General features: G+C 74.0%; 55 protein-coding genes and 2 pseudogenes (1 of these 57 cut by a window edge). 31 read left to right on the top strand and 26 right to left on the bottom strand.

What is annotated here, in order from left to right; genetic code table 11:
• Positions 1-72 precede the first annotated feature (72 nt).
• From JQN72_RS13045 to map, 3 genes and pseudogenes are all read right to left on the bottom strand, one after another.
• Positions 73-1,542, bottom strand: a complete 1,470-nt coding sequence (locus tag JQN72_RS13045; RefSeq protein WP_204135555.1) for an aldehyde dehydrogenase family protein — start codon at positions 1,540-1,542, stop codon at positions 73-75.
• A gap of 191 nt (positions 1,543-1,733) precedes the next feature.
• Positions 1,734-1,827: pseudogene (locus JQN72_RS19060) on the bottom strand (NAD(+)--rifampin ADP-ribosyltransferase); the annotation flags it as partial.
• A gap of 572 nt (positions 1,828-2,399) precedes the next feature.
• Positions 2,400-3,167, bottom strand: a complete 768-nt coding sequence (gene map / locus JQN72_RS13055; protein ID WP_204135643.1) for a type I methionyl aminopeptidase — start codon at positions 3,165-3,167, stop codon at positions 2,400-2,402.
• Positions 3,168-3,230: 63 nt separating this feature from the next.
• Between map and JQN72_RS13060 the strand changes: the two genes are divergently transcribed.
• The 3 genes and pseudogenes from JQN72_RS13060 (at position 3,231) to JQN72_RS18460 (ending at position 4,120) form a co-directional block, all read left to right on the top strand.
• Complete coding sequence (locus JQN72_RS13060) at positions 3,231-3,521, top strand: helix-turn-helix transcriptional regulator (protein ID WP_204135556.1); 291 nt, start codon at positions 3,231-3,233, stop codon at positions 3,519-3,521.
• Positions 3,522-3,593: 72 nt separating this feature from the next.
• Positions 3,594-3,722: pseudogene (locus tag JQN72_RS19065) on the top strand (TetR family transcriptional regulator); the annotation flags it as partial.
• Positions 3,723-3,871: 149 nt separating this feature from the next.
• Entirely contained in the window at positions 3,872-4,120 is a 249-nt protein-coding gene (locus tag JQN72_RS18460) for a hypothetical protein (protein ID WP_239100602.1), read from the top strand.
• Between the two features lie 21 nt (positions 4,121-4,141).
• On the opposite strand, the gene JQN72_RS13070 is transcribed toward JQN72_RS18460, so the two are convergent.
• Entirely contained in the window at positions 4,142-5,527 is a 1,386-nt protein-coding gene (locus tag JQN72_RS13070) for an L-serine ammonia-lyase (RefSeq protein WP_204135557.1), read from the bottom strand.
• Between the two features lie 83 nt (positions 5,528-5,610).
• On the opposite strand from JQN72_RS13070, the gene JQN72_RS13075 reads away from it, so the two are divergent.
• Complete coding sequence (locus tag JQN72_RS13075) at positions 5,611-6,465, top strand: PD-(D/E)XK nuclease family protein (RefSeq protein ID WP_307812664.1); 855 nt, start codon at positions 5,611-5,613, stop codon at positions 6,463-6,465.
• Positions 6,466-6,476: 11 nt separating this feature from the next.
• On the opposite strand, the gene JQN72_RS13080 is transcribed toward JQN72_RS13075, so the two are convergent.
• The 6 genes from JQN72_RS13080 to JQN72_RS13105 all read right to left on the bottom strand — a co-directional run bounded on the left by JQN72_RS13080 (position 6,477) and on the right by JQN72_RS13105 (position 13,896).
• Positions 6,477-7,433, bottom strand: coding sequence for an electron transfer flavoprotein subunit alpha/FixB family protein (locus tag JQN72_RS13080; RefSeq protein WP_204135558.1), 957 nt, complete (start codon positions 7,431-7,433; stop codon positions 6,477-6,479).
• Positions 7,430-8,203 (bottom strand): electron transfer flavoprotein subunit beta/FixA family protein, encoded by a 774-nt coding sequence (locus JQN72_RS13085; protein WP_204135559.1) that lies wholly within the window; start codon positions 8,201-8,203, stop codon positions 7,430-7,432. Before JQN72_RS13085 ends, JQN72_RS13080 begins: the two co-directional genes overlap by 4 nt.
• Positions 8,200-10,725 carry an FAD-dependent oxidoreductase gene (locus JQN72_RS13090; RefSeq protein WP_204135560.1) on the bottom strand — a complete coding sequence of 842 codons (2,526 nt, stop codon included), beginning with the start codon at positions 10,723-10,725 and terminating at the stop codon, positions 8,200-8,202. Before JQN72_RS13090 ends, JQN72_RS13085 begins: the two co-directional genes overlap by 4 nt.
• A gap of 144 nt (positions 10,726-10,869) precedes the next feature.
• Entirely contained in the window at positions 10,870-11,652 is a 783-nt protein-coding gene (locus tag JQN72_RS13095) for an IclR family transcriptional regulator (protein WP_204135561.1), read from the bottom strand.
• A 155-nt stretch (positions 11,653-11,807) separates the two neighbouring features.
• Complete coding sequence (locus JQN72_RS13100) at positions 11,808-12,356, bottom strand: GNAT family N-acetyltransferase (RefSeq protein ID WP_204135562.1); 549 nt, start codon at positions 12,354-12,356, stop codon at positions 11,808-11,810.
• A gap of 52 nt (positions 12,357-12,408) precedes the next feature.
• Positions 12,409-13,896 (bottom strand): trimethylamine methyltransferase family protein, encoded by a 1,488-nt coding sequence (locus JQN72_RS13105; protein WP_307812666.1) that lies wholly within the window; start codon positions 13,894-13,896, stop codon positions 12,409-12,411.
• Between the two features lie 71 nt (positions 13,897-13,967).
• On the opposite strand from JQN72_RS13105, the gene JQN72_RS13110 reads away from it, so the two are divergent.
• Genes JQN72_RS13110 through JQN72_RS13130 form a run of 5 tightly spaced genes read left to right on the top strand, consistent with a single transcriptional unit; the run spans position 13,968 to position 18,870 of the window.
• Complete coding sequence (locus JQN72_RS13110; RefSeq protein ID WP_204135563.1) at positions 13,968-14,735, top strand: IclR family transcriptional regulator; 768 nt, start codon at positions 13,968-13,970, stop codon at positions 14,733-14,735.
• A complete protein-coding gene (locus tag JQN72_RS13115) occupies positions 14,732-15,397 on the top strand; it encodes a corrinoid protein (RefSeq protein WP_204135564.1) in 666 nt (221 codons plus the stop codon). Before JQN72_RS13110 ends, JQN72_RS13115 begins: the two co-directional genes overlap by 4 nt.
• Positions 15,394-16,284: a dihydropteroate synthase gene (locus tag JQN72_RS13120; protein WP_204135565.1), complete on the top strand. Its 891-nt coding sequence runs from the start codon at positions 15,394-15,396 to the stop codon at positions 16,282-16,284. The genes JQN72_RS13115 and JQN72_RS13120 overlap by 4 nt, the downstream gene beginning before the upstream one ends.
• Complete coding sequence (locus JQN72_RS13125; RefSeq protein WP_204135566.1) at positions 16,281-18,257, top strand: ASKHA domain-containing protein; 1,977 nt, start codon at positions 16,281-16,283, stop codon at positions 18,255-18,257. Before JQN72_RS13120 ends, JQN72_RS13125 begins: the two co-directional genes overlap by 4 nt.
• Entirely contained in the window at positions 18,190-18,870 is a 681-nt protein-coding gene (locus tag JQN72_RS13130) for a DUF1638 domain-containing protein (RefSeq protein WP_204135567.1), read from the top strand. Before JQN72_RS13125 ends, JQN72_RS13130 begins: the two co-directional genes overlap by 68 nt.
• A 7-nt stretch (positions 18,871-18,877) precedes the next feature.
• Here JQN72_RS13130 and JQN72_RS13135 read toward each other — a convergent pair whose 3' ends face one another.
• Positions 18,878-19,762 carry a homocysteine S-methyltransferase family protein gene (locus JQN72_RS13135; RefSeq protein WP_239100604.1) on the bottom strand — a complete coding sequence of 295 codons (885 nt, stop codon included), beginning with the start codon at positions 19,760-19,762 and terminating at the stop codon, positions 18,878-18,880.
• A gap of 5 nt (positions 19,763-19,767) precedes the next feature.
• The gene (locus JQN72_RS13140; protein WP_204135569.1) at positions 19,768-20,634 is read right to left on the bottom strand and encodes a methylenetetrahydrofolate reductase; all 867 of its coding nucleotides are present in this window, start codon (positions 20,632-20,634) and stop codon (positions 19,768-19,770) included.
• Between the two features lie 113 nt (positions 20,635-20,747).
• On the opposite strand from JQN72_RS13140, the gene JQN72_RS13145 reads away from it, so the two are divergent.
• Entirely contained in the window at positions 20,748-21,179 is a 432-nt protein-coding gene (locus tag JQN72_RS13145) for a VOC family protein (RefSeq protein ID WP_204135570.1), read from the top strand.
• Between the two features lie 7 nt (positions 21,180-21,186).
• Here JQN72_RS13145 and JQN72_RS13150 read toward each other — a convergent pair whose 3' ends face one another.
• Entirely contained in the window at positions 21,187-21,453 is a 267-nt protein-coding gene (locus JQN72_RS13150; RefSeq protein WP_204135571.1) for a hypothetical protein, read from the bottom strand.
• 76 nt (positions 21,454-21,529) lie between these two features.
• Here JQN72_RS13150 and JQN72_RS13155 point away from each other — a divergent pair, with 76 nt between their 5' ends.
• On the top strand, positions 21,530-22,435 hold the full coding sequence (locus JQN72_RS13155) for a LysR family transcriptional regulator (RefSeq protein WP_204135572.1): 906 nt from the start codon (positions 21,530-21,532) through the stop codon (positions 22,433-22,435).
• A gap of 43 nt (positions 22,436-22,478) precedes the next feature.
• Positions 22,479-23,252, top strand: coding sequence for a ParA family protein (locus JQN72_RS13160; protein WP_204135573.1), 774 nt, complete (start codon positions 22,479-22,481; stop codon positions 23,250-23,252).
• A gap of 149 nt (positions 23,253-23,401) precedes the next feature.
• Here JQN72_RS13160 and JQN72_RS13165 read toward each other — a convergent pair whose 3' ends face one another.
• Positions 23,402-24,931: a DEAD/DEAH box helicase gene (locus tag JQN72_RS13165; protein WP_204135574.1), complete on the bottom strand. Its 1,530-nt coding sequence runs from the start codon at positions 24,929-24,931 to the stop codon at positions 23,402-23,404.
• Between the two features lie 181 nt (positions 24,932-25,112).
• Here JQN72_RS13165 and JQN72_RS13170 point away from each other — a divergent pair, with 181 nt between their 5' ends.
• A complete protein-coding gene (locus JQN72_RS13170; protein WP_204135575.1) occupies positions 25,113-25,799 on the top strand; it encodes a ferritin-like fold-containing protein in 687 nt (228 codons plus the stop codon).
• A 69-nt stretch (positions 25,800-25,868) separates the two neighbouring features.
• Here the strand turns inward: JQN72_RS13170 and JQN72_RS13175 are convergent, their stop codons facing one another.
• From JQN72_RS13175 to JQN72_RS13185, 3 genes are all read right to left on the bottom strand, one after another.
• Positions 25,869-26,129: a GlsB/YeaQ/YmgE family stress response membrane protein gene (locus tag JQN72_RS13175; protein ID WP_204135576.1), complete on the bottom strand. Its 261-nt coding sequence runs from the start codon at positions 26,127-26,129 to the stop codon at positions 25,869-25,871.
• A gap of 202 nt (positions 26,130-26,331) precedes the next feature.
• A complete protein-coding gene (locus tag JQN72_RS13180) occupies positions 26,332-26,559 on the bottom strand; it encodes a DUF3107 domain-containing protein (RefSeq protein WP_204135577.1) in 228 nt (75 codons plus the stop codon).
• Positions 26,560-26,675: 116 nt separating this feature from the next.
• Positions 26,676-27,296, bottom strand: a complete 621-nt coding sequence (locus JQN72_RS13185; RefSeq protein ID WP_204135578.1) for a TetR/AcrR family transcriptional regulator — start codon at positions 27,294-27,296, stop codon at positions 26,676-26,678.
• A 90-nt stretch (positions 27,297-27,386) separates the two neighbouring features.
• On the opposite strand from JQN72_RS13185, the gene moeB reads away from it, so the two are divergent.
• From moeB to JQN72_RS13205, 4 genes are all read left to right on the top strand, one after another.
• Positions 27,387-28,568, top strand: a complete 1,182-nt coding sequence (gene moeB / locus JQN72_RS13190) for a molybdopterin-synthase adenylyltransferase MoeB (RefSeq protein ID WP_204135579.1) — start codon at positions 27,387-27,389, stop codon at positions 28,566-28,568.
• Between the two features lie 6 nt (positions 28,569-28,574).
• The gene (locus tag JQN72_RS13195) at positions 28,575-29,000 is read left to right on the top strand and encodes a DUF1810 domain-containing protein (protein ID WP_204135580.1); all 426 of its coding nucleotides are present in this window, start codon (positions 28,575-28,577) and stop codon (positions 28,998-29,000) included.
• A 239-nt stretch (positions 29,001-29,239) separates the two neighbouring features.
• Positions 29,240-30,781 carry an HNH endonuclease signature motif containing protein gene (locus tag JQN72_RS13200; protein WP_204135581.1) on the top strand — a complete coding sequence of 514 codons (1,542 nt, stop codon included), beginning with the start codon at positions 29,240-29,242 and terminating at the stop codon, positions 30,779-30,781.
• A gap of 12 nt (positions 30,782-30,793) precedes the next feature.
• A complete protein-coding gene (locus JQN72_RS13205) occupies positions 30,794-31,612 on the top strand; it encodes a TIGR02569 family protein (protein WP_204135582.1) in 819 nt (272 codons plus the stop codon).
• Here the strand turns inward: JQN72_RS13205 and JQN72_RS13210 are convergent.
• Positions 31,602-32,312 (bottom strand): VOC family protein, encoded by a 711-nt coding sequence (locus JQN72_RS13210; RefSeq protein ID WP_204135583.1) that lies wholly within the window; start codon positions 32,310-32,312, stop codon positions 31,602-31,604. The two genes, JQN72_RS13205 and JQN72_RS13210, sit on opposite strands and share 11 nt — an antisense overlap.
• A 99-nt stretch (positions 32,313-32,411) precedes the next feature.
• Between JQN72_RS13210 and JQN72_RS13215 the strand changes: the two genes are divergently transcribed.
• Together JQN72_RS13215 and JQN72_RS13220 are read left to right on the top strand one after the other, a co-directional pair.
• Positions 32,412-35,510, top strand: a complete 3,099-nt coding sequence (locus JQN72_RS13215) for an ATP-dependent DNA helicase (protein WP_307812670.1) — start codon at positions 32,412-32,414, stop codon at positions 35,508-35,510.
• The gene (locus JQN72_RS13220) at positions 35,507-38,815 is read left to right on the top strand and encodes an ATP-dependent DNA helicase (RefSeq protein WP_307812671.1); all 3,309 of its coding nucleotides are present in this window, start codon (positions 35,507-35,509) and stop codon (positions 38,813-38,815) included. Before JQN72_RS13215 ends, JQN72_RS13220 begins: the two co-directional genes overlap by 4 nt.
• Here JQN72_RS13220 and JQN72_RS13225 read toward each other — a convergent pair.
• Positions 38,781-39,932 carry a phosphotransferase gene (locus JQN72_RS13225; protein ID WP_204135585.1) on the bottom strand — a complete coding sequence of 384 codons (1,152 nt, stop codon included), beginning with the start codon at positions 39,930-39,932 and terminating at the stop codon, positions 38,781-38,783. The genes JQN72_RS13220 and JQN72_RS13225 overlap by 35 nt on opposite strands.
• Positions 39,933-39,973: 41 nt before the next feature.
• Here JQN72_RS13225 and nudC point away from each other — a divergent pair, with 41 nt between their 5' ends.
• Positions 39,974-40,900, top strand: coding sequence for an NAD(+) diphosphatase (gene nudC / locus JQN72_RS13230; RefSeq protein ID WP_204135586.1), 927 nt, complete (start codon positions 39,974-39,976; stop codon positions 40,898-40,900).
• A 43-nt stretch (positions 40,901-40,943) separates the two neighbouring features.
• On the opposite strand, the gene JQN72_RS13235 is transcribed toward nudC, so the two are convergent.
• The gene (locus JQN72_RS13235) at positions 40,944-41,204 is read right to left on the bottom strand and encodes a mycoredoxin (protein ID WP_204135587.1); all 261 of its coding nucleotides are present in this window, start codon (positions 41,202-41,204) and stop codon (positions 40,944-40,946) included.
• A 101-nt stretch (positions 41,205-41,305) separates the two neighbouring features.
• On the opposite strand from JQN72_RS13235, the gene JQN72_RS13240 reads away from it, so the two are divergent.
• The 7 genes from JQN72_RS13240 to JQN72_RS13265 all read left to right on the top strand — a co-directional run bounded on the left by JQN72_RS13240 (position 41,306) and on the right by JQN72_RS13265 (position 45,414).
• The gene (locus tag JQN72_RS13240; protein ID WP_239100605.1) at positions 41,306-43,426 is read left to right on the top strand and encodes an ATP-dependent DNA helicase UvrD2; all 2,121 of its coding nucleotides are present in this window, start codon (positions 41,306-41,308) and stop codon (positions 43,424-43,426) included.
• Positions 43,427-43,586: 160 nt separating this feature from the next.
• The gene (locus JQN72_RS13245) at positions 43,587-43,820 is read left to right on the top strand and encodes a hypothetical protein (protein ID WP_204135588.1); all 234 of its coding nucleotides are present in this window, start codon (positions 43,587-43,589) and stop codon (positions 43,818-43,820) included.
• A 242-nt stretch (positions 43,821-44,062) separates the two neighbouring features.
• The gene (locus tag JQN72_RS13250) at positions 44,063-44,347 is read left to right on the top strand and encodes a WhiB family transcriptional regulator (protein ID WP_204135648.1); all 285 of its coding nucleotides are present in this window, start codon (positions 44,063-44,065) and stop codon (positions 44,345-44,347) included.
• Between the two features lie 38 nt (positions 44,348-44,385).
• Positions 44,386-44,517, top strand: coding sequence for a hypothetical protein (locus JQN72_RS18735; RefSeq protein ID WP_255541787.1), 132 nt, complete (start codon positions 44,386-44,388; stop codon positions 44,515-44,517).
• Positions 44,514-44,663, top strand: coding sequence for a hypothetical protein (locus JQN72_RS13255; protein WP_204135589.1), 150 nt, complete (start codon positions 44,514-44,516; stop codon positions 44,661-44,663). The genes JQN72_RS18735 and JQN72_RS13255 overlap by 4 nt, the downstream gene beginning before the upstream one ends.
• A complete protein-coding gene (locus JQN72_RS13260) occupies positions 44,651-45,223 on the top strand; it encodes an HhH-GPD-type base excision DNA repair protein (protein ID WP_204135590.1) in 573 nt (190 codons plus the stop codon). Before JQN72_RS13255 ends, JQN72_RS13260 begins: the two co-directional genes overlap by 13 nt.
• Before the next feature lie 2 nt (positions 45,224-45,225).
• Complete coding sequence (locus tag JQN72_RS13265) at positions 45,226-45,414, top strand: hypothetical protein (RefSeq protein WP_239100606.1); 189 nt, start codon at positions 45,226-45,228, stop codon at positions 45,412-45,414.
• Positions 45,415-45,420: 6 nt separating this feature from the next.
• On the opposite strand, the gene JQN72_RS13270 is transcribed toward JQN72_RS13265, so the two are convergent.
• The 3 genes from JQN72_RS13270 to JQN72_RS13275 all read right to left on the bottom strand — a co-directional run bounded on the left by JQN72_RS13270 (position 45,421) and on the right by JQN72_RS13275 (position 47,619).
• Positions 45,421-46,770: an AarF/ABC1/UbiB kinase family protein gene (locus tag JQN72_RS13270; RefSeq protein WP_307812672.1), complete on the bottom strand. Its 1,350-nt coding sequence runs from the start codon at positions 46,768-46,770 to the stop codon at positions 45,421-45,423.
• Positions 46,767-47,321, bottom strand: a complete 555-nt coding sequence (locus tag JQN72_RS18465; protein ID WP_239100607.1) for a hypothetical protein — start codon at positions 47,319-47,321, stop codon at positions 46,767-46,769. Before JQN72_RS18465 ends, JQN72_RS13270 begins: the two co-directional genes overlap by 4 nt.
• Positions 47,322-47,457: 136 nt before the next feature.
• A complete protein-coding gene (locus JQN72_RS13275) occupies positions 47,458-47,619 on the bottom strand; it encodes a DUF5679 domain-containing protein (RefSeq protein WP_204135592.1) in 162 nt (53 codons plus the stop codon).
• 200 nt (positions 47,620-47,819) lie between these two features.
• Between JQN72_RS13275 and JQN72_RS13280 the strand changes: the two genes are divergently transcribed.
• Positions 47,820-48,368 carry a M48 family metallopeptidase gene (locus JQN72_RS13280; protein ID WP_204135593.1) on the top strand — a complete coding sequence of 183 codons (549 nt, stop codon included), beginning with the start codon at positions 47,820-47,822 and terminating at the stop codon, positions 48,366-48,368.
• Here the strand turns inward: JQN72_RS13280 and JQN72_RS13285 are convergent.
• Positions 48,324-48,914, bottom strand: a complete 591-nt coding sequence (locus JQN72_RS13285) for an NUDIX domain-containing protein (protein WP_204135594.1) — start codon at positions 48,912-48,914, stop codon at positions 48,324-48,326. The two genes, JQN72_RS13280 and JQN72_RS13285, sit on opposite strands and share 45 nt — an antisense overlap.
• Entirely contained in the window at positions 48,911-50,275 is a 1,365-nt protein-coding gene (locus JQN72_RS13290) for a zinc-dependent metalloprotease (RefSeq protein ID WP_307812674.1), read from the bottom strand. The genes JQN72_RS13285 and JQN72_RS13290 overlap by 4 nt, the downstream gene beginning before the upstream one ends.
• A 97-nt stretch (positions 50,276-50,372) precedes the next feature.
• On the opposite strand from JQN72_RS13290, the gene JQN72_RS13295 reads away from it, so the two are divergent.
• Positions 50,373-50,807 (top strand): molybdenum cofactor biosynthesis protein MoaE, encoded by a 435-nt coding sequence (locus tag JQN72_RS13295; RefSeq protein ID WP_204135596.1) that lies wholly within the window; start codon positions 50,373-50,375, stop codon positions 50,805-50,807.
• Positions 50,804-51,913 carry a PDZ domain-containing protein gene (locus JQN72_RS13300; RefSeq protein ID WP_307812676.1) on the top strand — a complete coding sequence of 370 codons (1,110 nt, stop codon included), beginning with the start codon at positions 50,804-50,806 and terminating at the stop codon, positions 51,911-51,913. The genes JQN72_RS13295 and JQN72_RS13300 overlap by 4 nt, the downstream gene beginning before the upstream one ends.
• 59 nt (positions 51,914-51,972) lie before the next feature.
• Here JQN72_RS13300 and JQN72_RS13305 read toward each other — a convergent pair whose 3' ends face one another.
• Entirely contained in the window at positions 51,973-52,506 is a 534-nt protein-coding gene (locus JQN72_RS13305) for a PPA1309 family protein (protein ID WP_204135597.1), read from the bottom strand.
• 122 nt (positions 52,507-52,628) lie between these two features.
• Between JQN72_RS13305 and JQN72_RS13310 the strand changes: the two genes are divergently transcribed.
• On the top strand, positions 52,629-55,376 hold the 5' portion of the coding sequence (locus JQN72_RS13310; RefSeq protein ID WP_204135598.1) for a UPF0182 family protein. 324 nt of this gene lie beyond the right edge of the window; the window shows 2,748 of its 3,072 coding nt (coding positions 1-2,748); its start codon is at positions 52,629-52,631; the stop codon falls past the right edge of the window.

Consider the following 55,376-nt stretch of genomic DNA (forward strand, 5'->3'; position numbering starts at 1 on the left):
GCAGGCGCTCGGCGGTGTCCCGTCCGCGCGTCAGCGCCGTCCGGGCGGTGTCGGTGATGCGGTCGGTCATGCTCATGAGAACCATCCCGTCGGGGCCGGCTCGGTGTTCTCCCACACGTGCTTGGTCTCCTGGTACTCCTCGAGGCCGAGCTCTCCGAGCTCACGGCCGATGCCGGACTGCTTGTGCCCGCCCCACTCCGCGGGGGCGACGTAGGGGTGGTAGTCGTTGACCCAGACCGTCCCGAGCCGCAGGCCGCGAGCGACCCGGGCGGCCTTCTCGGGGTTACCGGTCCACACCGCGCCGGCGAGGCCGTAACGCGTGCCGTTGGCCAGGGCCACGGCCTCCTCCTCGGTGCGGAAGGTCTCGACGGTGAGGACCGGGCCGAAGGACTCCTCCTGGACGACGTGCATGTCGACGCGGCAGTCGTCGAGGACGGTGGGGAGGTAGTAGTGGCCGTCGGCGAGGGCCGGGTCGTCCGGACGGGCCCCGCCGCAACGCAGCGTGGCGCCCTCGGCGATGCCCTCGGCGACGTAGTCCTCGACCTTGGCGAGGTGCTCGGCGCTGGTCAGCGAGCCGGTCTGGGCGTTCTCGTCGAACGGGGTGCCGAGCCGGATGTGCTGTGCCCGCTCGACGATGGTGTCGACGACCTCGTCCTTGACCGACCCCTCGACGAGCAGCCGGGCGCCGGCCGAGCAGACCTGGCCCGAGTGGAGGAAGACGGCCGTCATCGCGTTGTCGACCGCCGCCTTGCGGTCGGCGTCGGCGAAGACGATGTTGGGGTTCTTGCCGCCGAGCTCGAGGGCGACCCGCTTGACGGTGCCCGCGGCCTCGCGCATCAGGTGCTGGCCGACGGCGAGGCTGCCGGTGAACGAGACCATGTCGACGCGCGGGTCGGTGGACAGCGGGCCGGCGCAGCCCGGCCCGGTACCGAGGACGAGGTTGGCAACCCCCGCCGGGACGCCGGCCTCGTCGACCGCGCGGACCATGAGGATCGTCGAGTGCGGGGTGATCTCGCTGGGCTTGAGGACGAACGTGTCGCCGGCGAGCAGCGCGGGCGCGACCTTCCAGCTGGCCTGCAGCAGCGGGTAGTTCCACGGCGTGATGAGCGAGCAGACTCCGATGGGTTCGCGGTGGACGCGGCTGACGACGCCCGGCTGGCCGGGGTCGACCTCGCGGACCCGTTCGACGACGTCGCCCTTTCCGGCGTAGTGCCGGAAGACGCTGACGACGTCGGCGACGTCGATCTTCGCCTCCTCGAACCGCTTGCCGGTGTCGAGCGCCTCGGCGCGGGCGATCTCGTCGGTGTCCCGCTCGAGGGCGTCGGCGATGCGGCCCAGGGCCGCCGCGCGCTCCTGCGGCGGGACGTCGCGCCACCGCCCGTCGTCCGCCGCCCGGCGCGCCGCCTCGATGGCGCGGAACGTGTCGGACTCGTCGGACTCGTCGACCTCGCCGACGTGCGTCCCGTCGGCGGGGCACGTGATGGTGCGGCGGCCACCCGCGGCGGCCGACGTCCACGTGCCGTCGATGAAGAGGTCGGGCATGGGGTCCTTCCCGTCGGGGGTGGTGCGGCGGAGGCGCCCAGCGGGCACCGTCCCAGACTTCCGAGCGGAGGGACCGGCCGTCAAGCCGGGTCCCCGGTCGGGCCCCCGGGCCGGTGTGGCTCAGTCCATGGCCTCGATTCCGAGCCGGGCCGGCTCGCCCGTGTGGTCACGGATCCGCCGGACCGTCTCCGGCGGAGGCGGCTCCCATCCGGTGACCTCCTCGACGACGCGCAGTGGCTCGGTGGTCCGGTAGGACCGGGTCGGGTTCCCGGGGAAGCGCTTGTCGGGTCCCGTGGACGAACGGGCCGGGGTCGTCGACCACCCGCGGAGCCGGCGCCGGGTCCCGGAGCAGGCCGTCGAGGCGAGCGGTGAGGGCCGCGGTGCGGCTGCGTCCCTCGGGTGCCCGGGGGTAGCGGGAGAGCACGTCGCGGACCACGGGCGTCATCCGCGTGGCGGCGGTGGTGAGCACGTACTCGGCGACCACCGGGTCGTCGCCCCGGGCGAGCTCGGCCGCCCGGGCGGCGTGGACCGGCGACCCGAGGATGTGGTGCAGCTGGGTGGCCTTGGCCAGCGGGTGCAGGTAGGCAGCCGCGGCGGCGTGCGCTGCTGCGGTGGCCGCGTGCCGAGCCGCGTCGGTGGTGGCCTCCCGGGCGGCGCGGTGGGCGTCCGTGGCGGCGGTGCGCTGCAGCCGGGACCGCGCCGCGCCCTCGGCGAAGACCCGTGCGGCGCACTCCAGGCAGTACAGCGTCACGGCCCGCAGCTCGTCGGAGGTCAGCTCGAAGTCACCCCGTGGTCAGGTCACGGGGTCCACCCTGGCACCGGGGTGGCTCAGCGACCGCCTGACACCTCGAGAGCGCCTACGCGAGCGTGAGGACCTCGGCGCCGTCGGCGGTAACGGCGACCGTGTGCTCGCTGTGCGCCGTCCGACAACCCGTGGCGCTGCGCAGCGTCCAGCCGTCGGGGTCGGTGACGAGCTCGTCGGTGTCGGCCATGACCCACGGTTCCAGCGCGAGCAGCATCCCTTCGCGAAGCGTGAAGCCCCGGCCGGGACGCCCGTGGTTGGGGACGTGCGGGTCCTGGTGCATCGTCGAGCCCACGCCGTGGCCGCCGAAATCGGTGTTCACGCGGTGGCCGGCGTCGGTGAGGACCGTGCCGATGGCGTGCGAGAGGTCGCCGACGCGCGCGCCGGGCCGTGCCGCGGCGATGCCCGCGGCGAGGGCTTCCTCGGTCGTGCGGATCATCGCCTCGTCCTCCGGCGCCCTGGGGGCGCCGACGACCATGCTGACCGCGGCGTCCGCAACCACGCCACCGAGGGAGACAGCGAGGTCGAGCGAGAGCAGGTCGCCGTCGGCGAGCTCGCGGTCGTGGGGCAGGCCGTGCAGGACGGCGTCGTTGACGGACGTGCAGATGTGGTGGCCGAAGGGGCCGCGCCCGAAGGGCGGTGCGTAGTCGACGTAGCAGGAGGTGGCACCGGCGTCCGCGATCATTTCCCGGGCCCAGCGGTCTATGTCGAGGAGGTTCGTGCCCGCGGTGCCGCGGTCCCGGAGGGTCCGCAGGATCGACCCGACGAGGGCGCCGGTCTCTCGCGCCCTTACCAGCTCGGCCCGGCTGAGGATCTCGATCACGACGTCGACCTTCCCGGGTTGATAACTATCCCGGCCATGGTATCCCGGGACTATCATCGGGTCATGGTCAGGCTGCCCCTCACCCCGGCCGAGGTCGAGCGCGGACAGCGCCTCGGCGCGCTGTTGCGACGAGCGCGTGGCGCGCGGTCGATGCTGCACACCGCGCTCGACGCGGGAGTCTCGCCCGAGACACTCCGCAAGATCGAGTCCGGGAGGGTGGCCACTCCGGCGTTCCCGACGGTCGCAGCCATCGCCGAGGTCCTCGGCCTCTCTCTGGACGAGGTGTGGGCCGAGATCACCGGACCCGACCGTGTTCACGGTGGAGAAGGCGTAGCCGAACGCTCGGCCTCCTAGCGACGGCAGCCGCGGCGCCGTTCGTCTCGGCCGCACCGACGCCCGTGCCACCACGGGAACCTGCGCCAGGCCGTGCTCGAGCGGGCGCGGGTGATGCTGCGCGAACGGGGCGCCGACGGCTTGGCGCTCCGTGAGATCGCAGGTCACATCGGCGTCACACACGCCGCTCCGCGACGCTACTTCCCGGACCGCCAGGCTCTGCTCGACGCGCTCGCCGTCGACGGCTTGGCCCGGCTGGGTGCGCGGCTGCGCACGGCCGCCGACGCGTCATCGGAGCACCATGTCCGGGTCCGCGCGCTCGCCGCGGCCTACATCGACCTCGCCGACACGGACGCGACCTCCTCGCGGTCATGTTCGCGCACCACGACGGGCCCGAGCACGAGGCCGTCGCGGAGAGCGCCGTCCAGGCGTTCACGCCCGTTCTCGAGGTCTTCCGCGGCCAGGACGACGAGGGCGGCGCGCCGGAACGGACAGCGGTGATCTTCCTGGCCACACTGCAGGGCACCGCCGGCCTCGTCGCGTGCGGTGTCATCCCGGTCGCCGAGGTCGGGCCGGTGGTCGACGACGTCGTCGGACGGTTCACGGACACGGCTCGCTGAGACGCCCGTCCGGGCACCGGGTCAGCACTCGATGACGTTGACGGCGAGCCCGCCGCGTGCGGTCTCCTTGTACTTGACCTTCATGTCGCGGCCGGTGTCGCGCATCGTCTTGATGGCCTTGTCGAGCGAGACGACGTTCGAGCCGTCGCCGCGCAGCGCGATGCGGGCCGCGGTGATCGCCTTGACCGAGGCGACGGCGTTGCGCTCGATGCACGGGATCTGGACGAGTCCGCCCACGGGGTCGCAGGTGAGCCCGAGGTTGTGCTCGATGCCGATCTCGGCGGCGTTCTCGACCTGCTTCGGGGTGCCGCCGAGCACCTCGGCGAGCGCGCCGGCGGCCATCGAGCAGGCCGACCCGACCTCGCCCTGGCAGCCGACCTCGGCCCCGGAGATCGACGCGTTCTCCTTGTACAGCGACCCGATCGCCGCGGCGGTGAGCAGGAAGTCGACGACGCCGTCGTCGTCAGCGCCCGGGACGAACCGCGTGTAGTAGTGCAGCACCGCGGGAATGATCCCCGCCGCGCCGTTCGTCGGGGCGGTGACGATGCGTCCGCCGCTGGCGTTCTCCTCGTTGACCGCGAGCGCGTAGAGCGTGACCCAGTCCATCGCGGCGAGCGGGTCGCCGGCGTGCTCGCGCCGCAGCTGGAGCGCCAGTCGCGGGGCACGCCGCTGGACCTTGAGCCCGCCGGGCAGCACACCCTCAGTCCGGCAGCCGTTGTCGACGCACTCCTGCATCACGTGCCAGAGGTGCAGCAGCCCCTCGCGCACCTCCGCCTCCGTACGCCAGGAGAGCTCGTTGGCGAGCATGACGCCGCTGACCGGCAGCCCGGACTCGCGGCACCGCTCGAGCAGCTCGGCGCCGGTCGTGAACGGGTGGCGCACCGGGGTGGAGTCCGGGACGATCGCGCCCTGGCCGATCTCCTCCTCGCCGAGGACGAAGCCGCCGCCGACGGAGTAGAACTCACGGGTGCGCAGCGGCTCCTCGCCCTCGGCCGGCTCGGCCGACGCCCACGCCGTGAAGCGCATCCCGTTGGAGTGGAACGGCAGCCGCTCCTTGCGGTGCAGGACGATGTCGGCGTCCGGGTCGCAGGCGACGTCGCGCTCGGCGCCGAGCCGGAGCCGCCCCGAGGCGCGGACCTCGTCGACCCGCCCCTCGGCGGTGCGTGGGTCGGTGGTCTCGGGTGCCTCACCCGCGAGGCCGAGGAGCACCGCCTTGAGCGACCCGTGCCCGTGACCGGTGGCGCCGAGCGAGCCGAAGAGCTCGCCGCGGACCCGGCCGACCTGCCCGAGCAGGCCGTCGGCGCGCAGCCCGTCGACGAAGAGGTGGGCGGCCCGCATCGGGCCGACCGTGTGGGAGCTCGACGGCCCGATGCCGACGGAGAAGAGGTCGAACGCGGAGATGGCCATGGCGCCCCTCAGTCTGTCACCCGCGACGCGCACCTGTGGAGGGGTGCGTCGCGCCGTCCCGGGCAGGGGCTACCGTCGGTGGCGTGAGGACGACGGGGGAGCGCGACGGGCCGCGGCAGGCGGCCTTCCCCGGAATGCCCGAGCCGCTGTGGGGCGGTAGCCCGAGCAAGCTGCTCGCCTTCCTCGACTGTCCGCGCCGCTACCGGATGCAGTACCTCGACACCCCGCGCCCGCCGGCCCGGCCGCAGCGCGCGCACACCTCGCTCGGCATCGCCGTGCACAACGCACTGCGGGACTGGTGGGACCTGCCCGAGCGCACTCCGGAGGGCGGGGCGCGCCTGGTCGAGAAGGCCTGGATCGACGTCGGCTTCCGGGACGCCGTACAGTCCGGGCGCTGGAGGCAGCGGATGCGGGACGCCGTCGCCGGCTATCTCGAGCGCTCCGGGACGCAGGAGCGGCCGGTCGGCATCGAGCGCACCGTCTCCTTCGTCAGCGACGACCTGCGCGTCCAGGGCCGGGTCGACCGGCTCGACGACCGCGCCGGCGAGCTCGTCGTCGTCGACTACAAGACCTCCCGGCAGGTGCCGACGGATGACGACGCCCGCACGTCGCTGCCGCTCGCGCTCTACGCCGCCGCGGTGTGGAAGATGTTCCGCCGTCCGGTGCACCGGGTCGAGCTGCACCACGTCCCGTCGGGCACCGTCGTCGCCCACGAGCACACGCCCGAGTCGCTCGGCCGGCACGTCGAGCGGGCCCGGTCGATCATGCGCGACGCCCGGAAGGCCGACGCCGACTTCGCACGTCACGGCGTCGGGTCCACGATGTTCCCGCCGGTCACCGGGCCGCTGTGCGGCTGGTGCGACCTGCGCGAGCACTGCCCCGAGGGGCAGGCCGCCGCACCCGAGAAGTCGGACTGGGCCGCACTCGGGGACGACTGACGGCCCGCGGCTCAGCCCAGCTCCTCGAGCACGGCGGGCAGCACCTCGTGCATGTCGCCGATGACGGCGTAGTCGGCCTTGGTCACCATCGGGGCGTCCGGGTCGGTGTTGACGGCGATGATCGTCCGGCTCGACGCACAGCCCGCCCAGTGCTGGATCGACCCGGAGATGCCGCACGCGAGGTAGAGGTCCGGGGCGATCCGGGACCCGGTCTGCCCCACCTGCTCGTGGTGCGGCCGCCAGCCGAGCGAGGTGACGACCCGGGAGACCCCGACGGCGCCGCCCAGCCGCTCCGCCAGCCGGTCGACCGCGGCGAACCCGTCCGGGCCCCCGGCACCCCGTCCGGCGCCGACGACGACCTTGGCGGCGGTGAGCCCGGAGGTGTCACCGCTCTCGCGCTTCTCGACCCGGACGACCTGCGCGCGCAGGTCCTGGGGGTCGATCGTCAGGGCGAGGGGTGCCACCCGGGCCGCACCGGGAGCATCGGCGGCCGACGGCTCGACCGCGTGCCCGGCCATCGTCAGCAGGCGGACCCGGCCGTCGACCGTCGCGCGCTCCAGTGCCGCACCGCCGACGACCTGCCGCTGGACCACGAGTGGTGCGAGCGACTCGACGGCGACGACGTTGGCGGCCATCCGCAGGTTCCGGCGGGCGGCGACGTGGGCGAGCACCTCGTTGCCACGGCCGGTCCCCGGGGCGACGACCAGGTCGGCGCGGGCGGCCCGCCCCGCGGCCTCGACGACTGCGGCCCAGGCAGCGGCGGCGTACCGCTCGAGCGCGGGGTCGCCGGCCTCGTGGACGACGGCGACCCCGGCGTCCCGGCAGTCGGCGACCACGGCCTCGGGGGCGGGCCCGACGACGACCGCGTGCAGGTCGCCCGCCCCGAGGGAACGGGCGAAGGTCAGGGCCTCGCGGGAGACGAGCGAGGCCCGTCCCTCCTCGACCTCGACGAGGACGACGACGCTCATCCGTGCACCACCTTGAGCTCGCGCAGCACGGCGACCAGGCCCGGCGCCGCGGCCGTGCCCTCGCCGATGACGGTGACCTCGTTCGGCGGCGGCTCGGGGACCGTGAGCGCCTCGCGGCCGGCGCCGACCGGAGACCCGGTCCAGCCGAGCGTCTCTACCTCGGCCTTCTTCGCCTTCATCCGCCCCACGACGCTGGGGTACTTCGGGGACACACCGCCCTCGAGGACGGTGGCGACGGCAGGCAGCGCCACCTCGTAGACCTCGGTGCCCTCGGGACCCTCGCCGCGCAGCGTCGCGACGTCGCCGTCGACCTCGAGGGTCTGGACACCGGCGACGACCGGACGTCCGAGGAGGTAGGCGAGCCGCACCCCGACCTGGAAGTCGCCGGTGTCGGCGGCGTCGTTGCCGAGCAGGACGAGGCCGTACGTGCGGCCGGCCTCCTCGCGCACCCGCAGCGCCTCAGCGACCGCCGCCGCGACGTCCGCCGGGCCGAGGAGGTCGGGGTCGGCCTCGACGAGGATGCCGTCGGTCGCACCCACGGCGATCCCCGCACGGATCTGCTCGACGCTCTCGGCGGCCCCCACCGACAGCACGGTGACCGACCCGCCGGTGGACTCGGCCACCTGGACGGCGAGGGCGATCGCGGCCTCCTCGTGGGCGCTTGTCGTGTAGCCGGCGTACCGGCCGTCGACGCGCATGCCGTCCGGGGTCAGGACGACCTCGCCCGTGGGGTCGGGGACCCGCTTGACGCAGACGAGGACGTCGGTCATGCCCGGCCCCGGATGCGGTCGTTGGCCGGGTCGAACAGCGGCGTCGCGTCGACCGCGGCGACGGTCACCGGGTAGAGCTCCTCCATGTACGACACGGCGAGCCCGGTGCCGACGACGGCCTGCTCCGGAGGCAGGAAGGCCATGAGGACGTGCTTGCCGAGGCTCGGCGCGGAGCCCGCGGTCGTCACGTACGGGTGCCGGCCGTGCCCGTCGGTCAGCGTGCCGCCCTCGCGGGTGAGGATCGGCTCGCCACCGAGCATGTAGCGCTTCACCCCGCTCGCCGAGGTGTGGTCGTCGACCGTCATCGAGCACAGGACGGCCTTCGGCGCCTCGCCCGCCTGCTCGACGACGGCGTCCTTGCCGATGAAGTCGGCGTCCTTCCACTTCGCCCGGGACATCCCGGTCTCCATCAGGGTGCGCTCGGTGTCGAGCTCGTAGCCGTAGGCGCGGTAGCCCTTCTCGATGCGTCCGGTCGTGCCGTAGACGCCGATGCCGACCGGCACCATCCCGAGCGGCGTGCCGGCCTCGAGGAGCCGGTCCCACAGGGCCGCGCCCGCCTCCATCGGCAGGTAGAGCTCCCAGCCGTACTCGCCGACGTACGAGATCCGCGAGGCGAGGACGGACAGCGCCCCGACCTCGATCTCGCGGCACGTGCCGAAGGGGAAGCCCTCGTGCGAGACGTCGGCGTCGGTGACGGACGCGAGGATCTCCTTCGCCTTCGGGCCCCACAGGCCGATCGTCGTCCAGCTCGAGGTGAGGTCGACGACGACCGCGCCGCCGTCCTCGGGCATACGGTCCTCGAACCACTTCTTGTCGGCCATCCCGTGGGCGCCACCGGTGACGACCCGGAAGCGGTCGTGGGCCAGGCGCATGACGGTGAGGTCGGAGCGGAACCCTCCGCGTTCGTCGAGCACCGGGGTGTAGACGACCCGCCCGATCCGCACGTCGGCCTGCGCCACGATGATGCGCTGGACGGCCTCGAGCGCCCTCGGCCCGACGACGTCGAAGACCGCGAACGCCGAGAGGTCGACGAGCCCGGCCGTCTCGCGCATCTGGAGGTGCTCGGCGTTGATGACGGGGGACCACCAGCGGGCGTCCCACTCGTGCTCGCGGGGCATCGTCGCCTCGGGCCCGAACTTCTCGACGAGCCCGGCGTTGCTCTCGTACCAGTGCGGGCGCTCCCACCCGGCGGCTTCGTAGAACACCGCGCGCAGGGCCTCCTGGGAGGCGTGCATCGGGGCCAGCCGGACGTTCCGGTTGCTGCCCCACTGCTCGCCGGGGTGGACGATGCCGTACGTCTTGTTGAAGGCCTCCGAGGTGCGCGCCCTGACGTGCGCGCGGGTGCGCTGGAACGGGTAGAACCGGGCGATGTCGCTGTGGCCGAGATCGATCTCGGGGTTGCCGTGGGTCATCCACTCGGCGACGGCGCGGGCGGTGCCCGGGCCCTCCTTGATCCACACGGCGGCGCACGACCAGAGGCCCTTGACCTCGGGGGTCTCGCCGAGGACCGGGTAGCCGTCGGGGGTGAGCGAGAGCAGGCCGTTGATGGCGTAGCGGATCTCGGCCCGCTCGTCGCCGAGGAGCTCGGGCATGAGCTCGAGGGCCTGCTCGAGCTGCGGGTCGAAGTCGTCCTCGGTGAACGGCATCTCGGTGGGGGAGAGCTTCGCCTGCTCGATGGACGGGATGTCTTCCGGGTCCCACAGGATCGGGCGGTGGGCGTAGGAGCCGACCTCCATGTCCGAGCCGTGCTGGCGCTCGTAGCAGAAGGTGTCCATGTCGCGGATGATCGGGAAGGTGATCTCGCCGGGCCGCTCCGCGAGCACCTCGCAGGGCCCGACCGAGATCATCTGGTGCACCGCCGGGGTGAGCGGGATGCGGGCGCCTGCCATCCGGGCCAGCTTGGGGCTCCACACGCCGCAGGCGATGACGACGGTCTCGGCCTCGATCCGGCCCTGGTCGGTCTCGACGGCGCGGATCCGGCCGTCCACGACCTCCATCCCGAGGACCTCGACGTTGGGGACGGTCGTCAGCGCGCCCTTCTCGACGGCGCGCTCGCGCATGATCGTGCCGGCCCGCAGGCTGTCGACGACGCCCACGGTGGGGAACCACGCGGCGCCGACGATGACGTCCTTGTCGAGGAAGGGGACCTTCTCGGCCACCTGCTCGGGGGTGACCATCTCGGCGGGGATTCCCCAGGCCTTGGCGCTGCTCATCCGGCGCCGCAGCTCCTCCATCCGCTCCTCGGTGCGGGCCACCTCGTAGCCGCCGGACTCGGTGAAGACGCCGAGCTCCTTGTACTGGCGCACCGAGTCGAGCGTGATGTCGGCGAACTCGCGCGAGTGGTCCACGGGGAAGATGAAGTTGCTCGCGTGGCCGGTGGAGCCACCCGGGTTGGGCAGGGGACCCTTGTCGATCTGGACGATGTCGGTCCAGCCCCGCTCGGCGAGGTGGTACGCGAGGGAGTTCCCGACGATTCCGGCGCCGATGACGACGCAGCGGGCGGAAGCGGGCAGAGCGGCCATCTGGTGATCCCTTCGGTCGCGTCACTGGTGCGTATCGCGCAACTCGACGCTCATCGTGCAACACGTCTGCCCAGCATGACACGCCCGACCCCCGCTGCCAACCGCTGTCCGCGCGTCGTCTCGGACCGGTCGTGGTGGCCCGCCCTACCGGAGTGCGGGCTGGTGGGCCAGGTGCGCCGAGATCTCCCGCGTGGCCGCGAGCAGGAGCGGGACGATCTCCTCGACCCGCTGCGGGTTGAAGCGGAACGTCGGGCCGGAGACGCTGACGGAGGCCACGACGTCCCCGTGCTCGTCCCGCACCGGAGCGGCGATCGCGGTCAGCCCCACGTCGAGCTCGTCGGTGGCGAGGGCCCACCCTTGCTCGCGCACCCGCGCCAGCTCGGCGTCCAGGCGCGTGCGCTCGGTGATCGTCGCCGGGGTGTACGCGACGAGCTCGCCGAGCGTGCGGCCGAGCTCGGGCTCGACGAGCTCGCTCACGAGGACCTTGCCGTTGCTCGTCGCGTGGATCGGGATGTGCTGTCCGACCCAGTTGTACGTCGAGAGACTCGAGGCGCCGGCCACCTGGTCGACGTAGAGCGCCGCGCCACCGGAGAGCACCGCGAGGTTGACGGTCTCGCCGGTCTCGCCCGCGAGGCGGCGGACGACCGGGCGCGCCTCCTGGGCCAGGTCGAGGCGGGCGTTGGTGGCTCCGGCGAGCTTGAGGATGCCGACGCCGAGCCGGTAGCGGCCGCGCTCCTCGACCTGTTCGACGAGCCGGCGCCGCTCGAGGGCGGAGACGAGGCGGCTGGCGGTCGACTTGTGCACGCCCAGCTCGCGGGCCAGCTGGGTGACCCCGGCCTCACCGTGCAGGGCGAGCAGCTCGAGGATCGTCACCGCCCGGTCGACGGACTGGACGGTGCTGCCGGCTTCACGATCCGTGGTGGGCATGGCGCAACCGTAGCGAATGGCGCAACCTCGGCCGAGCGCCGTGGTCAGGGCAAGAGGAAGCCGATCCGGTCCAGCAGCCAGCGCCAGGCGGTGCGCACGTGTCGCATGGGCCCCATCGTGCCGTACCGAGGGCTGCGCGGGGCGCAGGACGGCGGTCAGCCGCCCCGGCGGTCGCGGCGGAGGAGCCCGTAGACCCAGGAGTCGGAGACCACTCCATCGACGACGCAGTCCTCGCGCAGGGTGCCCTCGCGGACGAAGCCCAGCTTCTCCAGCACCCGGGCCGACGCCGGGTTGCGGGTGTCGACCTCGGTCTGCACCCGGTTGAGGTCGAGGGTGCCGTAGGCCCAGGTCAGCAGCGCGCGCGACGACTCCGTGGCGAACCCCTGCCCCCACACGTCCTCGCGGAGGCAGAACGTGATGCCTGCGCTGCGGAACCCCGGGTCCCAGTCGATGAGGCCGCACCAGCCGACGAACGTCCCGTCGGCCCGGCGCTCGACCGCGAGCCGGGCCCCGCCGCCCTCCTCGGCCAGCTGTCGGCATCCGGCGACGAAGCGGTCGGCGCGCTCTCGCTCGGCCCAGGGTGGGGCGTCCCAGTACCGCAGCACCCGGGCGTCGCTCATCAGCGCGAAGAGCGCGTCGGCGTCACCGTCCTCGACCGGGCGCAGCACCAGTCGGTCGGTGGTCAGGGTCGGCGTCGGGATCATGGCCCGACCCTGCCGAACCGGGGCGAGGGCCGCCAGCGGGTTTCCGGGGTTGTCAGTCTCCGAGCTCGGCGCGGCGGCGGACGACGTACTCCTCGAGCTCGGCGCGCACGGCCTCGTCCAGGGGCGGCTGCTCGTACGCCTCGACGCGCGTCCGCCAGATCTCGGCGGCCCGGGCCGCGGTGTCCTTCGCCCCGTTCCGTACCCACCGCTCGTAGTTCTCCGACGAGCTGAGGAACGGCCGGTAGAAGCACGTGCGGAAGCGCTCCATCGTGTGCATCGAGCCGAGGAAGTGCCCGCCGTGCCCGACCTCCTGGTGGGCGTCGAATGCGAGCGAGCCCTCGTCGATCTCGAGCGGGGTGAACTCGTGCTGGAGCATCTCGACGATCTGGCAGTCGACGACGAACTTCTCGAACCCCGCGACGAGCCCGCCCTCGAGCCAGCCCGCGGAGTGCATGACCCAGTTGGCGCCCGCGAGGAAGGTCGGCATGAGGGTCATCAGCGCCTCGTAGCCCGCCTGGGCATCCGGCACCTGCGAGGACGTGAGCCCGCCGCCGGTACGGAACGGCAGCCCGAAGTGACGGGCGATCTGGCCGGTGCAGAGCAGCCCGATGCCCGACTCGGGGGTCCCGAACATCGGGGAGCCCGACTGCATGTCGATGTTCGACAGGAACGACCCGAAGACCACCGGGCATCCCGGCCGGACGAGCTGGGCCAGCGCGATGCCGGACAGTGCCTCGGCGATCTGCTGGACGAGCGCTGCGGGGATGGTCACCGGGGACATCGCACCCATGAGGATGAACGGGGTCAGCACGACCGGCTGGGCGGCCCCGGCGTACTCGAAGAGCGCGTCGAGCATCCGGTCGTCCCACCGCAGTGGTGAGTTGCAGTTGACGAGGCTGATCGATGCCGGGGTCGCCTCGATGGCCTCCCGGCCGCCGAAGAGGATCTCGGACATCGCGATGACGTCGCGCGCGTTCGTGCCGGAGACGACGTTGCCCATGTACACCTTGTCGGTGAGCGTCATGAGCGCGTACGTCATGTCGAGGTGGCGTGAGTCGAGCGGGGTGTCGTTGGGCTCGCAGACGACACCGCCGGCGGAGTCGAGCACCGCGAAGGACTGAGCGAGCCGGGCGAAGGTGCGGTAGTCCTCCATCGTCCCGTCGCGGCGCGTGTCACCCTCGCGGACGAACGGCGGGCCGTAGACGGCTCCGAACGCCATCGAGTCCCCGCCGAGGTGGATGCTGCGCTCCGGGTTGCGCGCCTGGACGTCGAACTCGCGCGGAGCCTTCGCCACCTGCTCGAGGACGAACTCGGGGTCGAGGAAGACGGTGTTCTCCTCGACCCGCTGGCCGGCGGCCCGGAAGAGCTCGAGGGCCCGGTCGCTCATGAACTCGACGCCGATCTCGGTGACGAGCCGCCGCCAGCCCGCGTCGAGGGCGGCCATGGCGTCGGCCGAGAGGATCTCGTAGCGCGGCATCCGGTTGGTGAACATGCGCGGCCCTCCGGGGGACGAGACGTCGTTGACGGTGAGACGGCGCACATCCTAGCCTCATGATATGGGACGCTGAGTTCCATATCATGAGGCAGCTCGAGACGACTCCGAGGAGCACCGTGGGGACCCCACCTGCCGGGACCGGCACCCAGTCCGTCGACCGCGCGGCCGACCTCGTCCACCGCGTCGTGCGCGCGGACGGGCCGTTGACGTTCGGCGACCTCGCCGAGGCGTCCGGCCTGGCCCGGTCGACGACCTCGCGCCTGCTCGCCGCCCTCGAGCGGGCCGAGCTGCTCGCGCGGGACGAGGAGGGCGGGTGGGTCCCCGGCGGGCTGTTCGACCTCTACGCCACCCGCCGCACCGACGACGAGCTGCTCATCGAGACCTCGGCCGGCACGATGCACGCCCTCAACGAGCTGACCCGCGAGACCGTCAACCTCGGGGTGGCGCGTCGCGGCACCGTCGTCCAGATCCACCAGGTGGAGGCCGTCTTCTACCTCGGGTCGCGGGACTGGGTCGGCACCGACGTCCCCGCCCATTGCTCCGCGCTCGGCAAGGTCCTCTACGCCTTCGACGCCCTGCCGGCCCCCACCGGCCCCCTCGATCAGGTGACCGCGGACTCACCGGCGTCGGGCGAGGAGCTCGAGGCCCAGCTGCGCACCATCCGCGAGGACGGCTTCGCCGTGACCGTCGACGAGCTCGAGCCGGGGCTGACCGGCATCGGCGCGCCGGTCCGGCACCGGGGGACGGTCGTCGCCGCCCTCGGGGTCTCCGGGCCGACCTTCCGGCTCGCCGACGACGCGCGCACGACCGGCGCGCTCGTCGCCGCACACGCCCGGGCCGTCTCCGCCCGGCTCGACCACCATCCGGAGAAAGGTGCCGCATGACCCCCGACGAGATCCTCCAGGGGCTGTACGACGAGACGCTCGTCGGCAACGGCCCCGCGGTGCTGGACCTGACCCACCAGGCGCTGTCCATGGACATGCTGCCCGGGACGCTCCTCTTCGACGCGCTCATCCCGGCGCTCGAGGAGGTCGGCGCCCGGTTCGAGCGCGGCGACTTCTTCGTCCCCGAGATGCTCATCGCGGGCCGCGCGATGGCCGGCTCGATGGAGGTGCTGCGCCCCCTGCTCGCCGACACCGGCGTCGAGACCATCGGGAAGTTCCTCATGGGGACGGTCAAGGGCGACGTGCACGACATCGGCAAGAACCTCGTGAACATCATGCTCGAGGGCGCCGGCTTCGAGGTCATCGACCTCGGCGTGCAGGTGGCCCCCGAGAAGTTCGTCGCCGCGATCGAGGAGCACCGGCCCGACATCGTCGGGTTCTCGGCGTTCCTCACGACGACGATGCCGATGTTCAAGGCGAACCTCAACGCGCTCGAGAAGGCCGGGCTGCGCGACTCCGTCATCGTCATGGTCGGCGGCGCGCCCGTCACCCAGGAGTACGCCGACGCCGTGGGCGCCGACGGCTACGCGGCGGACGCCTCCGCCACGGTCAAGCGCGCCAAGGCCCTCCTGGAGGCGCGGCGCACGGCGGTGCCCGCATGAGCGCCCCGCTGCGGCACACCGTGCTGCGCTCGGCGACCCGCGAGGTCGTCATCGGGGCCGACCAGCCGTTCTGCGTCATCGGCGAGCGGATCAACCCCACCGGGCGCCCGGTCTTCCAGGCCGCGCTGCGCGAGGGGGACCTCTCGATCGTCGCCAAGGACGTCGCCGCGCAGGTCGCCGGCGGGGCGAACGTCCTCGACGTCAACATGGGCGTCCCGCTCACCGACGAGGCCGAGCTGCTCGTCAAGGCCGTGACGATGGTCCAGGAGCTCACCGACCTGCCGGTCTGCATCGACTCCTCGGTCGTCGAGGCGCTCGAGGCCGGGCTCGCCGCCTACCAGGGGCGCGCGCTCGTCAACTCCGTCACCGCCGAGGACGACCGGCTCGCCGCCGTCCTCCCGCTCGTCAAGAAGTACGACGCCGCCGTCGTGGCGCTGCCGAACGACGAGGACGAGATCCCGATGGAGGCCGAGAAGCGCCTCGCGCTGACCGAGAAGATCGTCCGGGTCGCCACCGAGGAGTACGGCATCGCGGTCGACGACATCGTCATCGACCCGCTCGCCATGCCGATCGGCGCCGACTCGACCGTCGGGCGCAGCACGCTCGAGACGATCCGGGGCATCCGCGAGCGCTGGGGCCTCAACACGACCTGCGGGGCGTCGAACGTCAGCTTCGGGATGCCGGGGCGGCACGCGATCAACGCGGCGTGGCTGCCGCTCGCGATGTCGGCCGGGATGACGAGCGCCATCATGGACGCCCGCACGCCGCACGTCGTCGACGCCGTCCGCGCCGCCGACCTGCTGCTCGGCAACGACGAGTGGGGCATGTCGTGGATCGGGACGCACCGGGCCCGGCAGGCGGCCGAGGCCGCGGCCGGCACGGCGTGAGCGAGACCCCCGGACCGGACCAGCCCTTCGGCGACGTCGTCGAGGGGCTGCGCCGGGAAGGGCTGCTCGAGCCGCCCGCCGCGCTGGTCCCGGACACCGGCGAGGAGGAGCACGAGGGCGTCGGGCGGGTCACCCTGTCCTTCAGCCCCGCAGACCGGGTCGTCCGCGTCCCGCCGGGGGTCTCGGTGTTCGACGCCGCGTCGTGGAACGGCATCGCCGTCGACTCCACGTGCGGTGGGCACGGCACGTGCCGCAAGTGCCGGGTCCGGCTCACCTCGGGAACGGCGCAGGTGACCCGGCACGACGCCCGCACCTTCACGACCGAGCAGCTCGAGGACGGATGGCGCCTCGCCTGCCTGGTCCGGGCCACCTACGACCTCGGCGTCGAGGTACCACCCCTCGTCACCCGCCCGAAGGCGTCGACGGTCGGGGTGGGGCGACAGGTCATCCTGCGCCCCGCGGTGCAGAAGCGGTACGTCGAGCTCGACGAGCCGACCCTGGCCGACCAGCGAACCGACCTCGCCCGGTTGCGCGACGCCGTCGACGACCTCACCCTCGAGCCCGACCTGCACGCGCTGCGCCGGCTGCCGACGGTGCTGCGGCAGAGCGACTTCAAGGTGACCGCCGTCGTCGTCGACGAGGCCCTCGTCGACGTCGAGCCGGGCGACACGACCGGGCGCCGGCACGCCATCGCCTACGACCTCGGGACGACGACGGTCGTCGCCACCCTGCTCGACCTCGACACCGGGACGCCGGTCGCCGTCTCGTCCGTCCTCAACCGCCAGCAGCCGTTCGGTGGGGACGTCATCACCCGGATCAGCGCGACGATGATGGATCCCGAGGCGCTGCCCCGGCTCACCGCGCTGGCCCGCGAGACCCTCGTCGAGCTCGCCGCCGAGGTGTGCGCAGAGGGTGGGGTCGACCCCCTCGAGGTGTACGAGGTCGCGCTCGCCGGGAACGCGACGATGACCGCGCTGCTCCTCGGTGTCGACCCCGAGCCGCTCGGCGTCGCACCGTTCGTCCAGGCGAGCGCGACCTGGTCCGGGCTGCGCGCCTCGGACCTCGGCCTCGACCTCCATCCCGGGGCCCGGGCGGTGGTCTTCCCGGCGCTCGGGGCGTACGTGGGCGGCGACATCGTCGCGGGGATGCTCGCGAGCGGGCTCGACCGCGACAAGCGCGTGCGCCTCTTCGTCGACGTGGGGACGAACTGCGAGATCGCGCTCTCGGACGGCGAGCGCATCGTCACGACCGCCGCCCCGGCGGGCCCGGCGTTCGAGGGCGGGGCGATCCGCTGCGGGATGCGCGCCGCCGACGGTGCCGTCGAGGTCGTCCGCCTCGACCCGTCGGCGGACGACCCGGCCGCCGCGGTGGCGCTCGGGGTGATCGGGGACGTCGAGCCGCGCGGGCTGTGCGGCTCCGGGCTCGTCGATGCCGTCTCCGAGCTCGTCCGGGTCGGCCTGCTCGACGCGAGCGGACGGTTCGTCACCGCCGAGGTCGCGGCGGCCACGGCGCCGGCCCTGGCCGACCGGCTGACGACGGTCGGCGAGGGGGAGCGGGTGTTCGTCCTCCACCGCCCCGTCCCGGCCGCCACGGCCGAGGAGTCGGTCTACCTCTCCCAGCGCGACGTCCGTGAGCTGCAGTTCGCCAAGGCGGCGATCTCCACCGGATGGACCCTCCTCGTCGAGGAGCTCGGGTTGGACCCGACGGAGATCCAGCAGGTGCTCCTCGCCGGCTCCTTCGGCTCCTACCTGTCGCCGGCGTCGGCGGTGCGGATCGGGCTCGTCCCGACGCTCCCCGTCCTGCGGATCGTCTCGGCGGGGAACGTCGCGGGGGAGGGCGCGAAGATGGTCCTCCTGTCGGCCCGGGAGCGGGCCGGTGCCGACGCGCTGCTCGAGGAGGTGCGGTATGTCGAGCTCTCCGACCGTCCCGACTTCAACCACCGGTTCGTCGACCAGCTCGCGTTCCCGGGCTGAGCGCACCGCCCTCGTCGCGTGCGGGGCGCTGGCCCAGCCGGCGCTCGACGCCGTCGCCGCGCACGGCTGGCCGCTCGATGTCCATCCGCTGCCACCGCTCCTGCACAACCGCCCCGAGCGGATCGCCGGTGAGGTCGAGCGCCTCGTCGTCGCGCTGCGCGAGGAGTACGGGCGCGTCGTCGTCGGCTACGCGGACTGCGGGACGTACGGCGCGCTCGACGCCGTGTGCGAGCGGCTCGAGGTGCAGCGGCTCCCAGGGCTGCACTGCTACGACCTCTTCGCCGGCCCGGCCGAGGTCGAGTCACTCGCGGACGACGAGCCCGGCACCTACCTGCTCACCGACTTCCTCGTGCGGTCGTTCTCCCGGACCGTCCTCCGCGAGCTCGGGCTCGACCGCCACCCCGAGCTGCGCGACGACTACTTCCGGCACTACACGCGAGTCGTCTGGCTCGTGCAGACCGACGACCCGGCCGAGCAGGCCGAGCTGCGGGGACTCGCGCAGGAGGCCGCGGACCGAGTCGGCCTGCCCCTGCAGGTGCGCGCGACCGGCGCCGGGGGCCTCGAGCGTGCGCTCCGCCACCTCGTCGCACCGCGGACGGCGCCTGAGGGGTGACCGAGGCTCAGCGGTCCCGCAGCGCGGTGGCGATGGCGCGGGTGTGGTCGGGACCGGAGCCGCAGCACGACCCGACGACGTCGATGCCGAGGTCCTGCAGCTCCACGGCGTGCTCGGCGAGGGCCTCCGGGCCGAGCGTGTAGGCGAACCGGTCGCCGTGGAGCTCCGGGAGGCCGGCGTTCGGCTGGGCGACGAGGAGGACCTCGCCGGAGCGGGCCGCCACGAGCTGGTCGGCGATGACGCGCATCTCGTCCGGGCCACGGCCGCAGTTGGCGCCGACCCCCTCGGCACCCTCGCCGACGAGGGCCTGCACGGCCTGTGCGGGCGAGACGCCCATCATCGTGCGCAGGTTGGTGTCGAAGGACAGGGTCGCGACGACCGGCAGGTCGGGCCCGACCTCGCGCACGGCGGCCACGGCCGCGAGGGTCTCCTCGAGGTCGCTCATCGTCTCGACGAGGACGAGGTCGGCACCGCCGGCGGCCAGGCCGCGCACCTGCTCGGCGAAGATCGTCCGGGCGTCGTCCGGGGTCAGCGTGCCGAGCGGCTCGAGGAGCTCGCCGGTGGGGCCGATGTCGCCGGCGACGAGAATGCCGTGCCGGTCGGCCACTGCCCGGGCGAGCCGGGTGCCGGCCCGGGCGACCTCCTCGGCGCGCCCGGAGAGACCGTGCTGGGCGAGGCGGGGCTCGGTGGCCCCGAAGGTGTTGGCCGTGAGGATCGTGGCACCCGCTACCGCGTACTCCTCGTGCAGGCCGGTCACGGCGTCCGGGTTCGTGAGGTTCCACGACTCGCCGCACTCGCCGGGCGGGAGGCCCCGCTCTTGGAGCAGCCAGCCGTAGCCGCCGTCGAAGACCGCGGCGCGTCCGTCGAGCAGGGCGTGCAGCCGGTTCGTCATCGTCGTCATCCCAGCGGGCGGACCCGGGCCACGGCCGCCTCCTCGAGCATCCGCTCGCGCCAGGCCTCCATGACCTCGACCTGGTTGAAGGTGAAGACGTGCAGCCCCTCGATGCGCAGCGCCGGGTTGGCGGACAGTGCGGCGACCCGGCTGACGAACCGGTCGGTGGAGAACCCGGGAGCGGCGATCCGGGCGAACACCGAGCGCTGCTTGCGCAGGAAGCGCAGCGACTCACCGACGCCGATCTTGCCCGCCATGCCGAGCAGCTTGGTCCGCTCGACCGGCCCGGGGACCCCCACGAGGAGGGGGAGGGCGACGCCGCGGCGGCGGACCCGCTCGCACCACGTGCCGAGTCGCTCGGCGTCGAAGGTCATGTTCGACACGACGTGCGTCGCGTACTGCCGCTTGTCCCACATCGCCTGGACGGTGACGTCGTCGTCGATCGTGGGGTGCGACTCGGGGTACCCGGTGATCCCGACGTGGGTGAAGGGGTGGTCGAGCCGGGCGAGGTCGCGCAGGAGGTCGAGAGCGGCGGTGTACTCGCCGGCCGGCGGGTCGGCGTCCCCGCCGGGCACGAAGAGGTCGGCGACACCGGCCTCGGCGAGGCGCGCGACGATCTCGGCGAGCTCGCCGGGGCCGGTCACCATCCGGGCGGCCAGGTGCGGCACGACCCGGAAGCCGGCGGTTGCCAGGGCGCAGGAGGTCTCGAGCGTGGCCTCGAGACCCTTGCCGGGGGCGGCGGTGACCGTGACGGGCACGGAGGCGGGGACGTGGGCGACGACCTTCTCGGCGATCGTCGGGGTGGGCATGACCTCGTAGCGGGCCCCCTCGACGAGACGGGTCAGGGCCACGGTGGGTAGATCGTTGCTCATTACGCACCCTGTCTCGTCATACGCACCGGCATGGCTCAGCGTAGGGCCGCTCGGGCGTGGGCGCCAGGGGTTGTCCACGGCCGCTCGTCGGTGCCTCATGCGAGGCTTCGGTCATGGACCAGCGCATCTCCTTCGTGACCCTGGCCGTGACCGACCTCGAGGCGTCCCGGCGCTTCTACGTGGAGGGGCTCGGCTGGACACCCCGTCTCGAGGTGCCCGGCGACGTCGTCATGTTCGAGGCCGGGCCGCTGCTCGTCCTCTCCCTGTGGGACCGCGCGGCGTTCGAGGCCGAGGTCGGTGCGCCGGCGATGGGTGGGGCGGGCGTCGTCCCGATGGTCGTGTCGCACAACGTCCGCACGCGCGACGAGGTCGACGCGGTGCTCGCGACGGCCCGGGACGCCGGTGCCACCGTCGGGGAGGGTGCGGAGCGGGAGTGGGGTGGCTACACCGGGTACTTCGCGGACCCGGACGGCTTCCGGTGGGAGGTCGCCTGGAACCCGGGCGAGATCGGCGAGTCCGTCCTCCCGGGTGCGGCGACGCCCTGACGTCCGGTCAGTAGCCGGCCGCCTGACGCAGGCCGGTACGGGTCTCCCAGTAGCTCTGCAGGTTCGCGTGGAGGATGCCGCGGATGGTCGCCGCCTCGGCGACGTCGACGCCCCGTGCCTCCTGGGCGTCGACCATGGCGAGGAGGTCCTCGATCTCCGACGGGCTGCGGTACGTGGCCAGTTCGCGGCGCAGGGAGCGAATGGCCCGTCGCCGCTCACGGCGCTCCTGCAGCCCGTCCGTGAAGGTGGTCCAGAAGCTGGTGTTCGTCGTCATGCGTCAAGTGTCGATCGCTGCGCACGTATGCGTCCAATGAAAGTAGATCATACGTCATATGCGATATGGTCATGCAATGGAGACGGACGCGCTGCGCTGGTTCCAGCTCGTCGCGGACGGTGCCACGGTCACCGAGGTCAGCGACATCTTCGGGGTCAGCCAGCCCGGCGTGTCCCGCGCACTGGCCCGCCTCGAGGACGAGGTCGGTACCGCCCTCCTGCACCGGCAGGGCCGGGTGCTGCGGATGACCCACGCGGGCGTCGCGTTCAAGCGGCACGTCGACGCGCTCGTCTACAGCCTCGACGACGGCCTCGCGGCGGTCTCGGCCCTCGTCGACCCCGAGGGGGGCGTCGTGCGGCTCGCGTACCCGCTGAGCCTCGGCAGCTGGCTCGTGCCCGGTCTCGTCGGGGCGTTCCGCCGTGATCACCCGCGGGTGCGGTTCACCCTCGAGCAGACGGTCGTGAGCGAGCACGGGCGCATCTCCTCACAGCTCTCGACCCGGCGGGCCGACCTCGAGCTGACCACCTACCGGGTCGCCGGCCAGGGCGTGCTGTGGCAGCGCGTGCTCATCGAGCCCCTCGTCCTGGCCGTCCGGCTCGGTCATCGGCTGGCCGGCCGCGAGGCCGTGGCGCTCGAGGAGGTCGCGGACGAGCCGTTCGTCCTCCGGGCGGCACCGTCCGGGATGCGGGGTCGCACCCTCGAGCTCTGTCGTGACGCCGGCTTCTCCCCGGACGTCGCGGTGGAGGCCGACGACCTGCCCACCGTCCGGGGGTTCGTCGCGGCGGGGCTCGGGGTGGCCGTCGTCCCCGCCCAGGGGCTGCCCGTGCCGACGACGTTCGCCCGGACCCGGCTGCTCCCCCTGAGCGACGAGGACGCCCATCGCGAGGTCGGCCTCGCCTGGGTCGAGGGTCGTCCGCTCCTGCCGTCGGCGGAGGCGTTCCGCAGGTTCGTGCTCGCGAGGGACGCGGCGGGTGCCGGGTGAGAGAATCGCGGGAACCGGTGCACCGACCCGAAAGGCCCGTCCCATGGCGGCCAGCCGCAAGGCTCCCATCCTCGCTCTCGCCAACCAGAAGGGCGGCGTCGCGAAGACGACCTCCGTGGCGTCCCTCGGGGCCGCCTTCGCCGAGGCCGGCCGGCGCGTCCTCCTCGTCGACCTCGACCCCCAGGCCTCACTGACCTTCAGCCTGGGCATCGACCCGGACGCCGTCGAGGCGTCCGTTCACGACGTCCTCGTCGGCGGCACCGACCTGCGCGACGTCGTCCTCGGGTGCGCCGACGGCGTCGACCTCGTCCCGAGCTCCATCGAGCTCGCCGGGGCGGAGGCCGTCCTGCTCGGCCGTCCCGCCCGCGAGTACGCCCTGCGCGACGCGCTCGACCCGGTGCGCCGTTCCTACGACGTCGTCGTGCTCGACTGCAGCCCCAGCCTCGGCGTGCTCACGCTCAACGCGCTGACCGCCGCCCAGGGCATCGTCGTCCCGATGCCCTGCGAGATGCTCAGCCACCGCGGCGTCGGCCAGCTGCTCGACACCGTCGCGGACGTCAAGCGGATCCTCAACAAGAAGCTCAAGGTGCTGGGCATCCTCCCGACGCTCTACGACGGCCGCAGCACGCACAGCCGGGAGGTGCTCGAGGACGTCGGCGGCAGGTACGGTCTGCCGGTGCTCAGCCCGCCGATCCCCAAGACCGTGCGGTTCGCCGAGGCGCCGGCCGTGGGGCGGTCGATCCTCGCGACCGCCCGGTCCTCGAAGGGCGCCAAGGCCTACCGAGAGGTCGCGGCGGAGCTGCTCGAACAGCTCTGAGCTGCGCCGGGAGGCTGCGCAGAAGATGGGCGACGGCCGCCGGCATCCCTCTTGTACCGGCGACCGTCGCTGTCACGATGCCACGGGCGGTCACCCTCGCGTGGCGGCTTGACCAAGTCTTGACCGGACGATGAACGCGCCCGGCCGGGTCAGCCCTGGGACTGCTCGCCCGCGGGTCGTCCGCCGCGGGTGCGACGGCGGTTGCGGCGCCGGCGAGGGCGTTCCGAGCCCTCGCGCTGCTCGCTGCCGCGGCCCTCCGAGCGCTCGCCCCGGCCGCCCCGGCCTCGGCCCCCGTCGCGGTTGCCACGCCCGGCGTCGCGGCCACCGCCGCGAGGGCCGCGACCCCCGGACCGGCCGGTCTCGCCGAGGTCCTCGAGCTCTTCGGCGTCCAGGCCGGCGCGGGTGCGCAGCGCCCGTGGCAGCCGGCCCTTGGCGGCCTCGGGGATGCCGAGGTCGGCGTACAGGTGCGGGGAGGAGGAGTAGGTCTCCTGCGGCTCGGGGATCCCGAGATCGAGCGCCTTGTTGATGAGGGCCCAGCGGTGCAGGTCGTCCCAGTCGACGAAGGTGATGGCGACCCCGGTGTTGCCCGCGCGGCCGGTGCGGCCCGTGCGGTGGAGGTAGGTCTTCTCGTCCTCGGGGCACTGGTAGTTCACGACATGCGTCACGTTGGTGACGTCGATCCCGCGGGCCGCGACGTCGGTGGCGACGAGGACGTCGACCTTGCCGCCCCGGAAGGCGCGCAGGGCCTGCTCACGAGCACCCTGGCCGAGGTCGCCGTGCAGCGGCGCGGCGGCGAAGCCGCGGTCGACGAGGTCGTCGGCGACCTTGGCCGCGGTGCGCTTGGTGCGGGTGAAGACGATCGTGAGGCCCCGGCCCTCGGCCTGGAGCATCCGGGCGAGCATCTCGACCTTGTCCATCGCGTGCGCGCGGTAGACGAACTGCTCGATGGCCTTGACCGTCGCGCGGTCGTCGCCGTCGTCGTCGGACATCGCGCGGATATGTGTGGGCTGGTCCATGTACCGCCGGGCCAGGGTGACGACCGCGCCCGGCATCGTCGCGGAGAAGAGCATCGTCTGGCGCCCGGCCGGGGTCATCGCGAGGATCTTCTCGACGTCGGGCAGGAAGCCGAGGTCGAGCATCTCGTCGGCCTCGTCGAGCACGACGGTGCGCGCGTGGCCCAGCTGGAGGTGCCCCTGCTGGGCGAGGTCGATGAGCCGGCCCGGCGTCCCGACGACGACCTCGACGCCCTTGCGCAGCGCCTCGATCTGCGGCTCGTAGGCGCGGCCGCCGTACACGGTGAGCACGCGGATGCCGCGCTTCCTCCCGGCGCGCTCGAGGTCGCCGGACACCTGGACGGCGAGCTCACGGGTGGGGGCCACGGCGAGCGCCTGGGGCTTGCCCGGGGCGGCGAGGGCGTCGAAGCCGTCGTCGCCGGGGGCGGTGACCCGGTTGAGCAGCGGCACGCCGAAGCCGAGGGTCTTGCCGGTGCCGGTCTTGGCCTGGCCGATGATGTCGTGTCCGCCGAGCGCGACCGGCATGGTCATCGCCTGGATCGGGAAGGGCGTGATGATGCCGGCGTCGGCGAGGGCGCCGACGATGTCCGGGTGGACGGGGAAGTCGGCGAAGGTCGGTTCGGTCGTGGCCTCGGGGGCCGTGGGGGCGTCGGTGACGTCGGTCATGGACTTCTTTCCGGTCGGCGGGCGCGCGGAGCGCACCAGCGCACTGGCTGCGGGCCGATCGGGGGTCTGCGGGGGCGGGGGCGGTGCCCTGGGGCACCGGGTGCCGCCCGACTTCGTCACTCGTCGTCTGTGCCGACCGGGCACCGTGGACGCCTCATCGTACCCGTTACGCTCGGTGGTCATGGAGCACACCCCGGGGCCGACCACGTCGGCCTCCGCCGACGCGGTCCTGCCGGACGCCGTCGTCGACCTCCTCGGCGTCCTCGCCTACGGCGAGCTGACCGCCTTCATCCGGATGGCCGTCGACTGCGACCTCGCGCCCACGCTGGCGCTGAAGTCCTCCATGGGACGCCTCGCGACGGTCGACTTCGAGCACTACGGCCAGCTGGTCGACCACATGCGGGAGCGTGGGATCGACCCCGAGGCCGCAATGGCGCCGTTCGTCGCCCCCATCGCGTCCTACCACGAGCGCACCCGCCCACGGGGATGGCTCGAGGGGCTGGTCAAGGCGTACGTGGGCGAGGGGATCGCCAAGGACTTCTACCGGGAGATGTCGGCGCTCGTCGACGAGCAGACCCGCACCGTCATGCACCGTGCGCTCGAGGACGGCGGGCACTCCGACTTCGTCGTCGAGATCGTCAGGGACACCATCCGCACCGACCGCACCGCGGCCGGCCGGCTGGCCCTCTGGGGCCGGCGGCTCCTCGGCGAGGCGCTGTCCCAGGCACAGGCCGTCGCGGTCGAGCGGGACGCGATGTCGGCGCTGCTCGTCGGCGGTGGCGTCGACCTCGGCGAGGTGGGGCGGATGTTCACCCGGCTCACCGACAACCACCAGCGTCGGATGGCGCGGATGGGTCTCGAGGCCTGAGGGTTCGCACACGGCACGAGGCCCCCGCCGGGCTACCGGCGGGGGCCTCGTGCTCTTGCGTCGGCGGCGTCAGGCCTTGCGCGAGGCGATGACCCGCTCGTAGACGACGACGAAGACGGCAGCGGCGATGACCGAGGTGATCCAACGGAGCCAGTCGATGCTGCCGTCGTCCTTGGGGGCTCCCCAGATCCAGTAGCCCACCAGGGCGCCCAGGATGCCGAGCACGACCGTCATCAGAGCGCTGATGTTCTGCCGCCCGGGAAGGACGAGCCGTGCGAGGACGCCGATGATGGCACCGAAGATGATGGTGCCGATGATGCCGAGGACCACTGGAGTCTCCTTTCGGGGCCCTGCGCCCCTTGATCGCTCCGGTCGCGGCGCGGGCCGCGGCGAAGGGTGCCGGGGTGCCGGCACCGCGCTCGACGCTAGACCTTCGACGAACTTTCGTCAAACCTTTGACACGAGATTCTCGTGCCGGTGTCTGCCCAGGTCAGGGCGGGGGAGGTGTCGAGTCCGACGGCGGCGACGCCGATCAGACGGCGCCGAAGCCGACCTTGCCCTTCTCGGACTCGCCGACCTGGACCCAGCCGACGGCCCGGCCCGGCACGAGGACCGTACGGCCCTTGGTGTCGACGAGCCGCAGCACGGCGTCGGGCGAGGCGAGTGCGGCGTCGACGGCCTGGGCGACCTCGTCGGCGGCGGCGTCGGTCTCGACGGTGAGCTCGCGGGCGACGTTCTGGACGCCGATGGTGACCTCCACAGGGCACGACCTTTCGATTCGTGGGGCGGGCGCTGCCCGCCGGGACGGTTGCTGCGCTCAGGCTAACGGCCCCGGTCCCGGGGCTGTTCCGCCGGCGGGTCGTGTTCGCCCCGGGCTCAGCCGTCGACCATCGGGAAGGACCCGAGGCCGCGCCAGGCGAGGGTGCTGATGAGCTCCGCGGCGTCCGGCTCGGGGATGTCGCCGTCCTGCGCGAGCCAGTGCCGCGCGGCCACCTGGGCCATCCCCGCGAGCGCCGAGCCGAGCAGGAGCGCCCGCTCGTCGTCGACGCCGGTGTCTTCGGCGATGACCTCGGAGATCGCCTCGGCGCAGGCCATCTCGACGCCGTCGAGCCGGGCGCGGACCTGCGGGACGCTCGTGAGGTCGGACTCGAAGACCATCCGGAACGCGGCGTCCTCGCGGGTCACGAAGTCGAAGTACGCGGCGACGGTGGCCCGGACCCGGACCTCGTTGTCGCCCTCGGTGGTCTCCAGCGCCTGCCGGACGAGCTGCTCGAGGGTGTCGCAGTGGGTGTCGAGCAGTGCGAGGTAGAGGTCGAGCTTGCCGGGGAAGTGCTGGTAGAGGACCGGCTTGGAGACGCCCGCCCGCTCGGCGATCTCGTCCATCGCGGCGGCGTGGTAGCCGGACTGGACGAAGACGGCCTGCGCGGCGTCGAGCAGCTGGGCACGCCGCTCGCTGCGTGGCATCCGCTGGCTGCGGGGTGCTGTCGTGCTGGTCATGGCTCCTCCGGGGGCTTCCTGGCCCGTCATCCTACGGACGGGTAGGCGGACGCCGGGAACGGTGGCCCGGCGTGGTGCTAGGTTCCGGACATGGCGCGACCCCCGCTGGTTCCCCGCGGGCCCGAGCTCACCGCCGCCGAGCGCACCCGCTTCGCCCGCCATCTCCTCCTGCCCGCCCTGGGGGTCGACGGCCAACGGCGCCTCCGCAGTGCCCGGGTGCTCGTCGTCGGGGCCGGCGGGCTCGGGTCTCCGGCCTTGCTGTACCTCGCGGCCGCCGGGGTGGGCACGCTCGGGGTCGTCGACGACGACGTCGTCGAGACGACGAACCTCCAGCGGCAGGTCGTGCACGGCGTCGGCGACGTGGGGCGGGCGAAGGTCGACTCGGCCGCGGACAGCGTCGCGGAGATCTCACCCGACACCGCCGTCGTGCGGCACGGGGAGCGGCTGGACCCCCGGACGGCGATGGAGGTCGTCGCCGACTACGACATCGTCCTCGACGGCGCAGACAACTTCCCCACTCGCTACCTCGTGGGCGACGCCTGCGCCCGGCTGGGCGTCCCGCACGTGTGGGGGTCGGTGTACCGCTTCGACGGCCAGGTCTCGGTCTGGTGGGCCGGCGAGGGCCCGTGCTACGCCTGCGTCTTCCCGCAGCAGCCCGCGCCGGACGTCGTGCCCTCGTGCGCGGTCGGCGGGGTGCTCGGTGCCGTGTGCGCGTCCGTCGGGTCGGTCATGGCCACGGAGGCCGTCAAGCTCGTCACGGGTGTCGGTGACCCACTCGTCGGGCGGCTGCTCGTCCACGACGCCCTGCGCCAGACCTGGGACGAGCTGCCGGTCCGCCGCGACCCGGACTGCGCCGTGTGCGGGTCGGGCGCGGACGTGGCGCGGCCACTGGGGTGGGCGACGCAGCGCCCGGAGGAGGACGCCGCGGAGGCCCCGTCCGGCTCCCGGCCGAGCGTCGGCGTCACGGAGCTCGCCCGGCTGCTCGGCGACCGGGACGCCGGGTCGGCCGACTTCGTCCTCCTCGACGTGCGCGAGCCGGGCGAGGCCGACGTCGCCGCCATCCCCGGGGCCGTGCTGCACCCGGTCGGCCGGGTCCGCGCGGGTGAGGACGTCCCGGGTGCCGGGCAGCGCGTGTACGTGCACTGCAAGTCCGGCGGGCGCTCCGCCGAGGCGGTCGACCTCCTGCGGGCGCGAGGCGTGGACGCCGTGGACGTCGAGGGCGGCATCCTCGCGTGGTCCCGCGACGTCGACCCGGCCGTCCCGACGTACTGAGACTTCGTGAGCGCCGACGTGTCGCGGTTCGTCGCCGCCCAGGACGCCGGCGGCACCTACGACGGGGCGCTGGCCGAGCTGCGGGCGGGGCGCAAGCGTGGGCACTGGATCTGGTTCGTGCTCCCACAGGTGGCGGGTCTCGGGCAGAGCCCCACCTCCCGGTACTACGGGATCCTCGGCCTGGAGGAGGCGCGGGCCTACCTCGCGCACCCCGTACTCGGACCGCGGCTGCGGGAGTGCGCCGACGCGCTGCTCGCGCTGGACGGCGACGACCCCGTGGCCGTGCTCGGCGGGATCGACGCCGTCAAGCTGCGCTCGTCGATGACGCTCTTCGCGCACGCCGCCGAGGATGCGGACGCCGCGCTCTTCCCCGCGGTCCTGGACCGCTACTTCGGCGGCGAGGAGGACCCGGCGACGCTCGCGCGGATCTGACCCGTCAACCGCCGAGGAGCGCCCGGAGTGCTTCGTGAGGGTCCCGGGCGGATCGACCCGAGCACCGGTGACGCGGACGAAGAGGCGGACGTCCCCGAGGTCCAGGACCTCGCCGGCCCACGTCACCGCAGCATCGTGACACGGGCCCCGGCCACCGGTGCGTCCGGTCGCCCGGCAAGATCCATCGGGGGACGTGGCCACGCCTTGAGATCGGACACATGTTCGATTAAGATGCTCATATGAACAGGGGGACGGTCAGCGGCCGCATCGCGGCGTTGCGGGCGGAGTGTGTGGCGCTCGGGCGTGAGCTGGTCGAGCATGGGCGGTCGCTCGACGCCGTGGAGGCGTTCGAGGTGGCGGGTGAGCTGCAGGGGGTGGTGAACGCCGCGGAGGGGGCGCAGGCGGTGGTGGCGGCGTTCGGGGCGCGGGTGGAGACGACGATGTACGAGTCTCGGCCGTGGGGGCGGGTGCATCCGGTGGGGTTCGTGGATGCGATGGCGGCTGCGGAGATGTCGTTGGCGACGGGGGTGACCGAGGGGGTCGCGGGGCGGAAGGTCGCTCTGGGCGCGGCCCTGGCCGAGCGGTTCCCGGGGGTGCGGGGTCTCGTGTTGGCCGGTGACCTGCCGGCGGTCAGTGCGCACAGGGTGGTCGATGCGTGCGCGGGCCTGGACATCGAGGCGTGCGAGCGGGTGGACGCCGAGCTGGCGCCGCGGCTGTCCGGCCTGGACCCGGCTCGGGTGACTGCCGAGGCCCGGCGGGTGGCCGCCCGGGTGGCCGGCGACCAGGTCGCTGCGCAGGCCGAGCGGGCGAAGCGCTCGCGGTGTGTGGAGGTGCGTGCGGGGGAGGACGGGTTGACCGACTGGTTCGCGTCGCTGCCGACGGCCACCAGTGCCGCGATGTGGTCGGCGGTCGAGTCGCTGGCGGGTGAGCGCCGGGCACTCGAGCCTGGGATGTCCGTGCCGGAGTCCCGCGCTGATGCCCTGAGCGACCTCGTGCTGCGTAACGTGAGCGTGTCGGCGCAGGTGACCTTGGGGCTCCCGGTGGTCGCTGGGCCCGGTGCGCCGGAACCCGTGCCGGCCGGTCCGGGGGCGGACGTCGCCTGGGACCTCGTCCAGCACGAGGACGACGAGACCTTCGTGGACGCTGAAACCGGAGCCCTGGTGCGTTACGGCGACCTCGACCCCGAGGCGCGGGAGGCGGCGTCGTGGCACCCGCGTTCCCCCGAGATGGTCGAGCCCGACGTCGTGGTCGACGGCCCGTGGGGTGAGCAGGTCGTCGTCGACCCACGGCGCGCCACGATGTGCCCGGTCGACAGCCCTGGGGCCGGTGCCCTGTCGGGCAGGGTGGTCTCCGGTGCCGAGCTCCCCGGCCTGGGCTGGGTCGACGCCGCCACGATGGCGGCCCTGCTCTCCACCGTGCCGTTCCAGGTCGCCCGCGCTGTGCTCGACGCCGACACCGGCACCCTGCTTTCCCACACCACAGGCGCGTACGTCCCCCCGAAGGCGCTTCGCGAGTACGTCACCAGCCGCGACGGCATCTGCCGGATGTGGGGCTGCGCCAGACCCGCCGAACGCTGCGATCTGGACCACGCCCGTCCCTGGCCTGCCGGGGACACCACTCCGGGCAACCTCGTCGCGCTCTGCCGGCGCCACCACCGGATGAAGCAACGCGGCCGCTGGCGGCCGGTCCTCGACGACGACGGCACCCTCACCTGGCACAGCCCCACCGGGCAACAACGCGTCACCGAACCGATGCACCGCGTCTCCGTATCCTCGCGATGACACCCTGAAGGCATGCTGGCCCCACCTCCCGATGTCCTGCAGTCGTTCGGCGTCGGTGGTGAGCCGACGCGCCTCGCGGGCGGGCAGGAGACGTCCTGGCGGGCCGGCGACCTCGTCCTCAAGCCGCACGTCGACGCCCGCCTGCAGGAGTGGTTCGCGCACCTCCCCGCGTCGGCCGGGCCCGACGGCCGAGTGACCACCGTCGAGGTCGTCCGCAGCCGGGACGGCCGGTGGGCGGTCGACGGCTGGGGAGCCACCCGCTTCGTCCCCGACGCGCGGCCGCTCCTCGACCGGCGCGACTGGGGCGGCATCCTCGCGTCCGGGCGTGCCCTCCACCGGGGCTGGGCCGGCGTCGAACGGCCGCGGTTCCTCGATCACCGGGACGACCCCTGGCAGCATGCGGACCGGGCCGCCTGGGGCGAGCTCCACACCTCGGTGCACCCCGACCTCGTGGAACCGGCCGAACGTCTCCGCGCCGGGCTCGAGGACCTCGGGCCACCGACGCCCGCTGAGCGGGAGCGGCTGGTGCACGGCGACCTGACCGGCAACGTGCTGGCTCGCCCCGACGGTTCGGTGGTCGTCATCGACCTCTCGCCCTACTGGCGCCCCCCGACCTACGCAGAGGGGGTCGTCGTCGCGGACGCGCTCACCTGGCACGGCGCGGCGCCCGACCTCGGGGACACGCTCGGGGTGCCCGTCCCATCGGTCCTCCGAGCACTGCTCTTCAGGGTGCTCGCGAGCAGCGAGCTCGCGCGGGGTCGGTCGGGCGGAGCCGTCGCCGCCGGGAACGTCGAGCGGTACCGGCGGACGGTCGAGGCGCTCAGGCTCTGACGCAGAACTCGCTGCCGTCGGGGTCGGTGAGGACGACCCGCGAGGTGCTGCTCCGCTCCTCGACGCGTTCCGCACCGAGGTCCATCAGCCGCTCGACCTCGGCCTCGAGCTCCCCGCCGTCGACGATGCGCAGGTCGAGATGGACGCGGTTCCGCGGCGGCCTCGGGTTGAGCGGGCGCCCGCCCCAGGTCACCTTCGGCCCGCCGTGCGGCGAGCGGACCGCGGTCTCCTCGCCCTCGTCCCAGACGAGCGGCCACCCGAGCGCCTCGCTCCAGAACACCCCCACCTCGTGCGTGCCGTCGCCGGAGAGCGCCCCGAGGAAGCCGCAGTCGGCGAGAAACCGGTTACCCGCGGGCAGCACGCAGAACTCGTTGCCCTCCGGATCCGCGAGGACGACGTGCTCGGCATCCGAGCCCTGCCCGACGTCGAGGTGACTCGCGCCGAGCTCGATCGCCCGAACCACCGTCGCGTCCTGGTCCTCGGGCGTGGCGCTCGTCAGGTCGTAGTGGAAGAGGTTCGGCAGGGACCTCGGCGCGCCCGACCGGAGGAACCGGATGCGCAGCCCCGTGTCGTCCGTCGGGTCCAGGGCCATGCCGCACGGGTCGTCGACGACCGGCCACCCGAACAGCTCGGACCAGAAGCCGGCGAGCGCGGCGGGGTCGGCCGCATCGACGCAGAACGCCTCGAGGGTCACGGACATGCCCGGGACGCTAGGGGGTCCGCGACCCGGCTGGCAAGGACGACCCGTGCGACGGCGACCGACGTCGCCCTGTCGGGCGGGCGTGGTGGAATCGCTCGCGTGCTCGTCCTCACCCGCCCGACCCTCGACGCGTCCGACCCGGTCGTCCCGGACGCGTCGCAGCAGGCCGTCGTCGAGCACCGTGGACCGGCCCTGCGCGTCCTCGGCGCGCCAGGCACCGGGCGATCCACCACCGCCGTCGAGGTCGTGGCGCACCGTGTCCTGGCCGGGGAGGTGCGCGCCGACGCCTCTCTGGTCCTCGCCCCCACCCGGCTCGCCGCCGCCCGCCTCCGCGACGCCCTCACGACCCGGGTCGGCGGCACGACGACGACCCCACTGGCCCGCACCCACCAGTCCTTCGGTTTCGGACTGCTGCGCGAGGCCGCGGCCCTCGCCGGCGAGCCCACTCCTCGCCTGCTCAGCGGGCCGGAACAGGACGTCGTCCTGGCCGAGCTCCTCCGCGGCCACGCCGTCGGCGACACCCCCGCACCTCCCTGGCCGCCCGGTCTCGACCTCGCGCTGCCCACGCGCACCTTCCGCGGCGAGCTCCGCGACCTCCTCATGCGCGCCGTCGAGCTCGGGCTCGAGCCGCACGACCTCACCGCCCTCGGTCACGAGCACGACCGCCCCGAGTGGGTCGCCGCCGCCCACCTCCTGCGCGAGTACGACGAGGTCACCGCGCTCTCCGCCCCCGGCGCCTTCGACCCGGCCTGGGTGCTCGGTGCCGCCGCCGACCTCCTCGAGGACGACCTTGCGGCTCTCGACCGGCTCCGGGCCCGGCTGCGGCTCGTCGTCGTCGACGACGCCCAGGACCTCACCCCTGCCGGGCTCCGCCTGCTCCGCACGGTCACGGGCGAGGGCGCCGTCCCGCTCGTCCTCCTCGGCGACCCGGACGCGGCCACCCAGACCTTCCGCGGCGCCGACCCCCGCCTCTTCCTCGATGCCTGGCCGGACGCCCCGACGCTCGTCCTCGGCCACGGCCACCGCTGCCCGCCGGCCGTGCAGGAGGCCGCCGACCGCGTCGCCGCGCACATCGGCGTGGTCGGCGGGACCTCGCACCGTGGGGTGCATCCCACCCCGTCGTCCGGGCCGGGCCACGTCGCCGTGCACCTCGTCCGCACCGCCGCCCAGGAGGCCGCCCTCGTCGCCGGGATGCTCCGCCGGGCCCGCCTCCACGACGGCCTGCCCTGGTCCTCGATGGCGGTGCTCGTCCGCGGCGCGGCCCGGAGCGCCACGCTGCGCCGGGTGCTCCAGCAGTCCGGCGTCCCGGTGGCCACGTCCACGGCCGACCTGCCGGTCCGCGACGAGCCGGCCGTGCGTCCGTTCCTCACCCTGTTGCGGTGCGCGCTCGACGTCCACGCCGGTGCCGAGGCGCTGGACCCGCAGGACGTCGTCGACGTCCTCACCTCGCCCGTCGGTGGCGCCGACTCCGTCGCCCTGCGCCGGCTGCGGCGGGCCCTGCGCCGCCTCGAGCTCGAGTCCGGGGGGAGCCGGCCGAGCGACGTCCTGCTCGCCGAGACCGTCCTCACCCCGGCCGCTCTGGACCACGTCGGCCCGGAGGCGGCCTCGGCCCGCCGGGTCGCCCGGGTCCTCGCTGCGGCGACCACTGCGCTGCGCGACGGCGCCGGGGTCGAGGACGTGCTCTGGGCGATGTGGCGGTCCTCCGGCCTTGCCGAGCCGTGGCGCGAGACCGCGCTGCACGGGGGTCCCGCCGGTCGCCGCGCCGACCGTGACCTCGACGCCGTCCTCGGGCTCTTCGACGCCGCCGAGCGCTTCGTCGAACGCCTCCCCGCCGCCCCGGCGCGGGAGTTCCTCGACCACCTGCTCTCCCAGGACGTCGCGGGCGACAGCCTCGTCGCACGGGCGCCGGAGGGCGACGCGGTGGCGCTGCTCACCCCCGCGGCGTCGGCCGGGCGGGAGTGGGACCTCGTCGTCGTCGCCGGCGTGCAGGAGGGCTCCTGGCCCGACCTGCGGCTGCGCGGCTCGCTGCTGCGCTCCTCGGAGCTCGTCGATGTCGTCACCGGGCGCGCGGGTGACGTCCGCTCGGCCCGTGCCGCCGTGCGTCACGACGAGACCCGCCTCTTCCACGTGGCGGTGACCCGTGCTCGGAGCCGGCTCGTCGTCACCGCCGTCCGGAGCGAGGACGAGCAGCCCTCGCCCTACCTCGACGTCGTCGATCCCCGGCCGGAGGTCCGTCCGTTCACCGACGTCCCCCGCCCGCTCACCCTGCCCGGCCTCGTCGCCGAGCTGCGACGCGAGCTGGTGGCACCCGACCCGCAGGTACGCGCGGCGGCCGTCACCGCGCTGGCCCGGCTCGCCGTCGCCCGGGTGCCGGGGGCCGACCCGGCCCAGTGGTGGGCGCTGCGCGGGCTCACCGACGACCGCCCGCGCCGCGCCCCCGAGGCTCCCGTCACCGTCTCGCCCTCGGCCATCGACCGCTTCACCCGGTGCGGCCTGCAGTGGGCCCTGCGGACCGCCGGCGGTGAGGGCCCGTCGATCGGGGCCGCCGACATCGGCACCCTCGTCCACGAGGTCGCCCACGACCTCGGCGACACCGACGCCGCCACCTACGCCGCCGAGATCGAGCGCCGCTGGGGCCGGCTCGGGATGCCGACCGGATGGCTCTCCCGGCGCGACCTCGCCCGCGCCCAGGGGATGGCCGCCCGGCTCGCCACGTACCTCGACGAGGCCACGGCCGCCGGATGGCGGCGCGCGGCGTCCGAGGCCTCGATCCGCGCCGCACTCGGCCGCGCCGAGCTCACCGGCCGGGTCGACCGCGTCGAGGTCGACCCCCACGGCCGGGTCCGCGTCGTCGACCTCAAGACCGGGTCGTCCAAGCCCAGGGCCGACGAGGTCACCCGCCACGGCCAGCTCGGCGCCTACCAGCTCGCCGTGCGCGAGGGCGCCCTCGCCGAGCACGGCCGCGACTCCGGTGGCGCGGCGCTGCTCCAGCTCGGCAAGGCGGCGAACAAGGCCACGACCCTCCAGGTGCAGGTGCCGCTCGCCGACGACCCCGAGCCGGGATGGGCCGACGAGCTCGTCACCACCACGGCGGACGCCATGGGGGCCGCCACGTTCACCGCCACCCCGGGCGACTGGTGCGGCGCCTGCCAGCTGCAGTCGTCCTGCCCGGCCCGCGAGGAGGGGCGACGCCTGTGACCGCGCCCATCGCCGCCGTGCCGCGCTGGTCGGCCGTCGCCCTCGCCAAGGCGCTCGGTCAGGAGTACGCCCCGACCGTCGAGCAGGCTCGGGTCATCGAGGCCCCCGTCGACCGCCCGATGCTCGTCGTCGCCGGCGCAGGGTCGGGCAAGACCGAGACGATGGCGGCGCGGGTCGTCTGGCTCGTCGCCAACGGGCTCGTCCGCCCGGACGAGATCCTCGGGCTCACCTTCACCCGCAAGGCCGCCGGAGAGCTCGGCGAGCGGCTCGGTGCCCGGCTCACCGCCCTGCGCGCGGCCGGGCTCTGGTCCCCGGAGGACGAGGACGGCGCCGCCCTCCTCGACGACGGCCCCACCGTCTCCACCTACCACGCGTACGCCGCCGGCATCGTCCGCGAGCACGGGGCCCGGCTCGGCGTCGAGTCCGAGAGCCGGCTGCTCAGCGAAGCCGCGGCCTGGCAGTTCGCGCACGAGGCCGTCGTCTCCTGGGACGAGGACGTCGTCGGCGTCGACAAGGCCGAGTCCACGGTGACGACCGCACTCGTCGACCTCAGCGGCGAGATGGCCGAGCACCTCGTGGACGTCGACACCCTCGCCGCCCACCTCGACGACGTCCTCGCCGCGCTCGAGGCCGTGCCGCAGGGGACCACCCGCAAGAAGAGGAGCCCGGCCGAGACGCTCGAGATCCTGCCCCGGCTGCGTGAGCGACGGGCCGTCCTGCCCCTCGTCGCCCGGTACGCCGAGCTCAAGGGCTCCCGCGACGCGATGGACTTCGCCGACCAGATGGCCCTCGCCGCGCGCATCGCCCGGGCCGTCCCGGAGGTCGGGCGCGGGGAGCGGGCACGCTACCGGGCCGTCCTCCTCGACGAGTTCCAGGACACCTCCGAGGCCCAGCTGCAGCTGCTGCGCCACCTCTTCGTCGCGCCGGGCGAGCCGGTGCCGGTCACCGCCGTCGGCGACCCGCACCAGTCCATCTACGGCTGGCGGGGCGCGTCGTCCACGACGCTCGTGCAGTTCCGCCGCGACTTCGCCGACACCGAGCCGGCCCGGGTCGAGAACCTCTCGACGAGCTGGCGCAACGACGAGGCGGTGCTCGCCGCCGCGAACCACGTCGCGGCACCGCTGCGCGCCGGCGCCCACGTCCCCGTCGAGCCGCTCCACGCCCGGGCCACCGCCGGCCCCGGCCGGGTCGAGTGCGCCCGCCTGCACACCGTCGAGGACGAGGGGGCACACGTCGCCGACTGGCTCGTCGGCCACGGCGCCGGGCGGGGCGGCACGACCGCCGCGGTGCTGTGCCGCAAGCGCTCGCAGTTCCAGCCGGTCGTCGACGCCCTCGAGGAGCGCGGCGTCCCCTACGAGGTCGTCGGTCTCGGCGGGCTGCTGCACACCCCGGAGGTCGCCGACCTCGTCGCCATGCTGTGGGTCGTCCAGGACCCCACCCGCGGCGACCACCTCATGCGGCTGCTCACCGGCCCCGTCTGCCACCTCGGGGCGGCCGACCTCGACGGCCTCGGCGAGTGGGCCCGGCTGCGCCAGCGCGCCGCCCGTGCCGACATCGCCCGGGACCGGCGCGACCTCGCCCCCGACGCCGGCGAGCGCGCGAGCATCGTCGAGGCGCTCGACGACCTGCCGCAGGCGGAGTGGGTGGGGGAGGACGGCCAGCGCATCTCTCCTGTCGCGCTCGAGCGGCTCGCAGGGCTCGGGGTCGCCGTCCGTCGGCTCCGCTCGCTCACCGGTCTCGGCCTCGCGGAGCTCGCGGTGGAGGCGGAGACGGCGCTCGGTCTCGACGTCGAGGTCCTCGCCCGCCCCGAGTGGTCGCCCGGTGCGGCCCGTGCCCACCTCGACGCCTTCGCCGACGTCGCGGCCACCTTCACGGCGAGCGCCGACCGCACCTCGCTCGGCGGCTTCCTCTCGTGGCTCGACGCCGCGGTCGACGAGGAGCGCGGCCTCGACCTCGGCTGGGTGGAGGCCCGCCCGGACGCCGTCCAGGTGATGACCGTGCACGCCGCGAAGGGCCTCGAGTGGGACCTCGTCGCCGTGCCCGGCCTCGTCGAGGCATCGTTCCCGGTCCACTCGTGCAGCACGACCTCACCGACCGGCGACACCGACGACGGCTGGGGGCACGGCACCCCCAAGGAGCGGGGATGGCTCACCGGGCTCGCCTCGCTGCCGTACGACCTGCGCGGCGACGTCGACGGCCTGCCCCGGTTCGGCTGGCGGGAGGCCGCCGACTGGGACGACCTCGCCGCCCGCTACGACGACTACGTCGCCCGAGGGGCGCAGCACGCCGTCACCGAGGAGCGGAGGCTCGCCTACGTCGCCGTCACCCGGGCGCGCCGCGACCTCCTCCTCAGCGCGCACGTGTGGGGCGACCAGGTGACGCCGCGGGTCACGTCCCGCTTCCTGCGCGAGGTCCGCGACGCCGGGCTCGCCGTCACCGGCCCGTGGGAGCCCCTGCCCCCCACGGAGGCCCCCAAGCCACCGAACCCGCGCACCGCCGAGCCGGTCTCAGTCATCTGGCCGGCGCCGCCACGGGCCGAGCGGCGGGCCCGGATGGTCGGGCCGGCCACGCAGGTCGAGCAGGCTGTCGCGGCCGTCCGGTCCGACGGCCCGGGCGAGACGCGCTCCCGGTGGGACGCCGAGGCGGTCGTGCTCCTCGCCGAGCGCGACGCGCGCCGGCGTGGCGGCGACGTCGAGGTCGATCTCCCGCCGCACCTCTCGACCTCCGCGCTCGTCGCGCTCGCCGACGACCCGCAGGCCTGGACGGCCGCGCTGCGCCGGCCGATGCCGCAGCCGCCCGCCCTGGCGGCGCGCCGCGGCACCACCTTCCACGCGTGGGTCGAGCAGCACTACGCCCGCGCCGCCATCGTCGACGTCGACGCCCTACCCGGGTCCGCCGACGACGGCGGCGGGGTCGCCGACCTCGAACCCCTCCGCGCGGCGTTCCTCGCCTCCGAGTGGGCCGACCGGCAGCCCGCGGAGGTCGAGACCAGCGTCGAGACCGTCGTCGACGGCATCGCCGTCCGGGGTCGCATCGACGCCGTCTTCGAGGACGCCGGTGACGACGGAGAACCCACCTGGACGGTCGTCGACTGGAAGACCGGCCCCCCGGCGTCCGGCGAGCGGGCGAACGCCCGAGCCCTCCAGCTCGGCGCCTACCGGCTGGCGTGGGCCCGGCTGCGCGGCGTCGACCCGAAGCGGGTGCGCGGCGCGTTCTTCCACGCGGCCACCGGCGAGACCGTGTGGCCGGACCTGCCGGGGGAGGACGGGATCAGCCGAGCCCTCGCCGCCGCTCGTGCTCGCTGAGGTCGATGACGTCGGTGTCGGCGCCGCGGGAGGCCGGCTCGGGGTCGTCGTCCGACGACGGGTCACCCACCTCGACCTCCGGCAGCTCGTCCTCGTCCTCGTCGTCGACCACGAGCTGTGGAGGCGGAGTGGGCCTGGACCGGACCCCGGCCGGGCGCAGCGAGGTGCGGTGGTAGTCGTCGCCCTCCTCGGACAGGTGGACCTCGTCGTCGAGCCGGCGAAGCTGGGTCGCGAGGACCTCGACCGCCCCGGAGTCCTTGCGGTCGAGGGCGTCCATGAGCCGGGCCAGCAGCCCGAGCTCGGCGCCCAGCCGGGCCCGGACGAGGAGGTTGCCGTCAGGGCGCTCGACCCGGGCGTGCGCGTAGGCCTCGAGCACGGTCTCGACGGCTGCCGGCGGCGCTTCGTCGACGAGCGCCGCGAAGTCGTCCGCGGGGTCGGCGACCTTGGCGTCCTCCCACCCGGTCATCGCCTTGACCCGGCCGGTGGCGGCGTCCTGCTCGTCGTCGAACACGACGAGCACGTGGTCGCCGGCCAGGGCGCCGTGGACCGGGGTGGCGGCGAACCGCCACAGCGAGACGTCCTCGAGCGCGGTCTCCCAGCGGGACAGCAGTGCGGTCGGCACCCGTCCGGTGGCGGCGGCGGTGTCGAGCTCGGCCAGCCGACGGGTCCGGTAGGCGTCGGCGTCGTAGGCCGGTAGCCCGGCCTCCTCGAACAGCGCGGGGTCGGTGTTGTGCAGCGCCGCGAGGGCACGACCGAGCTCGGCGGCCAGGCCCTTGCCCCACGGCAGCTCGGCGAGCTCGAGGGGATGCCCCGGCAGGTACGGGTAGACGGCCGCGCGGCCGCCCTCCTCGAGCGCGACGAAGCCCTTGGGGGCCGGGACGGCGAAGGGCAGGCGGCGCCCGAGCAGCCCCAGCAGCGCCACCGTGCGGTCCATCTCGGCCCCGGCCGCGTCGGTGCGCGGTGCACGCACGACCCAGCGACGGTGCTCGGCGTCCTGGACGAAGGCGAGGTCGAAGGCATGGCCCGGCAGGCTCGGGAGCGCCTCGACACTCACCGGCTCGAGCCCGGGGACCGCCGCGCTGGCGAGGGCGGCGAGGAAGGCGGGGCTGCGGTCCACCACTCCACGGTAGGCCGAACAGCGGCCGTACGCTGGGACCCGTGGCCCGAGCCGACCGAAGTCTTCTGCCGCAGGTCGCACTGACGGCGACGGCGCTCGACCGCCGCGCCGAGCTCCGCGGCGACGACGGCCTCCTCCCGCGGCTCCTGGCCGACCCCGCGACCCGGGTCGTCCGGCTGCGGGGCGACGCGCTCGCCGTCGAGGAGCGCGACGGCGACCTCCGGCTGGCGCTCGGGCCGCCCGAGCCGGACGACGCGTCGCGCTTCGCCGTCTACCTCGGGGAGGCCGGCGGCGTCGCGCACGTCGGGGTCGTCGCGAACGCGCCGGGGGAGGAGGACGCGTCACTGCGCACGCTGCGCCAGGTCGGCGCCCACCTCGACGACGTCGGGGCCGCGCTCTTCGCCACCACCCTCGCCCTCGCCAACTGGCACCGGACGCACCCGTTCTGCCCGCGCTGCGGCACGCAGACCGTCCCCGCGCAGTCCGGATGGGTCCGCCGTTGCCCCCGTGACGACAGCGAGCACTACCCGCGCACCGACGTCGCGGTCATCATGGCCGTCGTCGACGACGCCGACCGGCTGCTCCTCGCGCAGAACTCCGGCTTCCGACGCGGCGGGATGTCGGTGCTGGCCGGCTTCGTCGAGCCGGGGGAGACCCTCGCCGCGGCCGTCGCCCGCGAGGTCGACGAGGAGGTCGGGGTCGCCGTCACCGAGGTGCGCTACCGGGGGGACCAGCCGTGGCCCTTCCCGTCCTCGCTCATGGTCGGGTTCACGGCCCGGGCGACCACGACCTCGATCACCCTGCGCGACGGCGAGATCGCCGCGGCGCGCTGGTTCGGCAGGGACGAGCTCGTGTCCGCCGTCGCGGACGGGTCCGTGGTCGTCCCCGGGCGGGTGTCGATCGCCCGGCGGCTCATCGAGCTCTGGTTCGGCGGTCCCCTCGAGGCGCCCGAGGCCGCGCTGCGCTGAGGGCCCCGGCCGGCCAGCGCTCGGGACGTCCACCGTCGGTGTGTCAGGCGAGCCGCTCGGCGACCTCCGCGCCCGACGGGTTGGTCAGTGTCGAGCCGTCCGGGAAGAGGACGGTGGGGACGGTCCGGTTCCCGCCGTTGGCCAGCATGACGAACTCGGCGGCATCAGGCCTGCGGTCGACGTCGACCTCGGTGAAGTCGACGCCTTGGCGCTCCAGCGCGGTGCGCAGCATCCGGCAGAACGGACACCAGGAGGTCATGAAGACGGTGACCGTGCCGGCCGTGGGTGGGGCGGGGGTGCTCATCGGGCTCCTCGGGTCGGTGGCTCGCCCACGGCAACGCCGCGGAGGCTGCCATCCTTCCCGCTCGCCACCCGGTCGGTGTGCCGACCTAGGATCGGACGGCGATGACGACCCTCCCCGTGCACCCCGGCGCCGACGCGGTCCTCGATGCCCTCGACCCCGAGCAGCGCGAGGTCGCGGCACACCCGCGCGGCCCGATGTGCGTCCTGGCCGGTGCGGGCACCGGCAAGACCCGGGCCATCACGCACCGCATCGCCTACGGGGTGCTGTCCGGCACCTACCAGCCGCAGCGGGTGCTCGCCGTCACGTTCACGGCGCGCGCCGCGGGCGAGATGCGCACCCGGCTGCGCGACCTCGGGGTCGGCGGGGTCCAGGCGCGCACCTTCCACGCAGCCGCGCTCCGGCAGCTGCACTACTTCTGGCCTCAGGCCGTCGGCGGCGCCGCGCCCGAGGTCATGCCGCACAAGGCGGGGGCGGTGGCCGAGGCGGGCGGCCGGCTCCGGCTGCGCCTCGACTCTCCGGCGGTGCGCGACCTCGCGGCCGAGATCGAGTGGGCGAAGGTCTCGATGCTCACCCCCGACTCCTACGCCGCGGCCGCCACCGCTCAGCGCCGGGAGGCTCCCGCGGGCCTCGACGCCACCGCGATGGCCCGGCTGATGGCCACCTACGAGGACGTCAAGTCCGACCGCGGCGTCATCGACTTCGAGGACGTCCTCCTGCTCACCGCGGGCATCCTGGGCGAGCACGCCGAGGTCGCCCGCGCCGTCCGCGGCCAGTACCGGCACTTCGTCGTCGACGAGTACCAGGACGTCAACCGGCTGCAGCAGACCCTCCTCGAGCTCTGGCTCGGTGAGCGCGACGACCTGTGCGTCGTCGGCGACCCGGCGCAGACCATCTACTCGTTCACGGGGGCCTCGCCCGAGCACCTCCTCGGCTTCCGCACCCGCCACCCGCAGGCGCGCACCGTCGAGCTCGTCCGCAACTACCGGTCCACGCCGCAGGTCGTCGGCCTCGCCAACCTCGTGCTGCGGGCGCCGGGCGGCGGTCGCCGGGCCGGGTCGGTCGAGCTGCGTGCCCAGCGCGACGACGGCGTGGTGCCCGAGCTCGTCGTCGCCGACGACGACCCCGCGGAGGCCGAGCAGGTCGCCGGACGCATCGCCGCGCTCGTCGCGGACGGTCATCCGGCCTCGGAGGTCGCGGTCCTCTTCCGCACCAACGGCCAGAGCGAGCAGCTCGAGTCGGCACTCACCGAGCGGGGCATCCCGTACCTCGTGCGGGGCGGGCAGCGGTTCTTCGCGCGCAAGGAGGTCCGTGACGCCGTGCTCCTCCTGCGCGGTGCCGCGCGGACGGACGACGGCTCGGTGCCGCTGCCCGACCTCGTCCGGGACATCCTCGTCGGCGCCGGATGGACCCGCGAGGCGCCGACCACGGGTGGGGCCGCGCGGGAGAGATGGGAGTCCCTCGCGGCACTCGCGGCGCTCTCCGACGACCTCGTCGCCACGGATGCCGAGGCCCGGCTGCCCGCCTTCGTCCGCGAGCTCGACGAGCGGGCCGCCGCCCAGCACGCCCCGACCGTCCAGGGCGTCACGCTCGCATCCCTCCACGCCGCCAAGGGCCTGGAGTGGGACACCGTGTTCGTCGTCGGCTGCTCCGACGGCCTGCTGCCGATCACGATGGCCGAGACCGCCGACGAGGTCGAGGAGGAGCGCCGGCTGCTCTACGTCGGGGTCACCCGGGCCCGCGAGCGGCTCGTCCTCTCCTACGCCCGGGCCCGCACGCCCGGTGCCAAGGGCACCCGTCGTCCCTCCCGGTTCCTCCACGGCACCGAGTCGGTGCTCGGTGCCGCCGCCGGTGGCCAGCCCCGTCGCACCCGCTCGCGCGGCGGCAGGGAGAAGGCTCCGCTGCGATCCACCTGCCGGGTCTGCGGGGGTGACCTCACGACCGCCAAGGAGCGCACCATCGGACGCTGCACGCTCTGCCCGCCGTCCATGGACGAGCAGCTCTTCGAGGCCCTGCGGGAGTGGCGGCTCACCACCGCGAAGGATGCCGACGTGCCGGCCTACGTCGTCTTCACCGACGCCACCCTCACCGCGATCGCGGAACGGGTGCCGGGCGACACCGCGGAGCTCTCCCGGATCCCCGGTGTCGGGCCGGTGAAGATCGAACGGTTCGGCGACGCCGTCCTGGCCCTCGTCAGAGATTTTTCCGAGTCCCGATCCGACTGAGCCGCAAGCGTTCTCGTGTACCGGGACACCTCCACGACGACCCGTCCGGGTTAAATGCGTTGCCGGGCCCGATCGGGGCCCAATACAGTTCTCGGCAGCAAGACCTCGCGTGCCCGTCCGGGTGCGTGACACCGCGAGACCCGTGAGGAGGGGTGGACCGATGGAGACGACGACGAAGACCGACGCGGCGATGACCGCTGCCGGTGTGACGTGCGCGCGGACCTGGGCCGGTTCCACCACGCTCCACGCGGGCACCAGCGGTCGTCTCCAGGGGACCGGTCTGTCCGTCGTCGGGATCGACGTCCGTGACCGCGGCTACGCCTTCAACGCCGCCGCCGCCGATGCCCCGGCCATGGGATCCGCGTCCCCACGCCTCGAGGGGCCGCCTGTCTAGACGCACAGGCGCCACCACCTCGAGGCCGCGGATCCCACCAGGGATCCGCGGCCTTCGTCGTATCCCCACCGACCTTCACGCCTCCAGACCCACAGACGCACCAGACACGCGAGGACCAGGACATGACGACCAGGAGCGAGCGGCGCGACCACGACCGCCCACCCCATACCCAGCGCCCGACCGGGCGTGACGGAGCCCACCAGCGCCACACCCGGCGTGACGACCACGGAGGTGAGACCCCCATGCTGACCGAGCTGATCGACCTGCACGCGGTGGCCGTCCGCGACGGCCAGGGGATCCCCTGCCGAGAGGACGAGCCCGAGCTGTGGTTCGCCGACACCCCCGAGGGAGTCGAGTTCGCCAAGGCACTCTGCCGGACCTGCCCGGTCCGCGAGCAGTGCCTGGACGGCGCACTGGGCCGGCGGGAGCCGTGGGGCGTCTGGGGCGGCGAGCTGTTCGTCCAGGGCGTCGTCGTGGCCCGCAAGCGGCCCCGGGGCCGGCCGCGCAAGACCGAGGTCGCCGCCTGACCGGCGGCCACCACCAGACCTTCCGACAGGAGAGAGCCATGTACCACCGACGGATGCAGCAGGTCCGTCGCGTCGTGCACCGGCGTCGCGTCCACGAGGCGCAGCGCTTGGAGCGCGAGGCGGCGAACCGCGAGCAGATCCGCGCGGTCGTCCACGCGATCGTCCGATGACGTCCGTCCACGACGCGCCCGCACGCACCGCCCCCGACGCCGCGTCGGGGGCGGTGCCCGTCCCGGTGCCGGCGCTGCGTGCCCGCGACTTCTGGCGGGCCGTGGCCGGCGAGCTGCTGGCTACGCTGGCGTCATGGCCACGTTGACGATCGCCCAGGACCCCACCGCCGACAAGGTGCTGTCCGAGGACCCGTTCGCCCTCCTCACCGGGATGCTGCTGGACCAGCAGTTCCCGATGGAGCGCGCGTTCGCCGGGCCGGCCAAGGTCCTCGACCGGTTCGGCACCCTCGACCCGGCCGCGGTGGCCGCCGCCGAGCCCGAGGCCTTCGCCGACCTCTGCGCCACGCCGCCTGCCATCCACCGCTACGGCAGGTCCATGGCCGGACGCATCCAGGCCCTGGCCGTCGTCGTCCGGGACGAGTACGGCGGCGATGCGAGCGCGATCTGGACCGGCGTGGTCGATGGCCGCGAGCTCGTCGCCCGGCTCAAGGCGCTGCCGGGGTTCGGTGACCAGAAGGCCCGGATCTTCGCGGCCCTGCTGGGCAAGCAGCTCGGCGTGCGGCCCGACGGCTGGGAGGACGCCTGCGGCGCCTACGCCGAGCACGGGTCGTTCCGGTCGGTGGCCGACGTCGTCGACGAGGGCTCGCTGCAGAAGGTGCGGGAGTTCAAGAAGGCCGCGAAGGCGGCGGCCAAGGCCAAGGGCTGACCGTGCCCGACCCCGCGGGAGGCACGCCGCCCGTCTGCGCGGTCTGCGGCGCGACGCCGGAGGACGAGGTGCGGGCCCGCATCGCCTGGACCCGCGGGACCGAGGCCGGACGGGACGTCTGGACCTGCACCGCCTGCAGCCGTGAGCACCTGCGCAGCATCGAGGGCAAGCTCGACTCCGCGTGGTGGTGACGCAGGTCAGACGCTGCTCGGGTCCGGGGGGATGCGGGACTCGTCGACGCCCGGGAGGTACGCGCACACCATGTCGCGCAGCGGCACGGTGCCGCCGATCTGGCTGAGCACCCCGATCCCGCCGAGCCACACCCGGTGGATCAGCAGGTACTCCGGCGGCAGGTTGAGCTTGAGCCCGACGAGGAACTGCGGCCGCCGGGGGTCCTGGATCTGCGCCGCCGCACCCCGCAGCCACTCGCGCGTCGGGGTGAACTCCTCGTGGAGGATCGGCTCGACGAGCGGCTCGAGGTACTCGACGAGCCCGTCCGGGTCGATGTCGATGCCACGCTTGATGAACCCCTCGGCCCGCAGCACCCGGACGAGCTCCTCGCCGTCCCCGGCCAGCGCGGACGTGAGGATGCCGCCCATCTCGACGGGGAGACCCTCCGGCAGCCGGTTCACGGCCCCGAAGTCGAGCACACCGAGCCGGCCGTCCGGGGTGATCCGGAAGTTCCCGGGGTGCGGGTCGGCGTGCAGCAGCCGCGCGAGCGTCGGCGCCCGGAGCTGGAACTCGAGGTAGAGCGTCGCGGCCTGGTCCCGCTCGGCCTGCGTGCCGTCGGCGATGACCCGGGCGAGCGGCGTGCCCTCGACCCACTCGGTGACGATCACCTGGGGCGACTCGACGAGGACGTCGGGGACGAGGACGTCCTCGTCGTCGCGGAACGCGCGCGCGAAGTGCCGCTGGTGCCGCGCCTCGAGGCCGTAGTCGAGCTCCTCGGACATCCGCGCCCGGAGCTCGTCCATGATCGGCTTGATGTCGATACCCGGGACCCACGACCCGGCGACCCGCGCGACCCGGGAGATCTGGTTGAGGTCGGACAGCAAGGCCTTCGCGGCGCCGGGGTACTGGATCTTGACCGCGACCTCCCGGCCGTCGCGCCAGGTCGCGCGGTGCACCTGCCCGATCGAGGCGGCCGCCGCCGGCACGTCGTCGAACTCGACGAGCTTCGTGCCGGCCCATCGGGGCCCGAGCTCCTCGGCCAGGATGGCGTGGACCCGGTCGGCGCCCATCGGGGGCCCGGACTCCTGGAGCTTGGTGAGCGTCGCCCGGTACGGTGCCGCGAGCTCCTCCGGCATCGCGGCCTCCATGACCGACAGCGCCTGGCCGAACTTCATCGCACCCCCCTTGAGCTGGCCCAGGACGGCGAACATCTGCTCGGCCGTGCGCGCTTGCAGCTCGGCGGCCACGGCCTCGGCGGGGCGCCCACCGACGCGCTTGCCGACGCCGAGCGCCGCCCGCCCGGCGTGGCCCAGGGGGAGACCGGCGAGGCGGGCCGCGCGGGCGATCGACGACCCGGGGATCTCGCGCTCGCTCACCCCACCATTCTCACCGACCGGCACCCGCACCCGGGCCGGGAGGTCCAGAACCGGTGCGCGACCGTCCACCCACGACCCGAGATCTCGGTCGAGATGCCGGCCAGCGACGGGTCTCCACCGAGCACCGACAGCACGGTGACGGTGGAGACGGCGGCGGCGAGGACCACCGCGCCGGGCGAGGGCCAGGCCGCCCCGTCGTCCCGGGCGGGTACCGCCCCGGAGACGCAGCCGAGGCACGGCGACGTGCCGGGGACGACGAGCGGGCCGACGACCACGCGACCGGAGAGGCCGACCACGGGTAGCTGGGGCACCGCACGACCCGACCAGGGCGCCGCGACCGACGGTGACCTCACCCACGAGGGCCGGTCGCCCTCGGTGACGAGGACGACGGCTCCCGGCGCCGGGCCGCCGGTCTCGGCCTCGAGCTCCGCGGCGTCGGCGGCGAGACCGCCGGCGCGGACCCGGACCCCGGAGCGCCGCAGCTGGCTCGTCGTCTCGTCGGCGAGCCGGCCCCAGCCGTCGACGACGACGTGCCCCTGCTCGCGCGCCACCACAGCCCTCCTCCACGTCCGACCCCGCCATCCTGCCGGGCCGGGCGCCAGGCCGCGGCGCGTCGTCCACAGGCCCGGACACGGCGACGGCCCCGCACCACGAGGGTCGGGGCCGTCCGCCGGTGTCGGGAAGGGGTCAGACCTTGCCGAGGATGCGGTTGAGGTTCGTCCCACACACGGGGCACTGGCCCTTGGCCATCCGCCGTCCGTTGTCGGAGACCACGACCTTGCCCTCCGCCTCGCGCTTCTCCTTGCACTTCACGCAGTAGAACTCGCCCTTGTAGGTCTCATCGGCCATCGCCGTTTCTCCGTTCGTGCAGGTCGGGGAGCCCACCGACCGCGGGTGAGGCCGCCGAAGCGGCCAGGACCGTCTCACGATATCGACGGGCACGCGTGACTCAGGCCCAGGACGCGGGCGGGTCCCGGGCCGAAGGCGCCCCGTCAGCCACACCGTCACCATCCACCACACGAGTGCTCCCGGGCGGCTACCATCCTGCCGTGGGGAGACCGGACGTCGAGGTCCGCCGCAGCAGGCGGCGCCGCCGCACCGTGAGCGCCTACCGGGACGGTGGGCGCACCGTCGTGCTCATCCCCGCGAGCTTCTCCTCCGCCGAGGAGGCGCGCTGGGTCGACCGCATGCTCGAGCGTCTCGCACGGGGCGAACGGCGCCGGGCGCTCGGTGACGACGATCTCGAGGCCCGCGCGGCCCGCCTCTCCGAGCGCTACCTCGGCGGCCATGCCCGGCCCGCGTCCGTGCGCTGGGTGTCGACGATGGAGAAGCGATGGGGCTCGTGCACCCCGGCGGACTCCTCCATCCGCGTCTCGGACCGGCTGCGCGACGCCCCCGGCTACGTCCTCGACTACGTGTTGCTGCACGAGCTCGCCCACCTGCTCGTCTCCGGCCACGGGCCGGCGTTCTGGCGGCTGCTCGGCTCCTACCCCCGGCTGGAGCGGGCCCGAGGCTTCCTCGAGGGCTGGTCCCGCGCGCCCGGGGCCGCGACCTCAGCCGAGACCGAGAGCCCGGCGGGCGAGGTCGACGAGGGGTGAGAGCTCGCCCCGCGTGCCCTCGGGCAGGGCGTCCACCGGCCACCACCGCAGGTCGAGCGACTCGGGACCGACCTGCGGGGCCGCGCCCTCCGTAGCCATCGCCGCGTACCGGACGTCCAGGTGCTCCCGGCAACGGCCGAAGTCGCCGGCGAGGACGTGACGGTCCAGCTGGACGGGCTCGGGCAGCGGCTCCACGCCGAGGATGCCGGACTCCTCGCGGGCCTCCCGCGCGGCCGCCGCCCACAGCCCGCGATCGCCCTGCTCGAGGTGCCCGCCGAGCTGGAACCACCGCCCGGCACGGCGGTGGTGGGTGAGGAGCACGTTCCGTCCTGCGGAGTCCAGGACGACGCAGGACGCGGTGAGGTGTGCGGGCGGCCCGGTCTTCGCCACCCCGTCAGGGAACGAGGCGAGGTGCTCGAGGTAGGAGCGGCGCAGCGCCTCCTGCCGGGCGTCGGGCGCCGACCAGGCCCCGAGGACGGTGGCGGCGTCCCGGACGAGATGCGCGTGCGCCCGGGCGACCTCGGCCGACGTCGACGGCGCGTTCACGCCTCGCCCTCGCCGCGCAGCAGCGCGTCGAGCTCGGCGTCCAGGGCGTCGGTGTCGCTGCTCGATGACCGCTCGACGTAGCCCAGAGGGTCGTCGAGGTCGGCACCGGAGGGGGCGAGGTCCGGATGCCGCCACGCGGCGTCCCGCGCGGCGGCGCCCCCCGAGTCCTCGAGGGCGCGGAAGAGGTTGGCCGCGTCCCGGAGCCGGCGTGGACGGAGCTCGAGGCCCACGAGTGCCCCGAAGGCCTTCTCCGCCGGCCCGCCCGTCGCCCGGCGGCGGCGCACCGCCTCGCCGAGGGCGTCGGCCGACGGGAGGTGCCCGGCGACCGCCTGCTCGGCCACGACGTCGACCCATCCCTCGACGAGCGCGAGCAGGGTCTCGAGACGGGCGAGCGCCGCCTGCTGGGCGGGGGAGTGCTCGGGGGCGAACATCCGCCCCTGGAGGGCCTCCTGGACCGCCTGGGGGTCGGACGGGTCGATGGACCGCACGGCCTCCTCGATGGCATCGGTGTCGATCGCGATGTCGGCGGCGTAGTCCCGGACGGCCGCCAGGAGCCCGGGAGCGAGCCAGGGGACCGCGTGGAACAGCCGGACCCGGGCCACCTCTCGGACGGCGAGGTACAGCCGGGTCTGGGGCTCGTCGACCTCGAGGCCCTCGGCGAAGGCCCGGACGGCGGTCGGCATGAGGACGACGTCGGGCGGGGCCACGAGGGGGAGGGAGACCTCGTCGCCGGTGAGCACCTCGCCGGCGAGGGCGCCGACGCCCTGCCCGAGCTGCAACGAGAACAGGGACCCGTGCATGCGCCGGAGCATCGGGGCGGCCTGGTCGAGCATCCCGGCCATCCCGGCCGGGACGGCGTCCTCCGGCAGGTTCTCGAGCTGGCGGGCCATCGCCGAGGAGACGGCGTCGGTGACCCCTTCCGCGACCGGCTCGACGAGCCCGGCCCAGACGGGGACGGTGGCCTCGACCCACTCGGCCAGGCTCCACGCCGTGCCCCGGAGCCCTGCGGCGTCGAGGTCGGTGACCGCCGAGAGCCACAGGCCGGCGACCTGGACGGCCTCGGCGGCCGCGCGACGGTCGGCGTCGCTCGCGAGGACGTCACCGGCGGCCGCGACCGTCTTGCGGGCGATGTCCGTGGAGGTCGTGACGTCGACCTCGGTGTCGCCGGCCGGCGCCTCGAACATCTGCTGGACCTGGCCCATGACCATCCGGAGCATCTGCGGGTCGACCTGGTCCAGTCCCATGCCGCGCATCATCGACACGAGCTGAGGGTCGAGCTCGCCACCCCCGCCGAGGTCGCGCAACATCTGCTCGAGCTCCGGCGGGAGGTCGGGGGTGTCGTCGTCGGCGGGGTCGCTCACTGCCGGTCTCCTGCGCGTCGGGTGAGAGGATGGGGTCATCACTACCCAACCACTCCCGCGCGCGAATCGTTCCGCCGCGGGCCCCCGAGGAGCCCCTTTGGCCACCGATGACGCTGCGGTCGCGCTCGTCGACGTCCGTGACGAGCCGCTGTCCGTCGACGAGTCCCTCGCCGCCGTCCGGCACCCCCGCTGCGGAGGAGTCGCCCTCTTCGTCGGCGTCGTCCGCGACCACGACCACGGTGACGGCGTGACCGCCCTCGACTACTCGGCCCACCCACAGGCCGTGGCCACGATGCGAGAGGTGTGCGCCGAGGTGCTGGCCGGGTCCGAGGCCCTCCGCGTCGCGGCCGTCCACCGCACGGGGTCCCTCGCCGTCGGTGACCTCGCGGTCGTCGTCGCCGCCGCGGCCCCGCACCGGGGGCAGGCCTTCGACGCCTGCCGGCAGCTCATCGACACCCTCAAGGCGCGGACCCCGATCTGGAAGCACCAGCACCTCGACGACGGCTCGCACGAGTGGGTGGGCCTGCCGTGAGCGACCGCGCCGAGCCACGCGTCGGGCCCGACGCCGCGCCCCACGAGCCCCTCGGCCCCGCGCGGCCGGGCCGGTTCGCGACGGCCTCGCTGACCACCGTCTTCCTCCTCGTCATCGTCGCCGCGGGCCTCACGTTCGTCGGCCTGCCGTACGTCGTCCTCTCCCCGGGACCGGCGACGAACGTCCTGGGTTCGGTCGACGGCAAGCCGGTCCTCACGGTGGAGGGCGCGCAGACCTACCCGACCGAGGGCGCGCTCGACTTCACCACCGTCTCCTTCGACGGCGGGCCCGGCCGGACCGTCACCGTCTACGAGCTGCTCGAGGCCTGGGTGCGCGACGACGTCGAGGCCGCGTCCGAGGACCTCTACTTCCCGCCGGAGGCCACGGAGGACCAGATCGAGGCCGAGAACGCCGAGATGATGAACGACTCCCAGGTCGTCGCGGCCGCGACCGCACTGCGGGCCCTCGGGACGGACGTCCCGACCTCCGTGGCCATCGCCGACGTCCCCGCCGGCGGTCCCGCGGAGGGGAGGATCGAGCCCGGGGACGTCCTCGTGTCCGTCGACGGCGAGAAGGCCTCGGACACCGGTGCGGTGCGCGCCGCGGTCCAGGCGCGCAGCCCGGGTGAGGACGTCAGTGTCCGGCTGCGCCGCGACGGCGAGGAGCAGACCGTGACCGTCCCGACCGTCGACACCGGGGGCCGGGCCGTCATCGGCGTCCTGCTGCGGACCCAGTACGACCTGCCCGTCCAGGTGACGCTCAACACCGGACGGGTCGGGGGGCCCTCGGCCGGGCTGATGTTCAGCCTGGCCATCTACGACTCCCTGACCCCCGGCTCGCTGACCGGCGGGGAGCGGGTGGCCGGCACCGGCACGATCCTGGACGACGGCAGCGTCGGCCCGATCAGCGGTATCCGCCAGAAGATGGTCGGGGCGCACGAGGCCGGGGCGCGCTACTTCCTGTCGCCGGAGGGTGACTGCGCGGACGCGGTCGGTCACGTGCCGGACGGGATGGAGCTGTTCAAGGTGACGAGCTTCGACGACGCCCGGGTCGCCGTGGAGGCGATCGCGACGGGCGAGGTCGCGGGCCTCCCGCGCTGCGGCTGAGCCATACGAGGCGGTCGACGACAGCCCAGCCCCTCAGGCTGCGTCGTCGGTCCGCACGGTCAGTCGAAGGTGGCGCGCAGGGCGTGGACCAGGCCCGGCGCGATGTCCTCGCCGAGGGCCACCCGGTCGTCGGAGTCGAAGGCACGCTGCCGCAGCAGGCACCGGGCGGTCCCGTCGCGGGTCACGGCGACGACGAGCCGGACGTCCTGACGGTCGGCGTGCGCGGCGACCGCCTCGAGAGCCCGGGTCGGGTCGTCGGGCAGGTCCCGCTCCGCGGCGGGGGGGACGACGATGCGCTCCAGCGCCAGCGCGCATCCCGCCACCTGCTCGGGCCACGCGATCCGGGCGAGCAGGTCCTCCACGCCGTCCGCCTCGGGCAGGTCGTCCTGCTCCACGGCCGACAGCGCGCCCTCGGCCGTGTCGTGCGTCTCCAGCCCTGCGGCGAGCTGCGGCTCCTGCGCCACGAGCTCGGCCGTGGGCACCAGGGCGAAGAGGCGCAGCGGCTGGTCCCACCCCGCCCGGGCCACGTGCCGCTCGGTGTCGAGGGCGGCGAGGGTCAGAGGGTCGGTCACGGGCTGCGGGTCCGGGCTCACCGCCCCATCGTGCCCGACGCGCCGCTCGCGAACTCCGGGCGCCGCTCGCACGTTCAGGCCTGCGAGGTAGGTTTTCACTGCCGCACGACGACGACCCCGCGCTCCGCGGGACGAGGAGAGCTGTGAGCCGCTCGGACTGGTTCGACGGACCGAAGGGACCCGACGGCGGGTCTGCTGGCCCCGGTGACGGCGAGACCGCCGGCCCCCGCCCCCCCGCCCCACCACGGCGCCGGCGCGGGCCGCTCGTCCCGACGCTCGTCGTTCTCGGCCTGATGGCCGTCTTCGCCGGGCTCGCGGCCGATGTCGTCACCGACATCTGGTGGTACGACTCGGTCGGTTTCCGCAACGTGTTCTTCACCGAGCTCCTCACCAAGGCCGTGATCTTCGTCGTCGCGACCCTGCTCACCGCCGGGGCGGTCGCCGCCAGCCTCGTCATCGCCTTCCGTACCCGACCCATCTACGTCCCGGTGACCCCGGCCCAGCAGGTGCTCGAGCAGTACCGCCAGGCCATCGAGCCGCTGCGCAAGATCGCCGTCTTCGCCATCCCCGGTGTCCTCGGCCTCCTCGCCGGCTCGGGCTCGGTCGGAGCGTGGCGCACGTACCTGCTGTGGGCCAACGGAGGCTCCTTCGGGGTCGAGGACCCCCAGTTCGGGCTCGACGTCGGCTTCTTCGTCTTCACCCTGCCGTGGCTGCGCTTCCTCGTCAGCTTCGTCACCGTCGTGCTCGTCCTTGCGTTCCTCGCGGCGGCCTTCACGCACTACGTGTACGGAGGCCTGCAGCTGCCCGGCCGTGGCCCCTCGACCCGGGCGGCCTTCGTCCACCTCGGGATCCTCGGCGCCCTCATCGCGCTGACCCGTGCCGGCTCCTACTGGCTCGACCGCTACTCCCTGTCGACGCAGAAGGGGTCGCTGCTCACCGGCATCACCTACACCGACGCCAACGCGGTCCTGCCGACGAAGGCCATCCTCGCGGTGGCCGCCGTCATGTGCGCGGGGTTCTTCCTCGCCGCCATCTGGAGCCGCAGCTGGCGGCTGCCCACCATCGGGGTCGGGCTGCTGCTCGTCACCGCGGTCCTCGTCGGAACGGTGTACCCGGCGCTCATCCAGTCCCTGCGGGTCAAGCCGTCCGAGAAGTCGCTCGAGGCCCAGTACCTCGGTCGCAACATCTCGGCGACCCGCTCGGCCTTCGGGCTCGACCGCGTCGAGCGGGTCCCGAACCCCGCGCCGTCGGAGGAGCGCGACGACGACGCCCTGCGGACGAGTGCCGAGGCGATTCCCGGCGTCCGAGTCATCGACCCCAATGTCGTCTCGCAGAGCTTCCGCCAGCTCGAGGGCGACCGAGACTTCTACGCGTTCCCCGACACCCTGGACGTCGACCGCTACTCCATCGGTGACCAGGGCAGCGACGCCGTGGTGGCCGTTCGCGAGATCAACCTCGACGGCCTGCCCGACAACCAGCGCAACTGGATCAACGAGCACACCGTCTACACCCACGGCTACGGCTTCTACGCCGCGTACGGCAACCGGCGCACTCCCCAGGGTGACCCGGAGTTCTTCGAGGGCGGCGACCGCAACGAGCTCGGGGAGTACGAGCCGCGGATCTACTTCGGAGAGCTCAGCCCGGACTACTCCGTCGTCGGGGCCGCCGAAGGGGCGAGCCCACGGGAGTTCGACTACCCGGCGGGCGACGACGGCAACGTGTCGGTGCAGAACACGTACCAGGGCGACGGAGGGGTGCCCATCGGGTCGACGCTGCGCCGGCTCGCCTACGCGATCAAGTACCGCGAGGCCAACTTCCTCCTCTCCGACGCCGTCAACGGCGACTCCCGCATCCTCGACCACCGCACTCCCAAGGAGCGGGTAGAGCGGGTGGCCCCCTGGCTCCAGCTCGACGGCAACATCTATCCCGCCGTCGTCGACGGGCGGGTTCAGTGGATCGTCGACGGCTTCACGACCTCGTCCGACTACCCCAACAGCCGTCTGCTCGACCTCGCGGAGGCGACCTCGGACGCCGTGGCCCAGCGCTCGAACGTCGTCCAGGTGCGCTCCGGCGAGGTCAACTACGTCCGCAACGCCGTCAAGGCCACCGTCGACGCCCACAGCGGCGAGGTGCGTCTGTACGCCTGGGACACCGGTGACCCGGTCCTCGAGGCCTGGCAGGGTGCGTTCAGCGGCTCGGTGCGGCCGCTCTCCGAGCTCTCCGGCGACCTCATGTCGCACATCCGCTACCCGCAGGACCTGCTCAAGGTCCAGCGCGAGCTGCTCACCGAGTACCACGTGACCGACCCGGGAGACTTCTACTCCAACTCCGACCGGTGGCGGGTGCCGACCGACCCGGCGCAGGACAGCGGACCAGTGGACCAGCCGGTCGTCTTCCAGTCCATCGCGCTCCCCGGTGAGGAAGAGCCCTCGTTCTCGATCACGACGCCGTTCGTCCCGAACAGCAACAGCGAGTCCGGGCGTGAGATCCTCCGTGGTCTCCTGGCCGTCAACGCCGATGCCGGGGCAGAGCAGGGCAGACCTGCGGACGGCTACGGCTCACTGCGCCTGCTCGAGTACGGGTCCCAGACCCCACCCGGGCCCGGACAGGTGATCAACCAGATCAAGAACTCCACCGAGCGCTCGCAGAACCCCGCCGAGCCGCTCAACCTCGCGCAGTACATCACCAACAACTCCGGCGCCGGCAAGCAGCTGACGTACGGCAATCTCCTCACCTTCCCGCTCCGTGGCCAGATGTTCTACGTCCAGCCCATCTACGTGCAGGCGTCCAGCGGTGCCGGGTCGTTCCCGCAGAACAAGGTGACCGTCGCGCTCTACGGCACTCAGGTCGCGTGGGGTGACACGCTCGACCAGGCCATCACCGGTCTCTTC

The sequence above is a fragment of the Phycicoccus sp. CSK15P-2 genome, assembly GCF_016888005.1.
In the GTDB taxonomy this organism is placed as follows: domain Bacteria; phylum Actinomycetota; class Actinomycetes; order Actinomycetales; family Dermatophilaceae; genus Phycicoccus.

Bases quoted from the DNA above. Each gene is read 5' to 3' on its own strand.
- JQN72_RS13045 (WP_204135555.1), bottom strand. From the start codon at position 1,542: ATGCCCGACCTCTTCATCGACGGCACGTGGACGTCGGCCGCCGCGGGT.
- JQN72_RS13060 (WP_204135556.1), top strand. From the start codon at position 3,231: ATGGTCAGGCTGCCCCTCACCCCGGCCGAGGTCGAGCGCGGACAGCGC.
- JQN72_RS18460 (WP_239100602.1), top strand. From the start codon at position 3,872: ATGTTCGCGCACCACGACGGGCCCGAGCACGAGGCCGTCGCGGAGAGC.
- JQN72_RS13070 (WP_204135557.1), bottom strand. From the start codon at position 5,527: ATGGCCATCTCCGCGTTCGACCTCTTCTCCGTCGGCATCGGGCCGTCG.
- JQN72_RS13080 (WP_204135558.1), bottom strand. From the start codon at position 7,433: ATGAGCGTCGTCGTCCTCGTCGAGGTCGAGGAGGGACGGGCCTCGCTC.
- JQN72_RS13085 (WP_204135559.1), bottom strand. From the start codon at position 8,203: ATGACCGACGTCCTCGTCTGCGTCAAGCGGGTCCCCGACCCCACGGGC.
- JQN72_RS13090 (WP_204135560.1), bottom strand. From the start codon at position 10,725: ATGGCCGCTCTGCCCGCTTCCGCCCGCTGCGTCGTCATCGGCGCCGGA.
- JQN72_RS13095 (WP_204135561.1), bottom strand. From the start codon at position 11,652: ATGCCCACCACGGATCGTGAAGCCGGCAGCACCGTCCAGTCCGTCGAC.
- JQN72_RS13100 (WP_204135562.1), bottom strand. From the start codon at position 12,356: ATGATCCCGACGCCGACCCTGACCACCGACCGACTGGTGCTGCGCCCG.
- JQN72_RS13115 (WP_204135564.1), top strand. From the start codon at position 14,732: ATGACCCCCGACGAGATCCTCCAGGGGCTGTACGACGAGACGCTCGTC.
- JQN72_RS13120 (WP_204135565.1), top strand. From the start codon at position 15,394: ATGAGCGCCCCGCTGCGGCACACCGTGCTGCGCTCGGCGACCCGCGAG.
- JQN72_RS13130 (WP_204135567.1), top strand. From the start codon at position 18,190: ATGTCGAGCTCTCCGACCGTCCCGACTTCAACCACCGGTTCGTCGACC.
- JQN72_RS13135 (WP_239100604.1), bottom strand. From the start codon at position 19,762: ATGACGAACCGGCTGCACGCCCTGCTCGACGGACGCGCCGCGGTCTTC.
- JQN72_RS13140 (WP_204135569.1), bottom strand. From the start codon at position 20,634: ATGAGCAACGATCTACCCACCGTGGCCCTGACCCGTCTCGTCGAGGGG.
- JQN72_RS13145 (WP_204135570.1), top strand. From the start codon at position 20,748: ATGGACCAGCGCATCTCCTTCGTGACCCTGGCCGTGACCGACCTCGAG.
- JQN72_RS13150 (WP_204135571.1), bottom strand. From the start codon at position 21,453: ATGACGACGAACACCAGCTTCTGGACCACCTTCACGGACGGGCTGCAG.
- JQN72_RS13155 (WP_204135572.1), top strand. From the start codon at position 21,530: ATGGAGACGGACGCGCTGCGCTGGTTCCAGCTCGTCGCGGACGGTGCC.
- JQN72_RS13160 (WP_204135573.1), top strand. From the start codon at position 22,479: ATGGCGGCCAGCCGCAAGGCTCCCATCCTCGCTCTCGCCAACCAGAAG.
- JQN72_RS13165 (WP_204135574.1), bottom strand. From the start codon at position 24,931: ATGACCGACGTCACCGACGCCCCCACGGCCCCCGAGGCCACGACCGAA.
- JQN72_RS13170 (WP_204135575.1), top strand. From the start codon at position 25,113: ATGGAGCACACCCCGGGGCCGACCACGTCGGCCTCCGCCGACGCGGTC.
- JQN72_RS13185 (WP_204135578.1), bottom strand. From the start codon at position 27,296: ATGACCAGCACGACAGCACCCCGCAGCCAGCGGATGCCACGCAGCGAG.
- moeB (WP_204135579.1), top strand. From the start codon at position 27,387: ATGGCGCGACCCCCGCTGGTTCCCCGCGGGCCCGAGCTCACCGCCGCC.
- JQN72_RS13200 (WP_204135581.1), top strand. From the start codon at position 29,240: ATGAACAGGGGGACGGTCAGCGGCCGCATCGCGGCGTTGCGGGCGGAG.
- JQN72_RS13205 (WP_204135582.1), top strand. From the start codon at position 30,794: ATGCTGGCCCCACCTCCCGATGTCCTGCAGTCGTTCGGCGTCGGTGGT.
- JQN72_RS13210 (WP_204135583.1), bottom strand. From the start codon at position 32,312: ATGTCCGTGACCCTCGAGGCGTTCTGCGTCGATGCGGCCGACCCCGCC.
- JQN72_RS13235 (WP_204135587.1), bottom strand. From the start codon at position 41,204: ATGAGCACCCCCGCCCCACCCACGGCCGGCACGGTCACCGTCTTCATG.
- JQN72_RS13240 (WP_239100605.1), top strand. From the start codon at position 41,306: ATGACGACCCTCCCCGTGCACCCCGGCGCCGACGCGGTCCTCGATGCC.
- JQN72_RS13245 (WP_204135588.1), top strand. From the start codon at position 43,587: ATGGAGACGACGACGAAGACCGACGCGGCGATGACCGCTGCCGGTGTG.
- JQN72_RS13250 (WP_204135648.1), top strand. From the start codon at position 44,063: ATGCTGACCGAGCTGATCGACCTGCACGCGGTGGCCGTCCGCGACGGC.
- JQN72_RS18735 (WP_255541787.1), top strand. From the start codon at position 44,386: ATGTACCACCGACGGATGCAGCAGGTCCGTCGCGTCGTGCACCGGCGT.
- JQN72_RS13255 (WP_204135589.1), top strand. From the start codon at position 44,514: ATGACGTCCGTCCACGACGCGCCCGCACGCACCGCCCCCGACGCCGCG.
- JQN72_RS13260 (WP_204135590.1), top strand. From the start codon at position 44,651: ATGGCCACGTTGACGATCGCCCAGGACCCCACCGCCGACAAGGTGCTG.
- JQN72_RS13275 (WP_204135592.1), bottom strand. From the start codon at position 47,619: ATGGCCGATGAGACCTACAAGGGCGAGTTCTACTGCGTGAAGTGCAAG.